General features: G+C 65.9%; 48 protein-coding genes (2 of these 48 running past the window's edge). 23 read left to right on the forward strand and 25 right to left on the reverse strand.

The features are described from left to right. Together ACLBX9_RS08100 and ACLBX9_RS08105 are read right to left on the reverse strand one after the other, a co-directional pair. Positions 1 to 286: the start of a glycoside hydrolase family 15 protein gene (locus ACLBX9_RS08100; RefSeq protein WP_447718549.1), read on the reverse strand. The gene continues 1,481 nt to the left of window position 1, outside the view; 286 of the gene's 1,767 nt are visible here — the first part of the coding sequence; it begins with the start codon at positions 284 to 286; the stop codon falls past the left edge of the window. Positions 287 to 363: 77 nt separating this feature from the next. After that, entirely contained in the window at positions 364 to 2,040 is a 1,677-nt protein-coding gene (locus ACLBX9_RS08105; RefSeq protein ID WP_447718550.1) for a GMC oxidoreductase, read from the reverse strand. 144 nt (positions 2,041 to 2,184) lie between these two features. On the opposite strand from ACLBX9_RS08105, the gene ACLBX9_RS08110 reads away from it, so the two are divergent. After that, positions 2,185 to 2,637 (forward strand): DoxX family protein, encoded by a 453-nt coding sequence (locus ACLBX9_RS08110; RefSeq protein WP_447718551.1) that lies wholly within the window; start codon positions 2,185 to 2,187, stop codon positions 2,635 to 2,637. Positions 2,638 to 3,014: 377 nt separating this feature from the next. Here the strand turns inward: ACLBX9_RS08110 and ACLBX9_RS08115 are convergent, their stop codons facing one another. Beyond that, positions 3,015 to 3,488 carry a VOC family protein gene (locus tag ACLBX9_RS08115; RefSeq protein ID WP_447718552.1) on the reverse strand — a complete coding sequence of 158 codons (474 nt, stop codon included), beginning with the start codon at positions 3,486 to 3,488 and terminating at the stop codon, positions 3,015 to 3,017. A gap of 1,003 nt (positions 3,489 to 4,491) precedes the next feature. On the opposite strand from ACLBX9_RS08115, the gene ACLBX9_RS08120 reads away from it, so the two are divergent. Beyond that, positions 4,492 to 5,511 carry an SMP-30/gluconolactonase/LRE family protein gene (locus tag ACLBX9_RS08120; protein ID WP_447718553.1) on the forward strand — a complete coding sequence of 340 codons (1,020 nt, stop codon included), beginning with the start codon at positions 4,492 to 4,494 and terminating at the stop codon, positions 5,509 to 5,511. A gap of 565 nt (positions 5,512 to 6,076) precedes the next feature. Next, positions 6,077 to 6,739, forward strand: a complete 663-nt coding sequence (gene rnhA, locus ACLBX9_RS08125) for a ribonuclease HI (RefSeq protein ID WP_447718554.1) — start codon at positions 6,077 to 6,079, stop codon at positions 6,737 to 6,739. Between the two features lie 194 nt (positions 6,740 to 6,933). Here the strand turns inward: rnhA and ACLBX9_RS08130 are convergent, their stop codons facing one another. From ACLBX9_RS08130 to ACLBX9_RS08145, 4 genes are all read right to left on the reverse strand, one after another. Beyond that, entirely contained in the window at positions 6,934 to 7,506 is a 573-nt protein-coding gene (locus tag ACLBX9_RS08130; protein WP_447718555.1) for a hypothetical protein, read from the reverse strand. 38 nt (positions 7,507 to 7,544) lie between these two features. Beyond that, complete coding sequence (locus tag ACLBX9_RS08135) at positions 7,545 to 8,432, reverse strand: DUF6719 family protein (RefSeq protein WP_447718556.1); 888 nt, start codon at positions 8,430 to 8,432, stop codon at positions 7,545 to 7,547. A gap of 25 nt (positions 8,433 to 8,457) precedes the next feature. Further along, positions 8,458 to 9,300, reverse strand: coding sequence for a DUF6719 family protein (locus tag ACLBX9_RS08140; RefSeq protein ID WP_447718557.1), 843 nt, complete (start codon positions 9,298 to 9,300; stop codon positions 8,458 to 8,460). A 316-nt stretch (positions 9,301 to 9,616) separates the two neighbouring features. Next, a complete protein-coding gene (locus tag ACLBX9_RS08145; protein ID WP_447718558.1) occupies positions 9,617 to 10,561 on the reverse strand; it encodes a LysR family transcriptional regulator in 945 nt (314 codons plus the stop codon). Positions 10,562 to 10,666: 105 nt separating this feature from the next. On the opposite strand from ACLBX9_RS08145, the gene dctA reads away from it, so the two are divergent. Both dctA and ACLBX9_RS08155 read left to right on the forward strand, forming a co-directional pair. After that, complete coding sequence (gene dctA / locus ACLBX9_RS08150) at positions 10,667 to 12,001, forward strand: C4-dicarboxylate transporter DctA (RefSeq protein ID WP_447718559.1); 1,335 nt, start codon at positions 10,667 to 10,669, stop codon at positions 11,999 to 12,001. A gap of 56 nt (positions 12,002 to 12,057) precedes the next feature. Further along, entirely contained in the window at positions 12,058 to 13,221 is a 1,164-nt protein-coding gene (locus ACLBX9_RS08155; RefSeq protein WP_447718560.1) for a mandelate racemase/muconate lactonizing enzyme family protein, read from the forward strand. Between the two features lie 287 nt (positions 13,222 to 13,508). Here ACLBX9_RS08155 and ACLBX9_RS08160 read toward each other — a convergent pair whose 3' ends face one another. Beyond that, positions 13,509 to 14,765, reverse strand: a complete 1,257-nt coding sequence (locus tag ACLBX9_RS08160; RefSeq protein WP_447718561.1) for a hypothetical protein — start codon at positions 14,763 to 14,765, stop codon at positions 13,509 to 13,511. A gap of 165 nt (positions 14,766 to 14,930) precedes the next feature. Here ACLBX9_RS08160 and ACLBX9_RS08165 point away from each other — a divergent pair, with 165 nt between their 5' ends. Both ACLBX9_RS08165 and ACLBX9_RS08170 read left to right on the forward strand, forming a co-directional pair. Then, positions 14,931 to 15,059, forward strand: a complete 129-nt coding sequence (locus tag ACLBX9_RS08165) for a helix-turn-helix domain-containing protein (protein WP_447718562.1) — start codon at positions 14,931 to 14,933, stop codon at positions 15,057 to 15,059. Positions 15,060 to 15,349: 290 nt separating this feature from the next. Next, positions 15,350 to 16,390, forward strand: coding sequence for an FUSC family protein (locus ACLBX9_RS08170; protein ID WP_447718563.1), 1,041 nt, complete (start codon positions 15,350 to 15,352; stop codon positions 16,388 to 16,390). 395 nt (positions 16,391 to 16,785) lie between these two features. Here the strand turns inward: ACLBX9_RS08170 and ACLBX9_RS08175 are convergent, their stop codons facing one another. From ACLBX9_RS08175 to urtA, 9 genes are all read right to left on the reverse strand, one after another. Next, entirely contained in the window at positions 16,786 to 17,835 is a 1,050-nt protein-coding gene (locus ACLBX9_RS08175; RefSeq protein ID WP_447718564.1) for an aliphatic amidase, read from the reverse strand. A 46-nt stretch (positions 17,836 to 17,881) separates the two neighbouring features. Next, positions 17,882 to 18,199: an FmdB family zinc ribbon protein gene (locus ACLBX9_RS08180; protein WP_447718565.1), complete on the reverse strand. Its 318-nt coding sequence runs from the start codon at positions 18,197 to 18,199 to the stop codon at positions 17,882 to 17,884. Between the two features lie 174 nt (positions 18,200 to 18,373). After that, positions 18,374 to 19,603, reverse strand: a complete 1,230-nt coding sequence (gene fmdA / locus ACLBX9_RS08185; protein WP_447718566.1) for a formamidase — start codon at positions 19,601 to 19,603, stop codon at positions 18,374 to 18,376. A gap of 62 nt (positions 19,604 to 19,665) precedes the next feature. Beyond that, the gene (locus ACLBX9_RS08190) at positions 19,666 to 20,685 is read right to left on the reverse strand and encodes an alpha/beta fold hydrolase (RefSeq protein WP_447718567.1); all 1,020 of its coding nucleotides are present in this window, start codon (positions 20,683 to 20,685) and stop codon (positions 19,666 to 19,668) included. Between the two features lie 9 nt (positions 20,686 to 20,694). Further along, positions 20,695 to 21,459 carry an urea ABC transporter ATP-binding subunit UrtE gene (gene urtE / locus ACLBX9_RS08195; protein ID WP_447718568.1) on the reverse strand — a complete coding sequence of 255 codons (765 nt, stop codon included), beginning with the start codon at positions 21,457 to 21,459 and terminating at the stop codon, positions 20,695 to 20,697. Between the two features lie 2 nt (positions 21,460 to 21,461). Continuing rightward, positions 21,462 to 22,247 (reverse strand): urea ABC transporter ATP-binding protein UrtD, encoded by a 786-nt coding sequence (urtD, locus tag ACLBX9_RS08200; protein WP_243966584.1) that lies wholly within the window; start codon positions 22,245 to 22,247, stop codon positions 21,462 to 21,464. A 7-nt stretch (positions 22,248 to 22,254) separates the two neighbouring features. Next, positions 22,255 to 23,427, reverse strand: a complete 1,173-nt coding sequence (gene urtC, locus ACLBX9_RS08205; RefSeq protein ID WP_447718569.1) for an urea ABC transporter permease subunit UrtC — start codon at positions 23,425 to 23,427, stop codon at positions 22,255 to 22,257. A gap of 14 nt (positions 23,428 to 23,441) precedes the next feature. Continuing rightward, positions 23,442 to 24,368: an urea ABC transporter permease subunit UrtB gene (gene urtB, locus ACLBX9_RS08210; protein ID WP_447718570.1), complete on the reverse strand. Its 927-nt coding sequence runs from the start codon at positions 24,366 to 24,368 to the stop codon at positions 23,442 to 23,444. 218 nt (positions 24,369 to 24,586) lie between these two features. Beyond that, positions 24,587 to 25,855, reverse strand: a complete 1,269-nt coding sequence (gene urtA, locus ACLBX9_RS08215) for an urea ABC transporter substrate-binding protein (protein ID WP_447718571.1) — start codon at positions 25,853 to 25,855, stop codon at positions 24,587 to 24,589. A 274-nt stretch (positions 25,856 to 26,129) separates the two neighbouring features. Between urtA and ACLBX9_RS08220 the strand changes: the two genes are divergently transcribed. The 7 genes from ACLBX9_RS08220 (at position 26,130) to ACLBX9_RS08250 (ending at position 40,906) form a co-directional block, all read left to right on the forward strand. After that, entirely contained in the window at positions 26,130 to 29,519 is a 3,390-nt protein-coding gene (locus ACLBX9_RS08220) for a hybrid sensor histidine kinase/response regulator (RefSeq protein WP_447718572.1), read from the forward strand. Beyond that, positions 29,512 to 30,423, forward strand: a complete 912-nt coding sequence (locus tag ACLBX9_RS08225; RefSeq protein WP_447718573.1) for a response regulator — start codon at positions 29,512 to 29,514, stop codon at positions 30,421 to 30,423. Before ACLBX9_RS08220 ends, ACLBX9_RS08225 begins: the two co-directional genes overlap by 8 nt. A gap of 340 nt (positions 30,424 to 30,763) precedes the next feature. Then, entirely contained in the window at positions 30,764 to 33,418 is a 2,655-nt protein-coding gene (locus tag ACLBX9_RS08230; protein ID WP_447718574.1) for an MGH1-like glycoside hydrolase domain-containing protein, read from the forward strand. 842 nt (positions 33,419 to 34,260) lie between these two features. Next, the gene (locus tag ACLBX9_RS08235) at positions 34,261 to 35,721 is read left to right on the forward strand and encodes an HlyD family efflux transporter periplasmic adaptor subunit (RefSeq protein WP_447718575.1); all 1,461 of its coding nucleotides are present in this window, start codon (positions 34,261 to 34,263) and stop codon (positions 35,719 to 35,721) included. A 41-nt stretch (positions 35,722 to 35,762) separates the two neighbouring features. Further along, the gene (locus ACLBX9_RS08240) at positions 35,763 to 36,953 is read left to right on the forward strand and encodes a hypothetical protein (protein ID WP_447718608.1); all 1,191 of its coding nucleotides are present in this window, start codon (positions 35,763 to 35,765) and stop codon (positions 36,951 to 36,953) included. A 7-nt stretch (positions 36,954 to 36,960) separates the two neighbouring features. Next, entirely contained in the window at positions 36,961 to 38,934 is a 1,974-nt protein-coding gene (locus tag ACLBX9_RS08245) for a glycosyltransferase family 2 protein (protein ID WP_447718576.1), read from the forward strand. Between the two features lie 394 nt (positions 38,935 to 39,328). After that, the gene (locus ACLBX9_RS08250; protein ID WP_447718577.1) at positions 39,329 to 40,906 is read left to right on the forward strand and encodes an ABC transporter substrate-binding protein; all 1,578 of its coding nucleotides are present in this window, start codon (positions 39,329 to 39,331) and stop codon (positions 40,904 to 40,906) included. Between the two features lie 154 nt (positions 40,907 to 41,060). Here the strand turns inward: ACLBX9_RS08250 and ACLBX9_RS08255 are convergent, their stop codons facing one another. After that, positions 41,061 to 41,672: a helix-turn-helix domain-containing protein gene (locus tag ACLBX9_RS08255; protein WP_158168562.1), complete on the reverse strand. Its 612-nt coding sequence runs from the start codon at positions 41,670 to 41,672 to the stop codon at positions 41,061 to 41,063. A gap of 168 nt (positions 41,673 to 41,840) precedes the next feature. On the opposite strand from ACLBX9_RS08255, the gene ACLBX9_RS08260 reads away from it, so the two are divergent. From ACLBX9_RS08260 to ACLBX9_RS08280, 5 genes are all read left to right on the forward strand, one after another. Beyond that, positions 41,841 to 43,169, forward strand: a complete 1,329-nt coding sequence (locus tag ACLBX9_RS08260; RefSeq protein ID WP_447718578.1) for an MFS transporter — start codon at positions 41,841 to 41,843, stop codon at positions 43,167 to 43,169. Positions 43,170 to 43,276: 107 nt separating this feature from the next. Continuing rightward, on the forward strand, positions 43,277 to 43,669 hold the full coding sequence (locus tag ACLBX9_RS08265) for a Rid family detoxifying hydrolase (RefSeq protein ID WP_447718579.1): 393 nt from the start codon (positions 43,277 to 43,279) through the stop codon (positions 43,667 to 43,669). Then, positions 43,666 to 44,235 (forward strand): MOSC domain-containing protein, encoded by a 570-nt coding sequence (locus ACLBX9_RS08270; protein ID WP_447718580.1) that lies wholly within the window; start codon positions 43,666 to 43,668, stop codon positions 44,233 to 44,235. Before ACLBX9_RS08265 ends, ACLBX9_RS08270 begins: the two co-directional genes overlap by 4 nt. A gap of 4 nt (positions 44,236 to 44,239) precedes the next feature. After that, positions 44,240 to 45,175: a PDR/VanB family oxidoreductase gene (locus ACLBX9_RS08275; protein ID WP_447718581.1), complete on the forward strand. Its 936-nt coding sequence runs from the start codon at positions 44,240 to 44,242 to the stop codon at positions 45,173 to 45,175. A gap of 489 nt (positions 45,176 to 45,664) precedes the next feature. Next, a complete protein-coding gene (locus tag ACLBX9_RS08280) occupies positions 45,665 to 46,642 on the forward strand; it encodes an ATP-binding protein (protein ID WP_447718582.1) in 978 nt (325 codons plus the stop codon). Between the two features lie 127 nt (positions 46,643 to 46,769). Here the strand turns inward: ACLBX9_RS08280 and ACLBX9_RS08285 are convergent, their stop codons facing one another. Both ACLBX9_RS08285 and ACLBX9_RS08290 read right to left on the reverse strand, forming a co-directional pair. Then, positions 46,770 to 46,979 carry a hypothetical protein gene (locus tag ACLBX9_RS08285; RefSeq protein ID WP_447718583.1) on the reverse strand — a complete coding sequence of 70 codons (210 nt, stop codon included), beginning with the start codon at positions 46,977 to 46,979 and terminating at the stop codon, positions 46,770 to 46,772. A gap of 123 nt (positions 46,980 to 47,102) precedes the next feature. After that, a complete protein-coding gene (locus ACLBX9_RS08290; RefSeq protein WP_447718584.1) occupies positions 47,103 to 48,131 on the reverse strand; it encodes an HWE histidine kinase domain-containing protein in 1,029 nt (342 codons plus the stop codon). Positions 48,132 to 48,334: 203 nt separating this feature from the next. Between ACLBX9_RS08290 and ACLBX9_RS08295 the strand changes: the two genes are divergently transcribed. Continuing rightward, entirely contained in the window at positions 48,335 to 48,460 is a 126-nt protein-coding gene (locus ACLBX9_RS08295) for a hypothetical protein (protein ID WP_447718585.1), read from the forward strand. 246 nt (positions 48,461 to 48,706) lie between these two features. Here the strand turns inward: ACLBX9_RS08295 and ACLBX9_RS08300 are convergent, their stop codons facing one another. The 3 genes from ACLBX9_RS08300 to ACLBX9_RS08310 all read right to left on the reverse strand — a co-directional run bounded on the left by ACLBX9_RS08300 (position 48,707) and on the right by ACLBX9_RS08310 (position 51,835). Continuing rightward, a complete protein-coding gene (locus ACLBX9_RS08300; RefSeq protein ID WP_447718586.1) occupies positions 48,707 to 48,943 on the reverse strand; it encodes a 3',5'-cyclic-nucleotide phosphodiesterase in 237 nt (78 codons plus the stop codon). Positions 48,944 to 49,001: 58 nt separating this feature from the next. Next, on the reverse strand, positions 49,002 to 49,748 hold the full coding sequence (locus ACLBX9_RS08305; protein ID WP_447718587.1) for a glutaredoxin family protein: 747 nt from the start codon (positions 49,746 to 49,748) through the stop codon (positions 49,002 to 49,004). 176 nt (positions 49,749 to 49,924) lie between these two features. Beyond that, positions 49,925 to 51,835 (reverse strand): potassium transporter Kup, encoded by a 1,911-nt coding sequence (locus ACLBX9_RS08310; RefSeq protein WP_447718588.1) that lies wholly within the window; start codon positions 51,833 to 51,835, stop codon positions 49,925 to 49,927. Between the two features lie 173 nt (positions 51,836 to 52,008). Here ACLBX9_RS08310 and ACLBX9_RS08315 point away from each other — a divergent pair, with 173 nt between their 5' ends. The 3 genes from ACLBX9_RS08315 (at position 52,009) to ACLBX9_RS08325 (ending at position 55,096) form a co-directional block, all read left to right on the forward strand. Further along, positions 52,009 to 52,410, forward strand: a complete 402-nt coding sequence (locus tag ACLBX9_RS08315; RefSeq protein ID WP_447718589.1) for an exopolysaccharide production protein YjbE — start codon at positions 52,009 to 52,011, stop codon at positions 52,408 to 52,410. Positions 52,411 to 52,529: 119 nt separating this feature from the next. Further along, positions 52,530 to 53,711, forward strand: a complete 1,182-nt coding sequence (locus ACLBX9_RS08320; RefSeq protein WP_447718590.1) for a glycerate kinase family protein — start codon at positions 52,530 to 52,532, stop codon at positions 53,709 to 53,711. Beyond that, positions 53,708 to 55,096 carry an SLC13 family permease gene (locus tag ACLBX9_RS08325; RefSeq protein WP_447718591.1) on the forward strand — a complete coding sequence of 463 codons (1,389 nt, stop codon included), beginning with the start codon at positions 53,708 to 53,710 and terminating at the stop codon, positions 55,094 to 55,096. Before ACLBX9_RS08320 ends, ACLBX9_RS08325 begins: the two co-directional genes overlap by 4 nt. A gap of 468 nt (positions 55,097 to 55,564) precedes the next feature. On the opposite strand, the gene ACLBX9_RS08330 is transcribed toward ACLBX9_RS08325, so the two are convergent. Next, on the reverse strand, positions 55,565 to 56,863 hold the full coding sequence (locus ACLBX9_RS08330; RefSeq protein WP_447718592.1) for a DUF2254 domain-containing protein: 1,299 nt from the start codon (positions 56,861 to 56,863) through the stop codon (positions 55,565 to 55,567). Then, positions 56,860 to 57,671 carry the 3' portion of a mechanosensitive ion channel family protein gene (locus tag ACLBX9_RS08335; RefSeq protein ID WP_447718593.1) on the reverse strand. Its footprint extends 151 nt past the window's final position, so the window shows 812 of its 963 coding nt (coding positions 152-963); its start codon lies beyond the right edge, outside the window; it ends in the stop codon at positions 56,860 to 56,862. The genes ACLBX9_RS08330 and ACLBX9_RS08335 overlap by 4 nt, the downstream gene beginning before the upstream one ends.

Raw genomic sequence — 57,671 nt, forward strand, 5'->3', positions numbered from 1 at the left:
TCTCCCGGATCGGCATGAAGTCGGTGATCCGCACCGTGCCGTCGGATGTCGTCAGCTCGGTCTCAAGGATCAGGGTATCGCCGCGGTAGCGCCGGGTGGACCCAATCACCGCGTCCCGTGGCGCGATCGACCACCGGCCGTTCGCCTCGGTGCCCAGGAGCGCGCTGAAGCAGGCATCGTCGTCGAAATCCGGCCAGCACAACCAGTCGATCCCGCCGTCGCGGGCGACGAGGGCGGCGGTCTCTCCGTCGCCGATCAGGGCATAGCTCTCGATAGGTTTGCTCAACGGGCGTCTCCCCGACCCCGCCGGCGCCGGATCGCCGCAGAGCTCGTCTGATGGGCTTGTGAGGGTGGACCGGCGCGTCAGGCCAGACGCGCCTTGATATGGTCGGCGACCCGCAAGGCGTTGGCGATGATCGTGAGCGTCGGGTTCACAGCGCCGATCGACGGGAAGAAGCTCGCATCCGTCACGTAGAGATTGTCGAGCTCGTGGGACTTGCAGTTGAGGTCGAGCACGGAACTGCGCGGATCGGTGCCGAACCGCAGCGTCCCCGCCTGATGGGCGGTCCCGCTGAGGGGGATGTTCTTGCCGAGGTAGAGTGAGCGCTCGAACAGGTAGGTATAGGCCCCTGCCGGCTTCAGCAGATCGGACAGCTTGGCGCGCAGGCGATCATGCGCCTCCCGGTTGTTCTCCTCGATATCAAGGACCACCCGGCCGTCGCGTTCCAGCATGATCCGGTTGGCCGGATGGGGCAGGTCCTCGCTTTGCAACCAGAAATCCATGGAATGCCGCGCGGCCATCTCGAACGGGGCGTTCGGCAGGAAGCCCGTCCACTTGGGGAACTCCTCGCCACGGATCTGATCGGGGTGCGTCTTGGCGCACATCTGGATCAGGCCCATCGGATACTGCCAATCCTTGGATTCGAAGTAGAAGTCCGAAACGGCCAGTGTTTTCTGGAAGACGGTGTCGTTCACCTCCTTCGAGAGCGCCATTAACACGGACATGTTGTGGCGCATGTAGTTGCGGCCGACCTGATCCGACCCGTTGGCGAGGCCGTTCGGATGGGCGGCGTTGGCGGAACGCAGGAACAGCAGCGCCGAGGACAGGGCTCCGCAGGCGACGACCACGATATCGGCGGTGTAGCGCTCCTCCCGCCCCTCGCGGGTCACCCGGACACCGGTCACGGTCCGGCCGGCCGGGTCGGTCTCCAGCCGCGAGACGTAGGCGTTGACGAGGAGCGTGACGTTGCTGTGCGCAGCAAGCGTCGGATCGACGGTCATCACCTGGGCGTCGGCCTTGCCGTTCAGCAGGCAGGGGAACCCGTCGAAGGCATCGCAGCGGATGCAGATGCTGGTCGGCGTCGGCTTGCCGTTGCGTTCGTCGAGCTTGATCCCGAGGGGAAGATGGAAGGGTCGGAGCCCCTCCTTGGTCCAGTCCTCCGACAACCGCTGGATGCGCGGCTCGTGCGTGACGGCCGAGTGGTCATAGGGGCCGCTCGACCACGGCTCGGTCGGATCTTCCCCGCGTGTGCCATGGACCGCGAAGAGCTTTTCCGCCTGAGCGTAGTACGGCTCGAACGCGTCATAGGAGACCGGCCATGCCGGCGAGATGCCGTCCACGTGGCGGACCTCGCCGAAATCCCGTTCGCGCAGGCGAAACAGCGCGGCACCATAAACCTTCGAGTTGCCGCCGACATAGTAATGCAGGGCCGGACTGAACGATTGGCCGTTGCCACCGAACCATGTTTCTCGCGCTTGGTAGGCGCCGTCCACGAAGACTGTCTTCGCGCTCCAGTTGTCTTGCGAGCGCGGCAGGTAATCGCCGCGCTCCAAGAGGAGGATACGCTTTCCGGTCCCGGCGAGCCGTGCCGTCAGCGAGCCGCCGCCAGGCCCCGAGCCGACAACGATGATGTCGAAATGGTCCTGCGGCATCGGCCTGCCTTGTACTGAAGCACATGGATAAGGATGCCGTCGGTCGATAGACGACAGCATTGCGGTACATTTTGAATGAGAGGCCTGGAGGATCTGGCGAGCCCACACGGAGAGGGCTCAATAATACCAGGATCTATTGCGGAAGACCGCTCTTTCGTGAGAACGTTGAAGGTGCGAGTTCCTCAGGGCGGTCTTGTGCCTGAGACCGCTTACCTATCCCGACAAGGCTTTCATATGATTTGGATCAATCTGGTGGCCATTCCCCTGGCCGCCAAAATCTGCCTCGTCGGCATGTTTCCCTTAAGCGCCTACGATAAGGTTGCCCATTGGGATGAGGCGATAAAGCAGGCGAAATCCGGCCCACTTCCGTTTCCCAGCCTCGTTCTTATTCTGGGCATTGCCGTCGAAGCGATAACACCGCTGCTGATCGTAGCCGGCTTATGGGACAGAGCCGCAGCTCTCGTGCTCGCCGGTTTCTGTGCGGTGACAGCGGTGATGTACCATCAGTTCTGGACCTTTCCGCGCTTCTGGTCGCGGAAGGGCGAAGGCCGGGCGCACCTCTGGGACTTTCTCAAGAATTTCGGTCTGGTCGGCGGATTGCTGCTGGTGGTGATCGGTGGAAGCTACGCCCCTGCTTCGCAGGTGGCGACGCATCCGCTTTCGAACGGGCCGTGGGCTGCTGCCGCAATGCCCGGGACGCACTGAGGATATGCGGGATACACCGGGATGCGTTGAGGCTCGGACACGGCCGTCCGCCTGTACGGCGGGCTCGCTCCGAAGCGGTCATTCCGCTTTCGGCCATTAGCAGCCAATTGCCGAGCGTCTGCTTTTGTCGGACCCGCTTCCCAAACCGGAACAGCTGCAATCCACCCAACCCTGCCGTTTATTGATCCGGGTGGACGAGACCGGAAGTGGCCGAAAGCGGCAGGCCCGCTTTGGAGAAGGCCGGACGGGAAAGCGGACAGCCTCCTATCGATCCGATGCGGTCGCCCGGACTGCCGTCGAGGCTCCTCTATAGCGGTCGTTCGCCGGGCCTCTGTCGACTTCGGATCGGGATGGCAAGCGGTTCCCGCCCGACGGCATCAGAAATCTGAGACGGAAGCTGGCGGCTGCATGAACTCGATTGTCGCGCCGTCAGGGCCAACAGCGTAGATTACCCTCGTTCCAGCCCGCGCACCGCTCGCAAGCGGCTGCGGAATGCCTTGCGCCTTCCAGCCGTAGGGGGCGATCCGCACCAGGAGCGCGTCGAGATCATCGACCATAAGTGCCAGATGAGCGAAGCCAGGGTCGGACGGCTTGGCCGGCGCGCTCGGTCGGTCCGGACCCTGATACTCCAGAAGTTCGATCGTCTGATCCGCGAGCGAAACGATCGCCATGCGCACCGTCGCCCCATGCGCTCCGGTCACCTGACCGAGAAATTCGCCTCCCATCTCCCCCGTCCGCACGAGTCGCGCGCCGAGCCCGCCGACCCAGAACCGAAGGGCTTCGTCGAGGCAGGCGACCGCGAAGCCGACATGATCGGCACGCCGCACGTGGATGCTCGTGTGTTCCGTCATGCGGGATGCCCTACCGAGAAAGGAGTCATTCGTCTGCCATAGGTCGTGGTCGGACCCCGGTTATGTTCGCTTCGATGCATCTGCCTTGGGGAAGCGCAAAGACGAAAACCACCCCGAGCAGTCATTCATCGTTGCCCGAGCGAGCGGCTTGCGCGCAGCAGGTCGCCGACTCCGCATTTGGTTGGTGACCTGCTCTTTGCCGCTGGTGTCGGCTCAACGCCTTAAGTGCCTCGGTATGGACGCATTGAAGGGCCTATATATTTTCCCGCGCAGCCTGTTCAAAGCAAGCCTTTGCCACCTCTGAGATCGGCAAACTCGAGTGCCCGGCCGTTCTAGAGGTATCATCAAGGCAAGAGCGCACACGATCTCGGGAGCCAGTCCCAACACCCGACGTGTCTAGATTGCGCAGTAGATTATCTTTGTCCTTCGGCGATGCGCTGGCCCAGGCCTGCATTGTATCCCCAGCGTCCAACGCGATAGCGGGTGCTGCCATCATAGCGAGCGCGAATAAGCCAGCGGGAAGGTAACGCATTGTTTTAGCCTCGAAAGACGATGAACCTGCGGCCAAGCTCAATTATATTTCAGTACGTGAAGAAGGCTGAGATTCGTTCCGCAAGGATCTTCAACCTGCGAGCAAAGCGACTTTCGAACTCAGATAGGTCCCGAAGGACCTTGGCGAACTGCCGACGACTTGGGGCAAAAACGCACAGCTTCCCTTCCACATCGAGGCGTGGACGACATCGCACGCATGCCGGGTCTGGGCTCCGCCAACACCATCCACCGGGGGATGCGGACGTGCACCGATGTCACCAGTTCGGTTCCGAGCGATGAGCATTCCCCCGGCTCGGCGGCGACGCGGGCGGCATTCGAACCTTGCCGATGACGGCAGGCTGTTCGCGGAGCGTCCGCTTACCAGCGTCACATCCCGAAATCCGCGAGACACAGCGCCCGGCTTCCGTACAATCCCCCGTCCGGCTCGAAGACCGGACAGGGGAGACGAGCGATGAACCGACGTGATGTCCTGGTGGATGCCGCCGCCCTGGTGGCGACCACGGTCGTGGCGCAGGCCGACCGGTTGCCCCTGGGAGACCTGCCGGGCACGCGCTATCCCGATCCGCGGGTTGAGGCGCTCGACAAGCGTTTCCGCTACAAGGTCGGCAACGCCGCCATCGAGCGCATCGCCACAGGCTTCCGGTGGGCGGAAGGACCGGTCTACTTCCGGGACGGCGGTTACCTGCTGTGGAGCGACATCCCGAACAACCGGATCATGCGCTGGCTCGAGAACGGCCACGTCAGCGTCTATCGGGCGAACGCGAACTACGCGAACGGTAACACCCGCGACCGCCAGGGTCGGCTGATCACCTGCGAGCACGACACCCGCCGGGTGACCCGCACCGAGCCGGACGGAACGATCACTGTCCTGATCGACACGTTCGACGGCAAGCCGCTCAACGCGCCCAACGACGTGATTGTGGCCTCCGATAACGCGATCTGGTTCACCGATCCGGGTTACGGCATCGACGGGAACTACGAAGGTCACAAGGCCAAGGCGGAACTGCCGACACGGGTCTACCGGCTCGACCTCTCGACCGGACAGGCCCAGGTGGCGGCAGAGGGCATCGACCGGCCGAACGGCCTCGCCTTCTCGCCCGACGAGAAGACGCTCTACGTCGTCGATTCCGGCATCACCCATGACGGGCGATCCAATATCCGCGCCTTCACGGTCGAGGGCGACCGGCTCACCGGCGATCGCGTCTTCGCGGAAGGCTTCGCCCCGGGCTTCACCGACGGCGTCCGCACCGACATCGACGGTAACGTCTGGTGCTCCATGGGATGGGCTGACCCGAACGAGGACGGCGTGCGCTGCTACGCGCCGTCGGGCGACCTGATCGGCAAGATCCACCTGCCCGAGACCTGTGCCAATCTCTGTTTCGGCGGGCCGAAGCGGAACCGGCTGTTCATGGCAGCGAGCACCTCGATCTACGCGGTCTATGTGGAGACGCAGGGGGCGATGGTACCGTAGCGGATCTCGGCAACCTCACGACTCTCGCCGTGTGTGAACCCCTCCCAATATGCGGGACGGGTCGGACGACTGCGGGCCTGACGGCCACGACTGCTTCGGTCAGTTCTCGCCCGGAAGCGGACGCGCCGGTTTTCACCCTACCCAGTCATTGCAGCACATGCCGGCAAGGCTGGAACTGGCCGAGAGCGGTATAGCTGCTTCCGAGGAGTGACGCCGGGAGAGCGGACGAGCGCATCCCAACCCATGCTAGCCCTGCAGATAGTTGTTGGCCCCCCGCAAATATGGCTCGGCGTCGCGAGCAGTTCTTCGCGTTGCCAAACCGGTCGGGTTTTGACTTAAGCGCTGCAGATGGCCACTCCGTCAGGAGCGACTGATTTGCGACACCTCGATCTCGCTGACGAGCGCCAGGTTTGACCTTCCTGTAATGTCCTGGCGATGGATATGCTGCTCGGCTCGCCGCCATCGAGCGGTACCAGCCTCGGGTGGGGATACCATCTGTCAGCCAATTTCAGGCATCGATGGCGGCTTCTCATCGACCACGCCATTCGGAAGGGCTGACGCCACGATGCGAACGATCGTTTATGCCGATGGAGGTTGCGACCCTAACCCTGGCCCTGGTGGTTGGGGGGTCGTCGTTGCCGCCCCGGACGGCACAATCGAGCTATGTGGCGGGGAGCCCGGCACCACGACCAACAACCGCATGGAGTTGACGGCTGCGATCAAGGGCCTCGAGCATTTCTCGGTCGGGGCCGCGATCGAGATGCGGTGCGACAGCCAATACGTCGTCAAATCGGTGACCGAGTGGATGCACGGTTGGAAGGCGAAAGGCTGGCGCACGACGACGGGTGACGTGAAGAACGTCGACCTCATGAAGCGCCTCGACGAACTGAATGCGACGCGCGACGTGAAATGGACCTGGATCCGGGGGCATGCTGGCGACCGACTCAATGAGCGCGCCGATGCTCTCGTTCACCGGGGCCGTCGCGAAGCGAAGCTTGGCAAACTCGAGGCGCGCAACAGTGCTGCGCCCATACCGGCCCCTGCGGCCGAAGCAGCTTCGCCGAGAAAAGGTGCCGACCTGCACGTCGATCTTGCACTTGGCCTCCAGGTCACTCGGGCCGCGAAGGCGGCGGGTGTCACGCCCGAGGCGCTGGTCGACGATGCCATTCGCTTCTACCTGGAGATTGGGCCAAGCGAGGTCGCACGCCTGCGATCAAGCCGAGCGTAGGGGGTGAGGCCGGATGCGGCGACGCTTATCGCCGGTTCGATCCCGGTGTGCGACATGAGTTCGCCGCTCGGACACCAGTAAGCTGTAGATCGGCGTGGCAACTTGGACGCCGACTACCGGCATCATCGATGAGTTATGAGCTGGACCGAGGTCGCGAACTTCCTCGATTCACCCGCCGAGAAAGCGATTATCAATCACGGTCGACCAAGACTCGTTGCCACGCCAGTCGACATCGCGGTCGAGCCCGAGATGTAATAGGCCGTTCCGTTGGGCGACCTGCTCGACAGCTCTGCCCCCGCGGGGCTCCCCATCTCGTAGTAGAGCGCCGTCATGTTGCCCATAGCGCGGCCACTGCTGCTGGGCTCGTAGCCACGCGCCAGATGGAAACCGAGCCCGCGCTTGCCCTGCCGACCGATCCCCTCGCGGATGTCTTGGCTGTTTACGTAGTGCCGCCGTGCCCCAGCCGCGAACAGTATGGTGCACGTGCTGGAGCAAGGGCCGTGTGCTGCATCGTAGATCGTCACAGCGCCGGTAGCCTTGATGTTGCGTGCGATCGGAGCTGCTACCGCCAAGTCGCCGCCGATGCTCGATAGATCGACCGCTTGGTAGCTGCCTTGCGGGGCGACCGCCGCATATTTGAGGTCGTCACCAGCCTCGATCCGTCCACGCAAAACGACGGTCGCGCCTGAACGGTAGACCTCAGCCGCCTCAGCGCTGACGACCGATCCCACCGTCAAGAGAATGACTCCGACAAGCCAAAACATCATCTTGGAGAGTCCTTCGTCAGAGCACGCCGCATCAACGCCTACGGTCGATCAATGCAGCGATTAGACCGAGGAACGTTGATATTGTTGTTCCCGCCAGTCACTTCCTTGATCTGTCCCGTGGGGCATGAGCCGTCGTTCACGAGCACCTTTTTGCCGTAGGCCAGCGTGCCTGGTGCGGGATCCTTATCAAGAATCCCGGTCTTTGGAGCGATCTGCGCGCTGACTCCAGTGCGGATCCGCTGAGTGCTGTCGTAGGCGAGGTAGGCAAGACCGCAGAGGACGATGGCGAGGCTGAGTGCGACCAGTAGCTTTCGGTGGAAGCGCCTCACCTGCCGCCCGATTAACCGCCAGCCAGTGATCGGCATAGCGCTGATCTCGTAGGCTGCGACGGGGCGCGGGATGTTCTTGAGCGCCTTGTTTCCATGAAATCGGAACTGCACCGTCAGTTTCGCTTCGATGAACTCTTTCACTTCACGGGAAATGAAGATGCTGTCGGGCTCGGCTATCCCTTCGAGCCGCGCGGCGATGTTAACCGCGTCGCCCAGGAGGTTGTCGCCCGTGCGCAAGACGTCACCGGTATGGATGCCGATACGGAACCGAAGCGGGCGTCCGGCCTCCGCTGCGTAATGCAGACTACCGACGCTCTCCTGGATCTCGAGCGCGCATCGCGCCGCCTCGACCGGGCTCTCGAACTCGGCAAGCACGTTGTTCGGGGCCGTCGTAAAAACGCGCCCGCCGCGGCTGGCGATCAAACTGTCAATGGCAGTGCGGTGGCGAGCCAGCGCGACGACCGTATCCTCCTCGGCTGCGTTCATATGACTTGTGAAGTCGACGACCTCGACCGCTAAAATCGTTCGCAAAGTCCGTTTGGCGGTCTGGAACTGGGGCTCGTGTTTCATCACCATGCCCCACACGCCCGGCGACACTTCACATCGTTGTTGTGCCGCACGATCATGGCCGCGGCACACAACGCTCGCCGCGGGACAATCCGAGCGTCATGTTGCCACCGGAGACCTCGCGTATTTGCCCAACGGCGCATGAGCCATCATCGATGAGCATCCGTTGCCCGGGCGTCAGCCAGCCCGAAGGGGGATCGTGCGGCAACACTGTATTGGCTGCGGCCATGCGGTAGCCGATCCCAACCTTGAGAAAAGCGATACCGTCATAGGCCGCAAAAACATACGCAAATGCAATAAGCCCGGCCGCAGCGGCGATCGATATCCGCCAGCGCCGCCACGCGCGCTTGAACAGCAACGTGCGGGAAGCCGGTACGGTATTGATCTCGTACAGGGCGATCGGGCGAGCGATATCTTTGAGCGTCTCGTATCCTCGAAAACGGAACGGCGCTGCTGTCTCCGGGTCGAGGAAGTCCATAACCTCTCGCGAGATCAGCAGCCCCCCGACTGGGGCGAAGCTCTCCAGCCGCGCGGCGACATTGACCGCATCGCCGATGAGGCTGTCACCGCGGCGTAGTACGTCCCCCGTGTGGATGCCGATACGAAACTTGAGCGGACGCAGATTTGTGGCGACCTCGTGGAAGGCGGCGATGGCTTTCTGAGTATCGCATGCGCATCGGACCGCTGCGCTGGGGCTGTCGAACTCAGCCACGACGCTGTCTCCTGCCGTGGTGAAAATGCGTCCCCCCAACTTCGCGATCAGGCCGTCGATGATCTCACGATGGCGGGCGAGCGAGGCGATGGTTTGACTCTCTGCCTCGCTCATATGGCGGCTGTAGCCCACCACGTCGGCGGCGAAGATAGTGCGCAGGGTGCGTATCGAGCGCTCAGCTTCCATGGCCAACCTTAGGCGGGCGAAGCCAGGCTCAGCAACGAAAGTCTTTCTGAAGGGCTGGTGCGAGGGCCCATCGCTGAACTGATATCAGGCGATAGGGTGACATAAGTCTGCTTGAGGGTGGCTGTCAGATTCGCTGAATGGCGGAGATGGGCGCAATAACCGTACGGCCGGGTTGCGCCCACTGACGAGCCGGCATGGCGCGATTTAGCCGTAAGCAGAATGGCAGCCTCGGAGAAAGAACACGGCAAAAGCGGACGGTTACCACTTGATCAAAGACAACAAAGAATGCAGCGCGAGCAACGCTCGAGAGCAAACGTCATTCCAAGCTGGTCCCGCTGCTGACGGTGTTCCACAGTTGGTCTGCAGACTTGTTGCGCGTACGAAGGCAGCGGAACAGTCGCACCTCGACCGGGATATCGAAGCGCGCCGGCCCCGCCCGTACTAGGCGGCCGTGGGCCTGATCGTCCGCCACGAGCGTCTGCGGGAGCCAGGCGACGCCGTGACCCGCTCGAACCATCGGCGCCAGGGTTGCGGCCAAATGCGACGTGAGGCTTGGCGTAAGATCGGCCAACATGCCGCCCTGGCAAGCCGTAACGATGCGCCCAAGGCCCGATGCCTGGCCGTAGGCTAAATAGGGCGTCGGTGCAGTCGGGGTTCCTGGTAGTGTCCAGCGCGCTTGCCCCGCCGCATCGACCGCGCTGAACGGGACCAGCACGTCCTTGCCGACCCAGACGCTCGGAAAGCTCTCGGCCGGGAAGCGCATGCCGGCCGCCGCGTGGAAGTGACACAGCAGGAAGTGCACCTGTCCGGTGAGCATCAACTGCTCGCAGGCCGCCATGCTGTCCGAGATCAGATTGAGCGTGCCGAGAGCCTGGGGCTGCAGCACGTTTCTGATCCAATTCGGGAAAAACGTGAACGAGAGCGCATGCGTCGCTGCGATCGACAGGCCGGCGGTTTCGCGCTGCCCGATCGCCTGGGTCTCGCGCTGGGACCGTTCAAGATCGCGCAGCAGATGCTGCGCGGGCAACACGAAGTGCCGTCCCGCTGGCGTGGGACTCGCGCCCTGCGAACTGCGGTCGAACAACGGCGTGCCGACCCAGTCCTCCAGCGAACGAATGCGCCGGCTGAACGCAGGCTGTGTAACGTTTCGAGCATCGGCCGCACGTGAGAACGTTCGATGCTCAACGAGAGCAAGGAAGTCCCTAAGCCAGTCGAGATCCATGTCCCGTGATGCCGTTTGTGCATAGCGCGCCTCGAACATGGCATTGGCCCCGGCATCCCGTCCAGCCGTAGGTGGGCACCAAGCTCCCAGCCGAGGGGCGCCGCAAGCCGTCGTCCGATCCGTCGATCGTGGAGGAACGCCACCATGAAGGCATGGCTCAGCAAGCTCTACATCCAGGTCTTCATCGGCCTCGTGCTCGGTGCGCTGCTCGGATACTTCGCCCCGAGCATAGGTGTGACGCTCCAGCCGCTCGCGGACGGCTTCATCAAGCTTATCAAGATGCTGCTCGCGCCGGTCATCTTCGGCACGATTGTCGTCGGCATCGCCAAGATGGGCAACTTGAAGGAAGTCGGTCGGATTGGTGTCCGGGCCCTCTTCTACTTCGAGGTGGTCTCGACGCTGGCGCTCGTGATTGGCCTTTTGGTCGTCAACGTCATGAAGCCCGGCGTCGGCATGAACATCGATCCCTCGCACATCAACGGCGGAGCCGTCGCCGGCTACGCGAAAGTTGCGGAAGCTCAGCCGGGGGTTGTCGGCTTCCTCATGGACATTATCCCGACGACGATCGTGGATGCTTTTGCCAAGGGCGCCATGCTCCAGATCATCCTGATCTCGGTGCTTCTCGGCCTCGCCCTGGTCCAAGCCGGCGAGCGCGGCAAGCCCGTCGTGGCCATCGTCGATAGTCTGCTCGACGCGATGTTTCGCATCGTCGCCATGGTGATGCGGCTTGCACCCATCGGCGCGGGGGCCGGCGTCGCCTTTACCATCGGCCGGTACGGCCTGGGCACGGTTTGGTCGCTCGCCTATCTCATGCTTTGCGTCTACGTCACCTCGATCCTTTTCGTCGCTCTCGTGCTCGGCTCGGTCGCCCGCTGGACCGGGTTCCCGCTGATGAAGGTGCTGAGCTACTTCAAGGACGAGATCCTCATCACCTTCGGTACCTGCTCGACCGAGGCGGTGATGCCGCGGATGCTGGCCAAGCTTGAACGACTCGGCTGCGACAAATCGGTGGTCGGGCTGGTGCTGCCCACCGGCTACACCTTCAACGCCGACGGCACCTGCATCTACCTGACGATGGCGGCGATCTTCGTCGCGCAGGCCACCAACACGCCCCTTCCCATCGGCGACCAACTCGTGGTGCTCGGCGTGTTGCTCCTGACCTCGAAGGGTTCGGCCGGGGTCGCGGGCGCAGGTTTTGTTACCCTCGCTGCCACGCTGTCGAGCATCCACACCGTGCCCGTCGCCGGCCTCGTGCTGCTTCTCGGTGTCGATCGCTTCATGAACGAGGCGCGGGCTGTCACCAACCTGATCGGCAACGCGGTGGCGACCATCGCTGTCGCGAAGTGGGAAGGCGCCTTCGACCAACGGCAAGCCGAGGCCGCCTACGCGGACCGGGAGGTGATTGCGATCGACAGCGCCACGCTGCCCGAACCCAAGGCCGAGCCAATCCTGGCAGGACCGCGACCCGTGGCGCAGTAAGGCCACTCGATCTCGGCCCAACCCTTTCATCTTGCGCCCGACATCGGAGAACAACCATGCGTATCATTGACGTCTGCGAGGTCACCAAGCCGATCTCGTCCCCCATCCGGAACGCCTACATCGACTTCTCAAAGATGACGACGAGCCTCGTCGCCGTCGTGACAGACGTTGAGCGCGACGGGCGGCGGGTCGTAGGCTACGGCTTCAACTCGAACGGCCGCTACGGCCAGGGCGGTCTCATCCGCGAGCGCTTCCGCGATCGCCTGCTCGAAGCCGATCCCGCGAGCATGCTGAATGAGGCCGAGGACAACCTTTGCCCGCACAAGCTCTGGGCAGCGATGATGAAGAACGAGAAGCCCGGTGGCCATGGCGAGCGCTCGGTGGCGGTGGGCACTCTCGACATGGCAATCTGGGACGCCACGGCGAAGATCGCAGGCAAGCCGTTGTTCCGGCTGCTCGCCGAGCAGAAGGGCCGGGAGGCGGATCCGCGGGTCTTCGTCTACGCGGCCGGCGGCTACTACTATCCCGGCAAGGACGACACCAAACTGCGCGCCGAGATGCGCGGGTACCTCGACCGCGGCTACAACGTCGTGAAGATGAAGATCGGCGGGGCGTCGATTGAGGAGGACCAACGGCGCATCGAGGCGGTGCTGACAGAGATCGGTTCGCAGGCGCAACTCGCCGTCGACGTGAACGGACGCTTCGATCTCGAGCAGGGCATCGCCTACGCCAAGATGCTCCGCCAGTATCCCCTGTTCTGGTACGAGGAGGTCGGCGACCCGCTCGACTACGCACTGCAGGCGGCCCTGTCGGAGTTCTACCCTGGCCCCATGGCGACCGGCGAGAACCTGTTCTCACATCAGGATGCGCGCAACCTCCTGCGCTACGGTGGTATGCGGCCGGATCGGGACTACCTCCAGTTCGACTGCGCGCTGTCCTACGGGCTCGTGGAGTACCTGCGCACACTTGATGTGTTGCATCAGTTCGCGTGGTCGCCCTCACGCTGCATCCCGCACGGCGGGCACCAGATGTCACTCAACATCGCGGCGGGGCTGGGCCTCGGCGGCAACGAAAGCTACCCCGACCTGTTCCAGCCCTACGGCGGCTTCCCTGACGGGGTCACGGTCAAAGACGGATACATCACGATGCCGGAGCTGCCCGGCATCGGCTTCGAGGGCAAAGCCGACCTCATCAAGGTCATGCACGAACTGGCCGAATGAAGTGCGAGCTGTGAGTTGGGCCATTGATCCAAAGCCCGACCTACCTCTGGCATTGCCAGACCATTGTAGGCTGCGACGGCAAGTTCAATCGAACCTACGATGTGCATTCTCAAGCTTGGCACTTCAGAAAGCGGACAATCCGATTTCCACCAGTCTGAGCCGTCCACTCAGGTAATGTGCGGCGGCTGACCCTCGCCGCAAACGGAATGGCAGCTTCGGAGTGGGCAGGCCGCAAAAGCGGACACCCCACCCCGATCCAATTTGGACTGCCAGTTGATTCGAAGCCCTTAGCCCTTGACGGCCGGCATTGCGGGCTTCGGCTCGCCACCGCCAAACCAGCCCTTGATCATCCCAACGAGCTCGCTTGGGACCACAATCCAAGACGGCAGAAATCCGGAGGCATTGCCGTTCCAGCGGCCTGCCAACGTCTGACGCGCCTGCGCGTCCGAGCGGCGGATCTCCATATCGAGAATCCGCTCTTGGATCGGCAGCGTGGCGAGTTGCGCCTGGGCTGATTGCGCCCGCTTGTCGGCCATGAACGTCTCGTCGATCGCAGCCTGGATCGCGGCATTCTCGAAGCTCAACTCGTCAGCGAAGCCCAGCGTCGTCACCGTGATGCCCATCGGCGCGAACTGATCGACCACCGCCTTCTCGACGGAGGCCATGATCTCGGCCTTCTGGTGGATAGCGTCATCGGTCGTGCGCTTGCCGAACTCGCGCGCGAGCGCGGCCTGTACCGTGCGGTGCACGTTGCCGTCGACCACCTCGGCAAGCGAGCGGCCGTAGAGCACGGAGGCGAAGCGCGCCTCGTCCGTGTCCTGAGCCGCCGGCTTGGTGCCAAACCAATACAGGAATTTGGCTGCGTCCTCCTCCTTCACGAAGGCGGAGATGACCACCGAAGTCGACAAGCCGATTGACTCAGCGGTCTCGAACCGAAAGCCCTGGTCAGCGCTCGACGTGCCGCGGTTGGCCGACGTCGTCCATTCGCGCGACACGGGCGTACGGTCGACAATGATCAGTCGGGCTGCCGGCACGTAGTAGTCCGACAGCGTGCCGGTGTTCGGAAGCTTGGTGTGCGGGATCTGCACCCGCTTGGCCGCGACCTTGCTCTCGGACAGGAACCGCTCCGAACCGAACTGCACCTGCGTCGTCTTCGTGTCCCCGCTCTCCGGGATCATGAAGGCCGACTGGTTCGGCAGGATCTCGATGTACTCGCCGTAGTCGTACTTGCTGAAGTAGGCGCGCGACGGCTCAGGCGCGGCCACGATGCCGAGTCCGAGCAGACCTGCTGCTAGTGGCGCTCGGCGTCCGGGAACGAGCCAGATGAGCGCCAGCACGGCGAGGAGTGCCAGGAACGGCAGAGAGGATCCGCTTGCCAGATCGGCGGCGGCACTCGTCTTCAGGGGGGCAAGGTCACTGTTGAACAGTTGCTCGACGGCGGCTCGGCCAGCCGCCATGCCGGCCTCGATAGAGGCGAGGCGGGATAGGCCGGCGTAGGTTGCGACGGCGCCGAGCGAGAGGCCGGCGCGGATGAGAGTAGACATGGTAGTCTCGATAGTTCGACGCCCGGTCTGGGCGCGAGCGATATCGGCGTAGGCGCTGGCTCTGCTCAGTGGTCCGAAGTCGAAGCTCAGCCTCGAGCTGAGCAGGCGCCGCATGGAACTTTTCGCACATGCGTAGCGGTTGCCGAGCAGGTCTGTTCAGGTTGTTTGGCTGGAACGCCCGTGCATGTGAACCGCACGCTCCCGGTACTCGAGCAGATGGGTCTGATTGAGCTGACCAGGAGGCGTCTGCGGATCCTCAACTTGCCTCGGCTACATGCGATGGCGGAGTTCTGACTTGCCGGGTGGGCGTCGCGCCGAACGTGTGGTCCTGCGCGCAGGAGATCCAGCGTGACGTAGTCTGGCCGAAGACAGCCCGGCCGCTTCGGAGGACGTCAGACAGGAAAGCTGACATCCCGCACAGCCTACCCACGGCTGTCAGCATGCAGTAGCCTCACAACTGACCCGGTCCAAAACACCGGTCAGGTCTGTGGCATGTAGCCGAAGTGAGAATCCGAACGATAGGAGATGGGGGCGCCAAGGTGCGAGCGAAGTGGCGGCCGTCCAGCAAGCCGACGACCCTGCTCGTGGAATGGCTGGAGCACGTCGATCCCGGCACGCACCGACGCATCAAGGGCCTTCGTCTGGTCACAGCCTATGGTATCGCGGCGATGCTCGGCGCGGTGCTGGAGCCTCATCAGGTCGCCAACGGCGGCGTGCTGAGTTCCCTAGCGGGCGGTTTTGCACTCTGGGCAAGCGTCTCAGAAGGTCAGACGACCCGTGCCGCATCCAGCCGTGACCTCCTGCTCCTGTGTGCCGCGGCCGTGGCAGGTGCGGTCAGTATGATCGGCTTCGGGGTGATATTCAGATTGGGCACGTGGCTCAGCCCGGAAGCGGTGCTGATCACAGGCGCCTTCTTGGTTGGGTACCTGAAACGGTTCGGGACGCTCGGGGCCGGTGTCGGGTCGCAAGTCTACATCGGACAGTTGCTGGCCTACGGTGCGTCTCTGCATCTCGCCGATACCGCAACCGTCGTGCTCGCCGGCGTTGTTGCGGCGGTCGCCGCTATCGTACCGCGGGTGCTCAGCGGCCCTGCCGAGCGACCGGTGTCACTGCCTATCAGCGGTGCGCTCGAACTCGTAAGCCCTGCTCAGCGAGGCCGTGAGCTGCGCATGGGACTGCAGGCGGCGCTCGCGGCCTTGATCATCGTCCTGCTGAGCGCCGCGTTTCACCTCGAAGAATCAGCCTGGGCCATCACGGCGTGCACTTACGTCATCGGCGCCTCGGCCGCCGACACGCTGGACCGGGTTCGACGCCGGATCCTGGGCACGCTCGTCGGTGTCCCACTCGGCCTGATGCTCCTGCCGGTCGCGGCGCACGCGCCACTCGTCCTCTGGCTGGCAGCAGCGCTTGCGCTGGTGGTCTATGCCATGGCGCTCCCCGAGCGTTACGACGTCGCCTGTGGAGCTTACGCGTTTACGCTAATGGTGACGCTGGCTGCCACCGGGGAGCGTTCGACGCTGCTTCTGGCCGCGCGTGCTTGGGAGACGCTCATCGGCGGTGCGATCGGACTGACGGCTGCAGTGCTCGTCCTGCCGCTGCGTCCACAGCGGAAAACCAGCCCGTAAGACCCGGACGATCTCGGCGCGGCGCCGATCCCGATCCGACTCCGAGACGCGATGGCTGATGATCTAGAAATTGGAGCCGAGCCGGCGGGGCTGATGCTCGCCTGCGCATTGGAGTGGCACAGCAAGCGCTCACGGATCATCGACTGAGCGCCTCCATCATCGATCCACTGCCCCGGCGGCGTCAGGGCGCGTACGCGGAGTCGAACGACCGGTTTCGCCGAACCTTGAGCTTCGGCATGGCGGAGCTTCGCAGAAAGCGGCTAGTCCGCTCTCGGCATCAAACGTCACGGATGCAGCCATTCGCTGCAGCAGGTGCCGTTCCAAGAACGAGAGCGGAGAAGCCTCGACGGCGTCATGCAATATAGAGCCCGCCGAGGCTCGGCAGGCCCAATAGATCAGAGATGAGGTGGCCCTTCGCCCTTACCAACGAAGGGGATACCCTCGATCGGACATTCGTCGGTCCCGACGCTCTGTCGCGTGATAGCCCGTACAGCATCGCGGGTTCCGTCGGGATCTTCGATCCAGCGCCGGTAAAAGTCGTAGGGACATTCCGACATCCCGTGCCGGTTCTCCTTCGAGTTGATCATACCCGTATAGCCGCGGTGCAAGAGCTTGAAGAGATGGTTCTCCGACTGACCGTGGGCGCGGAAGTCCCGGATCAGGAACTTGGAGAGGGCCGCGTACTGGATGCCCATCTCCTCCTCGCCGCATTCGCCGAGCGTCCGGCCGTCGAAGCCGATGATCGCCGAGTGGCCAAAATAGGTATAGACGCCGTCGAACCCGGCGGCATTCGAGACCGCAACGTAGACATTGTTTGCGAAGGCCATCGCCTTCGAGATGACGACCTGCTGCTCCTTGGCCGGGTACATGTAGCCCTGGCAGCGGATGATCAGCTCGGCGCCCCGCATGGCACAGTCGCGCCAGATCTCGGGATAATTTCCATCGTCGCAGATGATCAGGCTGATCTTCAGCCCCTTCGGCCCGTCCGACACATAGGTGCGGTCGCCCGGATACCAGCCCTCGATCGGCGTCCACGGCATGATCTTGCGGTACTTCTGGACGATCTCGCCCTGGTCGTTCATCAGGATGAGGGTGTTGTAGGGCGCCTTGTGCGGGTGCTCCTCGTGGCGCTCGCCGGTGAGCGAGAACACGCCCCAGACCTTGGCCTCCCGGCAGGCGGCGGCGAAGATCTCCGTCTCGGCGCCCGGGACCGTCGCGGCGGTCTCGTACATCTCGGCGGTGTCGTACATGATGCCGTGGGTCGAGTATTCCGGGAAGATCACGAGGTCGAGGCCGGGCAGGCCAGACTTCATTCCGACGATCATCTTGCCGATCGCCTTGGCGTTCTCCAGCACCTCCGCGTGGGTGTGCAGGCGCGGCATCTTGTAGTTCACGACGGCGACGCCGACGCTGTCCTGGCTGGACGAGATGTCTCCGTGCATCATGGCGTGCTGTCCTCCTGACCGTGATCGTCCTTCGGATGCGCGCGGCTCAGTGGCTGATCATCCAGGGCCGCGCCTTCGGGAAGCTCTTGGCGGCGGCCGGGGCGGCGGTCGCCGTCTTGGGTGGGCAGCAGCCGCAGCCCGCCCCGTGACTGCCCGAGCGCTTGGGCGCGTGGCTGCTGCGCTCGTTGGTGGCGTGGGCGGCCCTGAGGCCCGCATCCATGCCGGCGATGCGCGGCGCGGTGAGAAAGGCCCGCTGGCTCGCGCCCCCGCAATCCGGACAGGCATGAGGCTCGCGGAACTCCGCCATCGGCCGCATCACAGTGAAGGGCCCGCAGGCTTCGCAGGCGTAGTCGTAGACGGGCATGGGGTGCTTCCAGAAAGGCTGCCGATCAAGCGCGGGTCCCCTCTCCCGTGCGGAAGAGGGACAGGGTGAGGGGCGAGAACTGTCCGGAGAGGTCGCATCCCTCACCCCAACCCTCTCCCGCACGGGAGAGGGGGCAGGTCGCGTCCGGTCAGACCGGACGCGCCCAACAATCAATTACAGATCGGGCGAGAGCGGCATCTGGATCGAGCCGTCGAGGAACTTAGTCGGTCCGTCGGCGCCCGGGTTGATGTCGAACTCGAAGATCTTAGTCGGTATCCAGAGCGTCGCGCAGGCATTCGGGATGTCGACGACCCCCGAGATGTGGCCCTGGACCGGCGCGGTGCCGAGGATCGAGTAGGCCTGCGCACCCGAGTAGCCGAACTTCTTCAGGTACTCGATCGCGTTCAGGCAGGCCTGCCGATAGGCGATGTGGACATCGAGGTAATGCTGGCCGCCGTGCTCGTCGACCGAGATTCCCTCGAAGATCAGGTGGTCGTCGTATTTCGGCGTAATCGGCGACGGCTTGAAGATCGGGTTCTTGATCCCGTACTTGGCCATGCCGTCCTTGATCAGCTCGACCTTGAGATGGACCCAGCCGGCCATCTCGATGGCGCCGCAGAAGGTGATCTCGCCGTCGCCCTGGCTGAAGTGCAGGTCGCCCATGGAGAGGCCAGCGCCGGGGACGTAGACCGGGAAGTAGATCTTCGAGCCGCGCGACAGATCCTTGATGTCGCAATTGCCGCCGTGCTCGCGGGGCGGGACCGTGCGGGCGCCGGTGGCGGCGGCCGCGTCCTTCGCCTCGCCCGTCAGGCGGCCCATATGGGCGGTCGGCCCGAAGGGCAGCGTGGCGAGCGCCGGGACGCGCTCCGGGTTGGTGTCGTAGAGCGCCTTTTCGCGGGTGTTCCAGGTCTCCAGCATCTTCGGATCGGGCAGGCAGCCTATCAGGCCGGGATGGATCAGGCCGGGAAAGCGCACGCCCGGGACGTGGCGGGACTTGGTGAACAGCCCCTCGAAGTCCCAGATCGACTTCTGGGCCTGCGGGAAGTGCTCGTCGAGAAAGCCGCCTCCGTTCTTCTTCGAGAAGAAGCCGTTGAAGCCCCACTGGCTCTCGGGCTTGGCGCCGATGTCGAGGAGGTCGACCACCAGCAGGTCGCCGGGCTCGGCGCCCTCGACGCCGATGGGACCCGAGAGGAAGTGCACGATCGACAAGTCGATGTCGCGCACGTCGTCGGCGGAATCGTTGTTCTTGATGAAGCCGCCGGTCCAGTCATAGGTCTCGACGATGAAGTCCGCGCCGGGCTTCACGTAGGCGACCATCGGGATGTCGGGGTGCCAGCGGTTGTGCACCATGTCGTTGTCGTAGGCCGATTCCGTGAGATCGACCTTGATCAGCGTCTCGGGCATCTTGTGTCTCCAGCTCCCTGAAACTCCGGGGCAGGCCCCGTCCGCGCGCCGCTGCGCGTCTCTCACCCGCTCGCGAGCAGCTCCTTGAGCGCGTCGTCGAGGACCTTAATGTCGTCCGGGCTCGTGCCGGGCCCGCCCGCGAAGTGGCCCCACCACGTGTCGATCACGCGCAGTTTCGCGTTCGGCATGGCGGCCGCCTCGATGGCGTTGTCCTCGGGCGGGAAATACAGGTCGGTCGAGGCGGGCATCAGGATCGCCTTGGCGCGGATGGCGCCGAGGGCGGCCGTGAAGTCGCCCTTGAAGGTGTCGTTGGCGCTGATGTCGCCGTGCTGCCACGTCCACAGCATGGCGAGCAGGTTGTTGGCGTCGCGTTCGTAGAACAGGCCTTCCCAGAAGCCGATCAGGAAGTCCTCCAGGGAGGCGTAGCCCATGTGGGTGATGTCGGCCTCGAGCCGGTAGAAGGTCTGGGACATGCCCCAGCCGGCATAGACCCGACCGAAGGCGCGCAGGCCCCGCGTCGGCGGACTCGTGTACCAGCCCTCGGCCCAGGCGGCGTCGGCCTGGAGCGCCGCCTTGGCGCCCTCTAGGAAGACGTGATTGTGCCGGGAGCACTTGGCCGAGCCCTGAAACGGCAGGATCTTCGGCACCATGTTGGGATACATCGACGCCCAGTGGTAGGTCTGGAGCGCGCCCATCGACCAGCCTGTGACCAGGACCAGCGTCTCGATGCCGAAATGCTCGGTGACGAGGCGGTGCTGGGCGCGGACATTGTCGTAGGCGGTGACGTTGGGAAAGCGCGGCCCGTTCCAAGGCGCGGGCGTGTTGCTCGGCGAGGACGAGAGCCCGTTGCCGAACATGTTCGGGATGATGATGAAGTACTTGTTCGGGTCGAGCGCCTTGCCGGAGCCGATAAGCCATTCGTTCTCGGTGTGCTGGCCCGAGTACCAGGTCGGATAGACGATGGCGTTGTCCTTGGCCGGGCTCAGCGTCCCAAAGGTCTTGAAGGCGAGCTTGGCCGCGCGGAGCGTCTTGCCGCACTGGAGCACGAAGTCGCCGAGTTCGAAGATCTCGTGATCGGCCATGCTGTGTCCCTAGACCGAGAGGAACCGGGCGACGGCGGCCTCGTCGATCCCGTCGCGCGGGGCCTCGTGGACGATGGCGCCGTTCTCCATGACGATCACCCGGTCGGCGACGTCGAGGGCGAAGCTCAGGACCTGCTCGGACACGACGATGGAGAGGCCGCGCGCGTCCCGGATCTTTTTGAGAGTCCGACCCATCTCGCGAATGATCGAGGGCTGGATGCCCTCGGTGGGCTCGTCGAGGAGCAGAACCTTCGGGCGGCTCGCCAGCGCGCGGGCGATGGCGAGCTGCTGCTGCTGCCCGCCCGACAGGTTGCCGCCGCGCCTTCCCTTCATCTCCAGCAGGACCGGGAACATATCGTAGAGGTCCTGCGGAACCTTGCGGGCGCCGGTGATCGTCAGGCCGGTCTCGATATTCTCCTGGACCGTCATGGTGGAGAAGATCATCCGGCCCTGTGGCACGTAGGCGAGGCCCTTGGCGACCCGAGCGTGGCTCTTGAGCCCGGCGACGTCCGCGCCCTCGACCTGGATCGAGCCGGCCTTGACCGGCACGAGGCCCATCAGGGTTTTCATCAGCGTGGTCTTGCCCATGCCGTTGCGGCCCATCACGGCGACGATCTCGCCGGGCGCCACCGAGAAGGTCAGCCCGTGCAGGACCTCGCTCTGGCCGTAGGCGGCGTGCAGGTCCTCGACGGCGAGCGCCGGCGTCGCGGACGGGATCGCGGCGAGCGGGGGCGCTTGGATTCCGGGCGCCTGCGCGGTTTGGAGAGACGCCATCGTCAATGTCCCAGATACACTTCGATGACCTTCGGATCGTTCTTGACCCGCTCCATCGAACCCTCAGACAGCACCTTGCCCTGGTGCAGGACCGTCACCCGGTGGGCGATGTCCTCGACGAATTTCATGTCGTGCTCGATCACCAGCACCGAGCGGCCCTTGATGATCTGGTTGAGCAGTTCGGCGGTCTTGATCCGCTCGCCGACGCTCATCCCGGCCACCGGCTCGTCGAGCATCAGCAGTTCCGGGTCCTGGATCAGCAGCATGCCGATCTCCAGCCACTGCTTCTGGCCGTGGCTCAGGAACTCGGCCCGCTCCTTGAGCTGGTCCTTCAGGAAGATCGTCTCGGCGATGGCATGGATGCGGTCGCGGACCTCCGCGTCCCGCTTGAACGTCAGCGCGCCGAAGACCGAGCGGCCGCGGGGAAACGAGATCTCCAGATTCTCGAACACCGTCAGGTCGTCGTAGATCGACGGCGTCTGGAACTTGCGGCCGACGCCGGCCTGCACGATCGCGCTCTCGGAGAGCTTGGTGAGCTCCTGGCCCTTGTACTTGATCGAGCCAGCGCTGGCCTTGGTGCGTCCGCAGATCAGGTCAAGGACCGTGGTCTTGCCGGCACCGTTCGGGCCGATAATCACCCGGATCTCGTCGGGTTCGACGTAGAACGACACGTCATTCACTGCCTTGAACCCGTCGAACGAGACGGTGAGCGCCTCGACGGCGAGGAGGTGGTCGGGCGGGGCGGCTTCGGCGCCGACCACGGGGGAGGAGAGGATCGCGGCGTTCATCGGGGACTCATTCGGCCGGGGCGCCGTGGGGCGGGACGATGGCAGGCGGCGGGGCGCGCAGGCCCTTCACCCGGCGGGTGAGGCGCGGCTCGATATGTTCGCGCCAGATGCCGGCAAGACCGTTCGGGAAGGCCAGCACCACGGCGATGAACAGGGCGCCGAGGCCGAAGAGCCAGAGATCCGGAAAGCTCTCGGAGAAGCTGGTCTTGGCCCAGTTGACGAGCAGGGTGCCCCAGACCGCGCCGAACAGGGACAGGCGCCCGCCGACCGCGGCGTAGATCACCATCTCGATCGAGGGGACGATGCCCACGAAGGAGGGCGACATGAACCCGACCTGCAGGGTGAACATCGCGCCGCCGATCGCCGCCAAGCCGGCGGCGAAGCAGAAGGCGAAGACCTTGAAGCCCGCCACCGAGTAGCCGGAGAAGCGGACCCGGTCCTCCTTGTCGCGCATAGCGACGAGAATCCGGCCGAGCTTCGACTTCTTCACGTACTGCGCCGCCAGGATGCAGGCGATCAGCAGGCCGCTGTTGACGAAGTACAAGATGGTCTTTGCGCTATCGGTGCGGATGTCCCAGCCGTGGAGGGTACGCAGGTCGGTGATGCCGTTGATGCCGCCGGTATAGCCCTGCTGGCCGACGATCAGGATCGTCAGGATTGCGGCGATCGCCTGGGTGATGATGGCAAAGTAGGTGCCGCCAACCCGTCGCTTGAACATCGCGTAGGAGATCAGCATCGCGAACAGGACCGGGACCGCGACGACGAGGATCAGCGTCAGAGGCAGGCTCTTGAACGGCTGCCAGAACCAGGGGAGCGCCGTGATCTGGTTCCAGTCCATGAAGTCCGGTATGCCCGGCGTCGACTGGATCTTCGTGTTCTCGATGCTAGAAGCCTCCAGCTTCAAGTACATCGCCATGCAATAGCCGCCGAGGCCGAAGAAAACGCCTTGGCCGAGGGAGAGAATGCCCGCGTAGCCCCAGCAGATGACGAGGCCGAGGGCCACGAAGGCGTAGGTCAGGTACTTGCCAACGAGGTTGAGGCGGAAGCCGTCGAGCACCAGCGGCAGGACGACCAGGATCACCCCGGCCAGCAGGAGCAGGCTGAGCCACTCCACCGGCTTCATGAACGGGTTGTCGTTCACGGTGACGGATCTCGTGAGGGCCTGGACGGGGTTGGTCATCTTGAAAATGATCCTCAGCGCCGGACCTTGAGGGTGAAGAGGCCTTGGGGCCTCAGCATCAGGATGCCGACCACCGCGAGCAGGGTGATCACCTTGGCCATCGAGCCGGAGAGGAAGAACTCCAGGGTCGACTGCGTCTGCGAGATCGAGAAGGCCGACGCGATGGTGCCCAAGAGGCTCGCGGCGCCGCCGAACACGACGATCAGGAAGGTGTCGACGATGTAGAGCTGGCCCGAAGTCGGTCCGGTGGATCCGATCATCGTGAAGGCCGAGCCGGCGATACCCGCGATGCCGCAGCCGAGGCCGAAGGTGTAGCGGTCGACCTTCTCGGTATCGATGCCAACCGCCCCCGCCATGGCGCGGTTCGACATCACGGCGCGGACCTTCTGGCCGAAGCGCGAGCGGAAGATCAAGAGCGCGACGCTGACGGTGATCAGGATGGTGACGGCCATGACGAACAGGCCGTTGATCGGGATCTCGATCGTGTCGGTGACCTGCACGGAGCCGATCAGCCAGGAGGGCAGCTCGACGCCGACCTCGCGGGCGCCGAAGATCGACCGGTAGGCCTGTTGGAGGATCAGCGACAGGCCCCAGGTGGCGAGCAGCGTGTCGAGCGGGCGCTTGTAGAGGAACCGGATCAGGCCCCATTCCACCAGCATGCCCAAGGCCCCGGAGGCAAGGAACGCCAGTCCCATCGCGATGAAGAAGTAGATCGGGAAGAGGGCCGGCATGTAGGTCTGGAAGAAGGTCGAGCAGAGGTAGGTGACGTAGGCGCCGAGGATCATGAACTCGCCGTGGGCCATGTTGATCACGCCCATCTGGCCGAAGATGATCGCGAGCCCCAGCGCCATCAGCAGGTAGACGGAGAACAGGATCAGGCCGGCGAAGCCCTGCATGGCGAAGATCGCGCCGAGATCGCTGAAGGAATAATCGCCGAGCATGATCCTCTTTCCCCGATCCGATACGCGATCCGCTCTCGGCGGATAGCCGTGATCCCACTCAGACCACCTCATCCTGAGGTGCCGAAGCGCAGCGGAGGCCTCGACGGAGGGCTCCAGAACCCGCGCGAGTCCTGGGGGACTCCTTCGAGGCAGGGCGATCGATGATCGCTCTGCACCTCACGATGAGGTCGCGTGTTGGAGGCGCGAGTTTCGCGCGATTATTGATACCCCTTTGGGAACGGATCCGGCTTGATCAGCTCGGGACTGGTGTAGACGATCTCGAACTGGCCATCCGGCTTGGCTCGGCCGACCCGGGTCTTCGACCAGAGGTGATGGTTCTCGTCGATCTTCACGTAGCCTTCCGGCGCGCCCTTGAACTCGATGCCGGGCGAGGCCGCTACCACCTTGTCGACGTCGAACGAGCCGGCCTTCTCGCAGGCCATCTTCCACAGGAACGGTCCTAGATAGGCCGCCTGCGTCACGTCGCCGATCACGGTCTTCTCGCCCCACATCTTCTTGAAGGCGGCTACGAAGGCCTTGTTGTTCTCGTTGTCGATCGACTGGAAGTACTTCATGCAGGCGTAGGCGCCGGCGATATTCTCGCCGCCGATGCCGTCGATTTCGTCCTCGGTGACCGAGATCGTCATCAGCACCTGCTTCGACAAGTCGATACCCGCCGCCTTGAGCTGCTTATAGAACGCCACATTCGAGCCGCCGACCACGTCGGCGAAGATCACCTTTGGCTTGGTCAGCTTAATCTTGTTGATCACCGAGTTAAACTGCGTGTGGCCGAGCGGGAAGTATTCCTCGCCCACCACTTTGCCCTTGAGCACGTTCTCGACGTGCTTGCGGGCGATCTTGTTGGAGGTGCGCGGCCAGATGTAGTCGGAGCCGATGAAGTAGAAGCTGTCGCCACCCTTCTCCTTGTGCACCCAGTCGAGGCCGGCGAGGATCTGCTGCGTCGCCTCCTGGCCGGTGTAGAAGACGTTCTTCGACTGCTCCAGGCCCTCGTAGAAGGTCGGGTAATAGAGCAGGCCGTTGTACTGCTCGAAGACCGGCAGAACTGCCTTGCGCGAGGCCGAAGTCCAGCAGCCCATCACGGCGGCGCAATGGTCGTTGACGAGCAGCTTCTTGGCCTTCTCGGCGAAGGTCGGCCAGTCGGACGCGCCGTCCTCCTGAATGATCTTGATCTTGCGGCCCAGCACGCCACCGGCATCGTTGATCTGCTGGATCGCGAGTTTTTCCGCTTCCTGCGCGCCCGTCTCCGAGATCGCCATCGTGCCGGTGATCGAGTGCAGGATGCCGACCGTCACCTCGCTGTCGGTCACCGCGAGGCCGGTTGAGTTGACCGCGGCGGTTGCGGGCGCGGCCCAGACCGTCCGCGGCATCAGCGCCAACGCCGGGGCGCCGGCCAGCCCCATCAGCAGCCTGCGCCGCAACGGGGAGCGCAAGCCGTGATCCGCGCCCTTGTCGGTGTCGTCTGCCATCTGCCTAACCCTGTTCCCGTCCGGGCCTTTGAGAGGCGGCCGCGGATCGACGAGCGCAGGCTAGGTCGGCTACCGCGGTGCAGCATATACGCTATTTTGCGTATGGCCGGCCTCTTGCCTCTGCCGCACCGTCGCTCCGTCTAGTCCGGGAACCGATGGCGTTCAGGGTCGAGTCGTCCAGTCGCGCACGGGCGCATCGTGCCGCGCGTCGCAAGATTCGCGCGCTCGCGCGCGCTTGCCCTGGTGACCCCAGTCGGGTCTGGATCGGCGCCCGATGAGCGGCCCGCAGCGCATCATCCCGATCCGGCGCGACTACAATCGCTTCGTCGCGGATGAGACGCTCGAGGATTACGCGCTGCGCTTCACGGCCAAGAAGGCCCGGCGCTGGTCCGGATTCGAAGTGGCGCAGACGGCGCTCGGCTCGATCTCGTTCCTGGCGCTGGAGGCGATCGGCGGCACGCTCGTCCTCACCGCGGGTTTCGTCAACGCGCTGGCGGCGATCCTTGTCGTCGGCCTGATTATCTTCGCCACCGCGGCGCCAATCACCACCTACGCGGCGCGCTACGGCGTCGACATGGATCTGCTCACCCGCGGGGCCGGTTTCGGCTATCTCGGCTCAACGGTGACGTCGCTGATCTACGCGAGCTTCACCTTCCTGTTCTTCGCCATCGAGGCGGCGATCATGGCGCTCGCCCTGCAGCTCTGCCTCGGGTTGCCGCTCTGGATCGGCTACCTCATCTGCGCGAGCGTCGTGATCCCGTTAGTAGCCTACGGTATCCGTCTCATCAGCCGGCTCCAGATCTGGACGCAGCCGCTCTGGCTTGCCCTCGGGCTGCTCCCCCTCGTCTGCATCGCCGCCCGGGATCCTGCCGCGTTGCGTGCGCTGGCCACGTTTCCCGGTCTCGACGGCACGGGAGACCGGTTCGACCTCGCCCGGTTCGGCACCGCCACCGGCGTGCTGCTCGCGCTGCTGGCGCAGGTCGGCGAGCAGGTGGATTTCCTGCGCTTCGTGCCCGAGCCGGCCTCCGCGCGCGATCGAAACTGGTGGCTCGCGGTCCTGGCGGGCGGCGCCGGTTGGATCCTGCCCGGCATGGTCAAGATCCTGCTGGGCGCGGGTCTCGCTGTCCTCGCCCTCGCGCACGGCGTCCCACCCGACAAGGCTGCCGAACCGACCCAGATGTACCGCGTCGCCTTCGGTTACGTGACCGGCGGAAGCGACCAAGCGGCGCTTTTGCTCATGGGCGCCTTCGTCCTCGTCTCGCAACTCAAGATCAACCTGACCAACGCCTATGCCGGCTCGATCGCGTGGTCGAACTTCTTCTCGCGCCTCACGCACAGCCATCCGGGCCGGGTCGTCTGGCTCGTCTTCAACGTCGCCATCGCCTTGCTGCTGATGATGCTCGGCATCGACAAGACCATCGAGAGCACCCTCCCGCTCTATGCCTGTGTCGTCTCCGCCTGGGTCGGGGCGCTCGCCGCCGATCTGGCCGTCAACAAGCCCCTCGGCCTGTCCCCGCCGGGTATAGAGTTCAAGCGGGCGCATCTCTACGCGGTCAACCCGGTGGGCACCGGGGCGATGCTGCTCGCCCTGGCGGCGGGCTGCCTGCTGCACCTCGGTCTGTTGGGCGCGCTGCTGCAGGCCTTCGCCCCGATGCTGACGCTCGCCATCGCGTTCTGCGCGGCGCCCGCCTTGGCTTGGGCGACCCGGGGGCGCTGGTATCTGGCCCGGTCACCGCGCTTGGATTGGGGACAGGGCGAGATCACCTGCCGGGTCTGCGAGCTGCCCTTCGAGGGCGAGGACATGGCCCATTGTCAGGCCTACGACGCCCCGATCTGCTCGTTGTGCTGCTCCCTCGACGCACGCTGCGGCGACCTCTGCAAGCCCCACGGTCGGCTGGAGGTTCAGGCCCAAGACATCCTCGGACATGTCCTGCCGCGCCGCACCGCCGCCTGGATCGGGGCGCCGCTCGGACGCTATCTCGCGGTGATGCTGACGCTCTGCACGGTGATCGGCCTGATCCTCGGCGTCGTGCATGCGGGTGCGAGCATCGCTCACCCGGACCATCGCGAGGTCCTGCGCGCAGCGCTGACGAGCGTGTTCTTCATTCTCGTCGTCATCCTTGGGGTCGTTGCCTGGCTGTTCGTGCTCGCGCAGGAGAGCCGGCGGGTCGCTCAGGCCGAGACGCGGCGCCAGTCCGCCCTCTACGAGGCCGAGATCGCGGCGCACAAGGTGACCGACGCGAAGCTGCAGGAGGCCAAAGAGCGCGCCGAGGCCGCCAATCAGGCGAAGAGCCGCTACGTCGTCGGCCTGAGCCATGAATTGCGAACGCCGCTGTCCAGCGTGCTCGGCTACGCCCAGCTCCTAGAGACGGACCCGACGATTCCCGCGGCGCGCCTCAACGGCATCCGGGTCATCCGGCGCAGCGCCCAGCATCTCTCGGGCCTGATCGACGGGCTTCTCGACATCTCGCGAATGGAGGCAGGCCGCCTGCTGATCAACCGCGACGAGATTCGGCTCTCAGATTTCCTCGACCAGCTCGCCGACATGATCCGGCTCCAGGCGCGCGAGGCCGGGCTCGATTTCCGCTTCACGCGCCCCGAGATTTTGCCCCAGGTCGTCGCCACCGACGAGAAGCGCCTCAGACAGGTGCTTCTCAATCTGTTGTCGAACGCCATCAAGTTCACGCCGTGCGGCACGGTCTCGCTCGACCTGAGCTACCGCAGCCAAGTAGCGGTCTTCACGATCCGCGACACGGGCCCCGGCATCCCGGAGGCGGACCTGGCCCGGATATTCGAGCCGTTCGAGCGCGGCTCGACGCCGGCCGCTCGCAGCACGCCCGGAACCGGACTCGGGCTCACCATAGCCAACCTGCTGGCGCAACTCCTCGGCGGAGAGATCACCCTGACAGCCGCGCCGGGTGGAGGAACGCAGGCGCGACTGCGCCTGATGCTGGCCGCGGTGACGCAGCCCGCGCACGCGTCCGCATCCGCTGCCGCGCCCGTATCCCGCACGGAGCCCGCCTATGCGGGACCGCGCAGAACCGTGCTCGTGGTCGACGACGATACGGCGCACCGCACGCTGATGCGCGCCATCCTGGAACCGCGCGGGCTCACCGTACGCGAGGCCGAGACTGGACCTGCTTGCCTCGCGGCCGTCGCGGGGTCGACGGAGGGCATCGACCTGATCTTCTTGGACATCGCGATGCCGGGCCTCAGCGGCTGGGACGTGGCGGCGACGCTGCGCGGGCGGGGCTACACCGGGCCGATCGCAATGATGTCCGCCAACGTCCACGAACTCGGGCCCTTGCGGGGCGACAGCCCGCCCCACGACGCGATCCTCACCAAGCCCTTCGATCTGCGCGACGTGTTGGACAGGACCGGTGCCCTGCTGCGTCTCGACTGGACGGAGGGGACCGAAACATCCTCCGCGGCTGCAGCGCCGGAAGATCAGCCCGCGACGGCCCGTCCCGGCGCCGGCCATGTCGGCGAACTGCTGCAACTCGGTCGGATCGGGCATATCCGGGGCATCGAGGCAAAGCTCGCGGCCATGGAGCAGGACGAGTCCGTGCCTCAGGCTTTCGTCGTGCAGATGCGCGGCTTGATCGCCGGCTACGACCTGCGTCGCTACCTCATGGTCTTGAAGGAGTTCGCCGGCGATGACTGAGCCCGGCCGCGACGTGATCCTCGTCGTCGACGACTCGCCCGAGACCCTGAGCTTCCTGACGGACGCGATCGAGCGCTCGGGCGCGACGGTGCTGATCGCGGTGGCGGGCGACCTCGCCCTCGCCCTCGTCGACGAGGTTACCCCCGACGTGATCCTGCTCGACGCGGTCATGCCCGGCCTCGATGGCTTCGAAACCTGTCGCCGCCTCAAAGCGAAGCCGCACCTCGCCAGCGTCCCGGTGATCTTCATGACCGGTCTCAGTGAGACCGAGCACATCGTGCGGGGCCTCGACGCCGGCGGCGTCGACTACGTGACGAAGCCTATCGTCCCCGACGAACTTCTGGCCCGCATCCGCACCCATCTGGCCGGGGCGCGATCCGCACGCAGCGCCCGCACCGCACTCGACGCGATGGGGCGGACCCTGCTGGCGGTCTCGGCGAACGGGCGGGTCCTGTGGTGCACACCGCAAGCCGGGCAACTCATCGCCGCGCTGGCCCCGACATCCGACGGCGTGCTGTCCCTGCCGTCCGATGCCGTCGCGTGGCTGCGGGCCTGCCTCGCGGGGACCTCACCCGGCCCCGTGACGCTGAAGGGACCGAGCGGGTCATCGCACACGTTCAGCTTCGTCGGTGGTACGGCCGAGGAGATCCTCCTGCGGCTTTCGCAGAACGATCCGGCCCAGAGCCTCGCCCGGCTGCGTGCGCGCCTGCCCCTCACTGCACGGGAGGCGGAAGTTCTACTCTGGCTGTCTCAAGGCAAGTCGAGCCGCGACATCGGCGAAATCCTCGGTCTCAGCCACCGGACAGTGACCAAGCACCTCGAGGCTATCTACGCCAAACTAGGTGTCGAGAACAGGACTGCAGCATCCGTGATCGCCAATCGTTACCTGCAGGGCGGCGGTTGAACCATTGCCCTGGGCCAAGGCGATCCAGCCGCAGCTGGCCTCAATGCTCCCGACAGACCAACGCGTTCGACGATCGCTGACAGGCGAACGACAGACGTGGAACATTTCCGGAATGCCCGCATTCCGTGGCGCAACCTCTGACACGTGCAGCATTTCGGCCGTGAGTCACCCGGGCCTCGACGCTCCGTCCGCGACGCTTGGCTTCGATGATGCATCGCGGCCTTGATCAAGACCCGATCACTCGGAATTCCATGATCTACGCCCTGCCTCATCGTGCGGCTGTTCGAACGAGTCCTGTCCGTTATCCCGCCTCGGCTGCCCACGTTCGGAAGGCGCGGGCGTGAGCGACGCGATCGATTGGGCAGAACGGCGCCGGATCGCCGAGCAGGCGCGCGGCGAGCGGCCTTGGTCCCTCTGGGGGCCGTATCTCAGCGAGCGGCAATGGGGCACGGTGCGCGAGGATTACAGCCGCGACGGCAATGCCTGGGGCTCGCTGACCCACGACGATGCGCGCTCGCGCGCCTACCGCTGGGGTGAGGATGGGCTCGCCGGCATCTGCGACGAGCGCGGCCTGCTCTGCCTCGCGCTCGGCCTGTGGAACGGGCGCGACCACATCCTGAAGGAGCGCCTGTTCGGCCTGACCAACGAACAGGGCAACCACGGCGAGGACGTCAAGGAGCACTATCACTATCTCGATGCCGTCCCGAGCCACGCCTACCTCAAGTACCTCTACCGCTATCCGCAGGCGGCTTATCCCTACGACGACCTGGTGCGTGAGGGCCTGCAACGCGGCCGCAACGTGCCCGAATACGAGATCGACGACACGGGGATCTTCGAGGGCAACCGCTTCTTCGACGTGATCGTCGAATACGCCAAGGCGGATGTGGACGACATCCACGTCATCGTCTCCGCGACGAACCGCGGCCCGGAGGCCGCCGACCTCCACCTCGTCCCGCAGCTCTGGTTCCGCAACACGTGGTCGTGGCGGGAGAACGGCCTGCAGCCGCACCCGCGTCTCGCGGCCCACCCGGAGGGCGGCATCGCCTGCGAGCATCCGCGCCTCGGCCGCTATCGGCTGGCCTTCGAGGGCACGCCGGAGGTGCTGTTCTGCGAGAACGAGACGAACCTGCGCCGCCACGCCGGACAGACCGAGGCTGATGGCCCGTTCAAGGATGGACTTCACACGGCAATCGTCGGGGGCGACGCGACGGCGATCCGGCGCGATGCCGGGACAAAGCTCGGCCTGCACTACGCGCTCCGCCTGGAAAGGGGTGAATCGAAGCGAATCCGTTTGCGGCTGTCAGCCGGAACACGGGCGCGCCCGCTCGATGTCGACGGCGGCATCCGCGACCTCCGCGTTGCCGAGGCCGACGCCTTCTACGACGACCTTCAAAACGGGATCAGCGATCCGGATGCTCGCGCGATCTTCCGGCAGGCCGCCGCGGGGCTGATCTGGTCGAAGCAGCTCTACACCTACGACGTCCAAGTTTGGCTCAAGGGTGATCCGCTGCAGCCGGTACCGCCCCGAGAGCGCGACGGCGGCCGCAACACCCACTGGCGGCACTTCGCGGCCTCGGACGTGCTCTCGATGCCGGACAAGTGGGAATACCCATGGTTCGCCGCTTGGGATCTCGCCTTCCATTGCCTGCCGCTCGCACTGCTCGATCCAGATTTCGCCAAGAAGCAGCTCCTGCTGCTGACGCGCGAGTGGTACATGCACCCGAACGGTCAGCTCCCGGCCTACGAGTGGGAGTTTTCCGACACCAACCCTCCGGTCCATGCCTGGGCGACCTACCGGGTGTTCCAGATCGACCGGGAGCGCCGCGGCGGCCGCGGTGACCTCGCCTTCCTTGAAGGCGTCTTTCACAAGTTGCTGATCAACTTCACGTGGTGGGTCAACCGCAAGGACGCGGGTGGTCGCAACGTCTTCCAGGGCGGCTTCCTGGGCCTCGACAATGTCGGCGTGTTCGACCGGTCGCGTCCGCCGCCGGGCTTCGGCATGGTGCATCAGGCCGACGGGACCGCCTGGATGGCGATGTACGCCCTCACCATGATGCGCATCGCCCTCGAGCTGGCGCTCCACAACGACGTGTACGAGAGCACCGCTTCGAAGTTCTTCGAGCACTTCCTCCTCATCGCCGAGGCCATGACCGATATGGGCGGCGAGGGCTTCGGCCTCTGGAACGAGGATGACGAGTTCTACTACGACGAGGTCGATATTCCCGGCACCGGGCTGCTTCCCATGCGCGTCCGCTCCATGGTCGGCCTAGTGCCGCTCTTTGCCGTCGAGGTGATCGAGCCCTCGGTGCTGCAGCGCCTGCCGGATTTCGCCCGGCGCCTCAACTGGCTGCTGGAGAACCGCCCGTACCTGGCGCGCCTCGTCTCGCGTTGGGACGAGGGCGGCGTCAAAGACCGCAAGTTGCTGTCCCTGCTGCGCGGTCATCGCATGAAGGCGCTGCTGCGGCGTATGCTCGACGAGGCGGAGTTCCTATCGCCCTTCGGCATCCGCTCCCTGTCGAAGGCGCATCGGGACCAGCCCTATGCCCTCAATGAATTCGGCGCCTCCTTCACGGTCCGCTACGATCCGGCTGATTCCACCTCGAACATGTTCGGTGGCAACTCCAACTGGCGCGGACCCGTGTGGATGCCGATGAACTACCTGATCATCGAGGCATTACGCCGCTTCTACACCTATTACGGCGATGATTTCCTCGTCGAGTTCCCCACCGGCTCGGGGGAGATGCGCACGCTCGCCGCGATTGCCGACGCACTCCAGGACCGGCTGATCGCACTGTTCATGAAGGATGAGGCCGGTCGTCGTCCGGTCTTCGGTGACCGGCCGGCGGTTCCGGCCGCCGCAGGTGCCGAAGAGGCGCTGTTGTTCCACGAATTCTTCGACGGCGACACCGGTCGCGGACTGGGCGCCTCCCACCAGACCGGCTGGACGGCGCTGATCCTCAACCTTCTGCACCACCGGGCCAAAGCCTGCCTTTAGACAGCCTGTTGGTCGGGCGGATGCTCAAGGCAGGTTTGCACGGGGCGGTTTGCATCCGTCCGCGTCCTTAAGGCCCAATCTCCCATATCGATCTGACGTTTGCCCGAACGTCCGATCTTCCGATGCGGCCCAGCAGATGCGGGGCGTCGGATATCCGTGCGATCCGGCCGCTCAGGTGAGCCGGCTGGCGACTCTGCAATCGGCCGGCGGAAACTCGGCCGCCCGCGGCACGCGGCTATGCGGAGCAGACCCAGTACGCTGCGACGGCAGGGCCAACGCGGATAGGGTACCGTTTCGTCCGCCCCTATTCGTCACGTCCGTCGCCAGACAGGACGAATGAAAATAACCACAAAATTTTTATTGGAACCGCCCTCGGCCGCCTGCCGTTATCATGCTTGGCAGTAATGAGAGTTCGAAATATCTGCCGTTGAAACCACGGAGAGTTTCGTGTAGCGATATTTAAATTCGAGTTGTGCCTATGGATCAATCATCATTTGGTGCATAGTAAAGCAGCTTCGATCAAATTTAATGCAGGCGCGACTTTTTCAGTTCAAAACTTCATGTTTTGAAAAAGCCTTTCTGTCAAAAATGGGCGTTCGGCAAGTCTCGACGCACTCTGTGACAATCTGGCGCGTTTGACCAAAATCTTAAGTTTTTGTTAAGAATTACCCAGACGCAAGGCCTTCGCGAAGTTGTGGCGGAGTCGCGTGCGGTGCTGCGCGGTCGTCGATGCTCGGCAATGAGTATCGACGATGCTGCAAAACGACACTTCATGCCAGTGTTTCGATCATAAGAGCATGATCTGGAGGTGACGCCGGCTTCAAGTCCGAAAGGAGTTGACCATGCCGCCCCGGTCGAAGACCTCCTTACTGAATGGATTCGGCGTATTCGCGCAGGGCAATCGATCCGGCATGCACACGCGGGTGGTGCGCGTCTCGGCCTACTCGGTTGCCACAGTGCTCGCGATCCTGATGACGAGCGCGGCGCTACCGCCCCTCATTTCAGATCAATCCGATCGCGCCGTCATCAACGCGCCGATCACGTTGATCACTGCTCCGATCGCCGGCGAGGTCACCCAGGTGGCACCCCTCATCGGTCAGGATTTGGCGCCCGGCGAGAGTATAGCTTACATCCACAACGGCCGTATCGATCAGAGTACGCTGATTGGTCTCAACAGCAAATCCGACGAGCTACATGCAGGACTGATCTCGGCTCGTCAGAAAATTGCGTCTGACAGATCTTATATCGCCTCGCTTGAGGTCGAGATTCGCAATCAGGTTGAGCAGAGAAGTTTGGCGCTCGATGGAGAGATCGCGGAGGCAAAAGCTCGCGTCGCTGCAGCAGACGCGGAGAGCCAGTCCACCAAAGCAATCGCGGATCGCCAGCAGGCGCTGGTCTCTCTGAATACGGCCAGCATCAACTTACTTCGTCCTACACAGCACAAGCTCGCCGCAGCGCGCTTCGACAGGGATGCCGAAACGGCCAAGCTGGCGCAGAAGATGAGCGAGCTCGGCGCTGTCAAGAAGGGAATCTTCGTCGGGAGTCAGTCGAGTAGTCTGGCGGCGCTGATGCAGAAGCGCCGAGATCTGACCTACGATGCCGAGCGCCTCGAGATCGAGGCGGAACAGCTGGCCGCCAGCGTCAGGGCGTATCAAGCCACGGCCGACGCGGAACGAAGGCGGCTGGACAGGTTGACGGATGCCAGCGTGCGCGCGATGCGCGGTGGCGTGGTGCTCAATCTCGGCGTTGCGCAAGGGCGTCACGTCAATCCAGGCGATTCGATCGCGACCCTGGTCGATTGCGATCAGTCCTTTGCGGTCGGCATCTTCTCCTACCGACAGGGTCACGACCTTGCGGTCGGCACGCCCGTCACGATCTCGGCCGCTGGGCCGGATGTGCCGCGACGCGGATGGGTCAGCGAGGTCCTGCCGAAGACGAGCGACAAGACGGATCAACTTTACGCCGTTCCGTTTCCCCAGACCGAGCGGCGCGAGATGTACGTCCTGGTGAGCTTCGACCGCTCGAAATCCAATCGTGCGGAGCAACGCTTCCTACCCAGGAAGCGTACCAGCCCCTGCTCCGTCGGGGAATGGGTGACGATCACGCGCGAGAACGGCTGGATTCCGTCCGCGTCAGTCGCTTGGAAAACAATCGCTTCGACCGTCGCTTGGCCGGTCAACCTCGCCACGGGAGCGATCTCCAGCGGTGTTACTGCTGTGGCGGTGCTGACTTCGCCGATTCCTGTCGCCGATGCTGCCGTCCGTAAGCAACCGGTCGAGCGGCGGGCGGAGAACCTGCGGTGATCGGGCTCGCCGTCGGGGCATTGGGGTTCTTGCTGCTGATCATGGAAGCGCAAGCGGGTCCTCGGGTTCATCCGCTGGCCGCATCGCTTTGCGCAGTTCTCGCCCAGGCCGTTGACGCAGAAGGGCGCGGGCCGGTCATGGTGGCAAGCTACAGGCCGGGTCCGCACGAGTCAGAGCTGCCGAAGGCCTTAGGCCATTCGGCCTTCACGTACGACAACGCGCTGGCCGCGATCGCCCTCACCGCTTGCGGACAGATCGGTCGCGCCCGCCGCATAGGCGATGCGCTGCTGCAGGCGGTCCGGAACGATCGCACATTTCACGATGGCCGCGTGCGCAATGCCTATCGTGCCGGTCCGATCGGTGATGGCGCGCCCGCCCTACCGGGCTGGTGGGATGCCGAGCAGAAGCTCTGGGCTGAGGATGCCTATCAGGACGGAACCGCCACCGGCAACGTCGCCTGGGCGGCGCTCGCCCTCCTGACCCTCGATGCCGCCGCCCCCACGGGGGGATACCGCGCGGGCGCCGCCCGCCTGCTCAGTTGGATCGGCACCAATACTCTCGACAGCCGCAGCCCGGCAGGCTTCACCGGTGGGTTCGACGGATTTGATCCCATTCAGACCCGGCTGATCTGGAAATCGACTGAGCACAACCTCGATGTTCATGCCGTCGCCATATGGCTGTATAGACTCGACGGCCGACCGGACGACGCACGCCTTGCTGCCAAGGCGCGCGGTTTCCTCGATGCGGTTTTCGTCGCCAAGGAAGGCGGGTTTCGGTTGGGCACGCGGCCCGACGGCACGCTTCAGGGTCTCGACCAGATCGCGCTGGATACGCAGCTTTGGCCGCAGATCGGCGTAGCCGACGCGCCGGCCCCATGGCGCCGGGCCCTCGACCTCGCCGCGCGCACGATGGCGCTGCCGGGCGGCTACGACTTCAATGGTGACCGGGATGGCGTTTGGGTTGAGGGCACCGCCCAAGCCTCGCTGACGCTACGGGCGATGGGAAGCATCCGACAGGCCGATCAACTCCTCGATGGTCTCCAGCGCGAGGTCTCGCCGTCGGGCTATCTCTACGCTTCGAGTATCCCCCGCCTGACCACCGGTCTCGCAATCGGGCCCGCTAGCACGGAAAACGACTTCTACTACTTCCGGCGGCCGCATCTTGGCGCTACGGCCTGGGCCGTCCTCGCAGGAACCGGCTGGAATCCCTTCAGCGGAAACAGACTGGAGTAGCGCGCTGATGTTCGAAGCGCCGCAGGATGCCGCGTCAGTCCTCACCCTCGATCTCGGTATCTTGATCAGCCTCCTGCTCATGGCCGGCTTGCTTGATCGCACGAGCGCAGTCGCCCGCATCCTGTTCGGGACGACCGCCGTAACGTTCATCCTCTGCTACGCGGCGTGGCGCTGGCACGACACTTTGCCGAGCGGCGCTGACACGGGACTGGTCCTGCTCTGGCCCTACGTGTTCATCGCCTTCGAGACAGTGGCGATCGTCTACACGCTGATGTCCATCGTCATCCTGTTTCGATTCAAGGATCGTTCCCGCGAAGCGGATTGGGCTGAGGCGTGTCTCGATGCCAGCGGCGCTTGGCCGGCCGTCGACATCTTCATTTGCACCTACAACGAGCCGCTCGATGTAATCGAGAAGGCCGTCGTCCCCGCACTCGCCGTCGATTACCCGAACGCGACCGTCTGGGTCTGCGATGACACCCGCCGGGCTTGGCTGAGGGACTATTGTTCGACGGTCGGCGCCCAGTATCTGACCCGCCCCGACAATACGGGTGCCAAGGCGGGCAACCTCAACAACGCTCTGCGGCGCACAGCTGAACGAACCAATGCACCGCTGATCCTCGTGCTCGACGCCGATTTTGCCGTCGCACCCAACATCCTGCGCCGCATGGTCGGGCTGTTCCACGATCGACGGGCGGCGGTCGTGCAGACGCCTCAGTTTTTCTTCAACGCCGACCCGATCCAGCACAACTTGATGGCGGCCGAAGCCTGGGTCGACGATCAGCGGATCTTCTTCGACATCTTCCAGCCGGCCAAGGATGCGTGGGGCTGCGCATTCTGTGTGGGCACTTCATTCCTGGTCCGCCGCGACCGGGTCAACGAAATGGGTGGCTTTCCGCACGATGCGATTTGCGAAGACATCAATCTGACCTACTCGCTGATGCGGCACGGCTACCGGACGCACTGGCTCAACGAGCGGCTGAGCGCCGGCCTCTCGGCCGAGGGGCTGCCCGAATACGTCACTCAGCGCACCCGCTGGTGCCTTGGCACGATCCAAGTCGCCCTGCTGAAGAGCGGGCCGTTTCGCGGGCGGAATTACAGCTTGGCGGAGCGGCTGCACTACCTGCACGGCGTGCTGAACTGGCTGTGCAAGCCGTTCATCGTGCTGATGCTGGCGGCGCCGTCTATCTACTGGATCTTCGACATCCCGGCATTCGAAGCGGATTACCTATCCTTCATGCGCTATGGCGTTCCGGCCCTCTTGGCACTCTGGGTCTACAGCGGCTGGATTTCAGCTCGGCGCACGCTGCCTTTGTTCATGGAGGTGACCCACATCATGACCGCCTTGGCGATCACGATCACCCTGGCTTCAGCGGTCATCCGCCCCTTCGGACGGCCATTCAAGGTCACCGACAAGGGCGGAGACCGTACCGTCTCGATTGTGCGCTGGCGAATGGCGGCCGGCTTCGGAGGGATGGCAATGCTGTCGGCTGCCTCGATCGTATGGTCTTTCGTCTCGCCCTACGGGGCCACGGAGATCGCGCCTATCGATTTTTTCAACCTTATCTGGGCGGGCGTGGCGATGCTGTTCAGCTTTGTCGCCTTCCTGGTCTGTTTCGAGCGGCCGCGCGGTGCGGAACGGTTCGCGATCGACGAGGCGACGCGGGTTGAGATCGACGGATCGACCTACGCGGTCACGCTCGCCCGTCTCGGTATGGAGAACGCCCTGCTGCAGGGCCGGCTGCGAGACGGCGTCGCGCCCGGGATGGCGATGTGGGTATGGATCGAGACTGCAGGCTGGGTCGCGGCCCGAGTCGCGCGGTCGGTCGGCTGCACGCACGAGATCTGCCTTGCGCCCGATCCCGCGCAGCACCGAGCCCTGATCCTGCGGCTTTTCACGACCGCAATCGATCCGATCGCCCGGAGCGCCAGCCTAAGCATTGCCCTGCGGAGCCTCATACATCGATGTTTCAGAGCAGGTTGACCCGTTTCGCCACGTCTACGCCGGGAGCAAAGTCCGGGCAGCACCAAGAGGCATATCACAATCACAAGGGTCGAACCGGATTGAGATGAGGATCCAAAAATCTCCCTGATGCGTAAGATCGAATGCAAACAGCAATGTCCGCTGACGGGATGTCAGCACATGTGGTTGAACGGCCGAGATGGGCGCCAAGCTGAACGTCCGGTTCTGAACGCGATGGCGATCCGGCGTGACGAAGTCTGGCCGAAAGCGGAACGGCAGCTTTCGAAGGGATGTAGCGCAGAAACGGACGCCGATCGCTCCAAGATCGGCCTGGTCGATCGCTCCGTCCAGCTACTCAGTCTCCGTGGCATGCCATCTGCACGACGAACGCCACCCGTCGGATTGGAGGCGCTTGATGAGACGACGCGATGTGCTTGCTGGAGCCGCTGCTTCCCTCATCGCCGCGCCAAGCCTCGTGCGTGCACAGGCCGCGACAACACTCAAGTTCATTCCCTACGCCGACCTTGCCCTGCTCGATCCGTTGGTCAGCGCCTTCGTCACCCGCAACCACGTGATGATGGTCTTCGACACCCTCTACGCCCTCGACGCCGCCGGTTCGCCTCGGCCGCAAATGGTTGGCGGCGAGAGCGTCGAGGATGGGGGCCGGCGCGTTCGGCTCACCCTGCGCGACGGGCTGAAATTCCACGACGGGACCCCCGTTCTCGGACGGGATGTCGTCGCCAGTCTCCGACGATGGGCGAGCACCGACTCCTTCGGCCAGGCGCTGATGGCTGCCACCGACGAACTCTCAGCGCCGTCCGACACGACGGTCGAATTGCGCCTGAAGCGCGCGTTCCCACTCCTACCAAACGCCTTGGCCAAGCCGACGAACCTCATGGCCGCCATCATGCCGGAGCGGCTGGCTGCGACACCGCCCACCACCCGCCTGACCGAGATGGTCGGCTCAGGTCCATTCCGCTTCGTCGCGAACGAGCGCGTGCCAGGCGCGCGCAACGTGTACCGCCGCTTCGAAGGCTACGTGCCGCGGACTGACGGAGCGCCGAGCTTCTGCGCCGGTCCGCGCATCGCCCATTTCGACCGCGTCGAGTGGCTAACGAACCCGGACCCAGGCACGCAGGTCGCCGCCCTCCAGGCCGGCGAGGTCGACTGGGTCGAGCAGCCGCTCATGGATCTCGTGCCGAGCTTGCGCACGAACAGGGCGATCAAGCTCCAGGTCGTGGAAGACAAGGGCCTTATCGGCGTCCTGCGCTTCAATTTCCTCCACCCTCCCTTCGACAACCCGGCGATCCGGCGCGCCGTGCTGCAGGCCGTCAACCAGACCGAATTCATGCAGGCGGTCGCAGGCGAGAACGCCGCTGTAGACACCCGCGTCGGCGTGTTTGGCCCCGCCGGCCTGCCCATGGCAAATGATTCCGGAATGGAGGCGCTGAGCGGGAAGCACGACGTCGCCAAGCTCAAGCGCGACATCGCCGCGGCCGGCTATAAGGGCGAGCGGGTCGTATTCCTGACAGCGACGGACGTTCCGCGCATCAACGCGATCTGCAGCGTAGGCGTCGAGATGATGCGTCAGCTCGGCCTGAACGTCGACGAAGTCTCCACCGACTGGGGTAGTGTGGTGCAGCGTTCCACAAGCCAACAGCCAATCGACAAAGGCGGCTGGAGCGTGTTCGGCTCGTTCTGGGGCGGCTACGACGTGATGAACCCAGCGGGTCACCTGCTGCTACGTGGCACCGGGCTGAAAGCCTGGAACGGCTGGCCCACGGACGAACGGCTTGAGAACCAACGCCAATCCTGGATAGACGCCGCGGACCAAGCCGAGCGGCTCGAGATTGCGAGGCAAATTCAAGTCCAGGCATTTGAGGACGTGCCGTTCCTACCCTTGGGTTCGTACCTCCAGCCGACGGCCTACCGTGCAGATCTCGCCGGTATGCATGTGGGCCTGCCGCTATTCACAAATATCCGGCGGTCTTGACTCAGATCTCGATGTGGCCAACCGAGCGTTCGAACCACATCAACTCAGCTCGTCGTCAGCCGGTCGTGTGTACTGGAGCGGGACCGAAAGCGGCGTGAAAATTGCCCAGGGTGTTGTTTTAGGCGGCGACCCTATCCGGCGTTAGAGGAGACGCTCACCGCAGCCGCGTTGCGTCGATCACTAGGAAGTACTGGCAAGCCTCCGCCCCAAGATTGGTGAAGGCGTGCCCAGCATCGGCCTCGAAATACAGGCTGTCCCCCTCCTCGACCACGAGGGACCGCTCGCCGATGACGGCGCGTAGGCGCCCCTTCAGCACGAAGATGTATTCCGAGACGCCCCTGCGGTGAGCGACGAACTCCCCCGCCGTCGCCCCCGGCGGCAGGGTGTTGAGCACAATGTCGATTCCCCGACCCGGCAGGACGGGCGAGAGGCAGCGGCGCAGGAAGCCCGTCTCCTCGTCGCGCAGCACCGGCTGACGGGCGGCGGGGATCAGCAGCACCTCCCGGTCGGTAGCGGGAGACATCAGGCGCGAGAAGGTCACGTCCAGTGCCTCGGCGAGGCGCGAGAGCACCGCCGTCGACGGCACCGCCTCGCCGCGCTCCACCTTCGAGATCATCGACCGGCTCACTCCCGATAGGGCGCTCAGCGCCTCCAGGGAGAGATCCCGCTCCTTGCGCCGCCGACGGATTTCCCCGGCGAGAACCTGGAGCTGTGAGCGGGCCTCCGCGTCGGCCTGCTCGCGCCGCCCCTCTGTCATGACCGTCATCGGCACGCCGTCCTGGTCCCCCGGCCAGTGCGCTCCCTCGTTCCCGGAAGCTCGTAGGAGGCACTTAGCACGGCCGGCGTGGCCGTGTCCGCCGGAACGGCGCTGAGGGTTGGCACGCGGCTTGTATCAACTCGAGTGGAAATTCCTCTTGCAAAGTGGATGCCCGACATGCTCGACGCTGCCCTCCCGATGGATGGAACCCTGCCGGCCGCGCAGGATCCCGTGACCCCCGCGGACCGCCGCCAGATCGTCTGGTCGAGCGTCATCGGCACCACCATCGAGTGGTACGACTTCCTGATCTACGGCACGGCCAGTGCGCTGGTGTTCAACAAGCTGTTCTTCCCCAGCATCGACCCGGCGGTGGGGACCATCGCGGCGTTCGGCTCCTATGCGGTGGGCTTCCTGGCGCGGCCCCTCGGCGGGGCGGTGTTCGGCCATTTCGGCGACCGGGTCGGGCGCAAGGCCATGCTGGCCCTGACCCTGATGATCATGGGCATCGGCACCTTCCTGATCGGCTGTCTGCCGACCTATGGGCAGATCGGCCTCCTGGCCCCGGTCCTCCTCGTCGCCCTGCGCCTGGTCCAGGGCATCGGGATCGGCGGCGAATGGGGCGGCGCCGTGCTGATGGTGGTGGAGAGCGTGCCGCAGGAGCGGCGCGGCTTCTTCGGCAGCGTCGTCCAACTCGGCTACCCGATCGGGGTGATCCTCTCGATCGGCGCCTTCGCGCTGACCGGCCTTCTGCCGGAGGAGGCGTTCCTGTCTTGGGGCTGGCGGGTGCCGTTCCTGGCGAGCGCGCCGCTGGTCCTCGTCGGCCTGTTCATCCGCCTGCGGCTGCACGAGACTCCGGCCTTCCGGGCGATCAAGGCGCGTTCGGCGATGGCCCGGCTACCGGTGATGGAGATCCTCACAGGACATCCTGGCCTGTTTCTGAAGGCAGTGGGCCTGAAGGTCTCGGAGATCGCCTATGTGAGTGTGGTGACCGTGTTCTCGATCTCCTATGTCACCGGCCAACTTGGGCTGTCGCGAGGCGTGATCCTCAACGGGATTCTGATCGCGGCGGTGATCGAGCTCTTCACCATCCCGGCCTTCGGCTGGCTGTCGGACCGCTACGGCCGCAAGACCCTGTTCGTGGCTGCCTGCCTGTTCTCGATCGCCTTCGCCTTCCCGATGTTCCAGCTCCTCGACACCCGCAACCCGACCATCATCGCTCTGACGGTGGCGATCGCCCTCAGCTTTGGCCAGGGCATCATGTTCGGGACTGGGGCCGCCTGGATGTCCGAGATGTTCCACGCCCGCCTGCGCTACAGCGGCGCCTCCCTCGGGTTCCAGGTCGGCGCGGCCTTGAGCGGCGGCTTCACCCCGCTGATCGCCGCCGCGCTCCTCGCCTGGAGCGGCGGGGCGACGTGGCCGATCTCGACATACCTCATCGTCCTCGCCTGCGTGACCCTCGCGGCGACCTTCCTTGCGCCCGAGACGGCCCGGCAGCCCATCGACTGAGCGAGGTAACGGCCGCATCATCGATGCGGAACACGTGATCCTGCAGTGGACATTCGTCCACTGCAGTGGAATAAAAACAGGCGGGAATGCCTCAAAGGAGGGCGGCTTTGACTCGAACGATCATCGCGACGGAGGCCGCCGCGCCGGCGGTGGGACCCTATGCCCAGGCCACCCGGGTGGGCGATCTCGTCTTCGCCTCGGGGCAGCTGCCGATCGACCCGGCCACGGGGGCGTTTCCGAAGGGGATCGAGGCGCAGACGCGCCGCTCGCTCGCCAACCTCGCGGCGGTGCTGGAAGCCGGCGGCGCCAGCCTCTCGAGCGTGGCCAAGACCACGGTGTTCCTGAAGGACATGAACGACTTCGCCGCGATGAACGCCGTCTACGCGGAGCATTTCCCCGAAGCCGCCCCGGCGCGCTCCACCGTGGAGGTGGCGCGCCTGCCGCGCGACGCCCTGGTCGAGGTCGAGGCCATCGCCCTCGCGACAGGATCCGCCCGATGAGCACGACCTCCGCCCCTCCCCATATCGAGGCCTTCGCCCACAAGGTCGGCTCTGTCGCCCAGGGCGTACCCGGTGGCGCCACCGGGTGGCAGGGCAGCCTTCTCCACATCCACATCGCCCCTGCGGCGAGTTACGAGATGGAGGAGCTGACGAGGGCCCACTGCATCGCCGGCCAGGGCATTGAGGGCGACCGCTATTGCCTGGGCACCGGCACCTACTCGCCCAAGGCCGACACCCGCGAGGTGACGCTGATCGAGCAGGAGGTGCTCGACGCCCTCGCGCGCAACGATCCGCCGCTTCAGGAGGGGCCGATCCACCTGGCGCCCATCGACCACCGCCGCAATCTTACGGTGCGCGGCGTGCCCCTCAATCACCTCGTCGGGCGCCGTTTCCAGGTCGGCGAGGTGATCCTGCGCGGCGGGCGGCTGAACTTCCCGTGCAAGTATCTTGAAGAACTGCTCGGCCTCCCCGTCTACCTGCCTCTCTACAACCGCTCCGGGCTCAATTGTGGGATCGAGCGCGGTGGCATCATCCGGCCGGGTGATCCGATCACCCTGGTGGAGTGAGGCGATGTCCGCCCGCATCGTCATGAAGCTGACGGTCGTGGAGGCCATTGCCACCACCCCGGAGGTGGTGCGCCTCACCCTCGTCCATCCGCGGCGCCCGCAGCTGCCCGCCTGGGAGCCCGGCGCCCATGTCGACCTGCGCCTGCCGGACGATCGGGTGAGGCAGTACTCCCTCTGCGGCGACCCCGCCGATCGGAGCCGGTACGTCCTGGCGATCAAGCGCGAGGAGGCCGGGCGTGGCGGCTCGGCCTGGGTGCACGCCCAACTCGCCGCCGGGGCGACCGTCCCCATCTCGCACCCGCGCAACCATTTCCCCCTGGCTGCTGGGGCGCGGCGCCATGTGCTCGTCGGCGGCGGCATCGGCGTGACGCCCGTCGCCGCCATGGCACGGCACCTGGCCGCGACGGGGGGCGACTTCACGCTCCACCTCTGCGCGCGCTCTGCTGCACAGGCCCCCCTGCTGGAGGAGCTGCGCGCCGTCTGCGGTGAGCGTCTGCGCTGCTGGTACTCCGCGGAGGGCCAACGTCTCGATCCCGCGATGCTCGGGCCGCCGGAGGACGGCGTCCACCTCTACGCCTGCGGACCCCAGCCCCTGACGGCGGCGGTGCAGGCGCTGGGCTGGCCGGCGGAGCAGGTGCATGTCGAGCATTTCGCGCCGCTCGTCGATGAGGGCTACGTGCCCGAACCCTTCGACGTGCGGATCGCCTCGACCGGCGCCACCCTGCATGTCCCCGCCGAGACCTCGCTCTTGGAGGTCCTGCACCAGAACGGGGTCAAGATGCCCTCGTCCTGCGAGATCGGCGTGTGCGGCGCCTGCGAATGCGGCTACCGGGAAGGCGACGTGATCCACCGCGACGTCGTGCTGCCCCAGGCCAGACGCCAAGACCACCTGATGCCCTGCGTCTCCCGCGCCAGCGGAACCCTGACGCTCGCCCTCTGATCCCTCGCAGCGCGACTTCGGCTCATCGACCGGGGCGCCTCAGCCCCAACACGGGCTGCTCGTGATGAAGGCCACCGTCTCAGCCATGCCCTGAACGGAAAGATGCAGCGCCACGAATTGAATCGCCGTGCCTGCAACGAATGAGCGATCGCCGCTGGCCTCGCCGGACGGGCGCCTCGGGGCGAGCCCGCGTCCAAGTTCGGCGGTGACGCGGTCAGATGGCTGCATTGGACGCAAAGCTACCGGCCGGAGTTGGCCGAAAGCGGAATGGCGGTTCGCAGAAGTGGGGGGGCAGATAGCAGACATGGCGTTTCGGCCTCTCGCGAAATCGCGAACAGACGATGTGCTTCCGTGATCGGAGACGGTTCTTCACTCATTGTAGCGCCGTCAGGCTCGGGCAGCTCCCTGGTCTCCTTCGTCTTTCAGCACATGCCTGACGAAAGCCGAGATGAGAGTGACCGTATCCGCGAAAGCTTCGCGATGTGGTTCATGACCGACATGCGGCATCTCACAGACTGTGAGCAGGCGCGGGCGGTGCTGATGCTGACCGGCGAGGCCGACCCGGACCTCGCGACGCGGCTGATGCGGGCCGGCGCGTTGGACTACCTCAACAAGGCCGAGGTGACCCCGTCCGGGCTGGCGCGGGCGATCCGCTTCGCCGAGGCCCGGCAGGCCTTCCAGGCTGAGCTCGCCGCCGCGCGGCGCGAGGCCGAGGCGATGTCGCTCGAACTCGACACGCTGAACCGGCAGAAATCCCTGCTGTTCTCGATCATCGCCCACGATCTGCGCAACCCGTTCCAGGCCCTGCTCGGCCTGTCGGAGGTGCTGGGCAAGGCGGTCGCCGCGCGCGACCCCGCTTCCATCGAGCGCCGGGCCAAGGGCATCCAGGAAGCGGCGACGCAGGCCTATGCTCTGCTGGAGAGCCTGTTCTCCTGGGCGAGCCTGCAGATGGACACGCTGGCGGTCACCCTGACCGACGTCGACCTGGACGCCGTGACCACGGAAGTGATGCAGGGCGCCGCCGAGGCCGCCGCCGACAAGGGGTTGACCCTGGACGCCTCGTGCGCGGCCATCGCCGTCCGGGCGCAACGGGACATGCTCACCACCGTGCTGCGCAACCTCATCGGCAACGCCGTCAAGTTCACGCTGCCCGGCGGGACCGTCACAGTTTCCGGCCGTCGCTTCGGTGACGATGTCGAGATCTCGGTCGCCGACACCGGCGTCGGGATGCCGCCGGGCAAGGTCGACGACCTGTTCCGTATGGATCGGCGGACGACGACGAACGGGACGGCGGGGGAGAGGGGCAGCGGCCTCGGGCTCCTGCTGTGCCGCGACCTGGTCGAGCGCCAGGGCGGGGTGCTGGCCGTCAGCAGCGCGGTCGACCGCGGAACGACGTTCCGTTTCCGCCTGCCCGCCGGCATACCTTCCAAGCCTTCACGGACATTCGCCGAGGCATCGCCGACCTGACCGGCTCGCTGGGTTCCTCACGCGGTGAGCCCGGCGGTACCCACGGCGTGGACTTGCCGTGGAGGCTTCCGCGACCGCCGCGACATCCGCGGTCGGCCGACGGGCGACCGGCCGCGAGGTTCCCGACCTATCGCAAGGTGGAGGCCTCGCCGGGCCGCAAGTGCCGCTCCCCGCCCTCGGGACCACCCTGGGAAACGTGGTCGTTCAGGCGCCCGAGGTGCTCGAAGACGTGCTCGAACGCGGCGGTCACCGCCTGCTCGAAGGATCCGTCGCCCTTGCCTTGCGCGTCCTTGAGCGCGGTCAGCAACGAACGGTGCTTCTCGGTATCGCTCGACATGTCGGTCTCCGCGCCGGCCGGATGCCGGCTCGGGAGGCCAAGGGATTCCCGCGGGGTCGGGTTCCCCCGCAAGGCGCCGAGGTCGTCGATGCCCCGGGCTGGCCGTCGCAGCTCCTGAGTACGCTATGCCGGGGGCCGCGAGAGAGGCAACCGGATGGAGACCCGCATTCCATCGGCGCTCTGGGTGACGTCCACGTCGGCGGCGGCCTGAGCGGTCAGGACCTTGTTCAATAGCCGGGAACCGAAGCCCGGGCGTCCGACGCCACCCGCCGTGGGCGCGCCGTGTTCCTCCCAGTCCCAATGAAGGAAGCTGACCATCTCGCATTCCTCGACCCGCCATCTGACGCGCAGGCGTCCGGACGGGTCAGCGAGCGCCCCGTGTCTGACGGCGTTTGTCGTCATCTCGTGCAGCGCCATGCCGACCGGTACCGCCAGTTCGGAGGGCAGCACGACCGTGGGGCCTTCCAGGCTGATGCGCCCGCGGTCGTCGTAGGCGTCGAGTTCCCCGCGCAGGAGCCCGTCGAACGAGGCCGCCTGCGAGGCGTCCTCGGTGATGAGGGCGTGCGTCCGGGCGAGGGAGTCGATCCGTCCGCAGAAGGCCCGCGTGAAGTCGGGAAGGGTCGCGTACGAGCGCAGCGTCGCGTTCAGCACGGCCTGGACCGTCGCGAGGGTGTTCTTCACGCGGTGGTGCAGCTCGCGCACCATCATCGCCTGCAGGTCCTCGGAGGCACGCCGCTCGGTGATATCGCGTTGCGTCGACACCCAGTGGGTGATGGCCCCGTCGGTCGAGCGAACCGGGGTGATCAGCCACTCGACCACGTAGGTGGTGCCGTCCTTACGGTAGTTGAGCGCCTCGCCACGGGTCGCCTCGCCGGCTCGGAGGGCTCTGCGCAACCTGTCCAGGGCCGCGCGCTCCGTGCGGGCCCCCTGGAGGAGCCGGGGCGACCGACCGGTCACCTCGTGGGCCTCGTATCCCGTCATTTGGGTGAAGGCGGGATTGACGTACTCGATGCACGGCCCGGGCTCGTCGAGCCCTGCGGTGGTGACGATGATGGCTTCGCCCGACGCCTCGACCACGGCGCGAAGCAGCCGGAGGTCGACCGCGCCCGTATATCCGTCGTCTTCCCGCACCGCGCAAACGCCTTCGAGCATGCAGGTCCCGAACGCGGCCGGGCCCGTCCAGGGCCACGCGGAGGCATGTTCCCCTCAACAGGCCCGGTCGTCGAAGGTTGCTCGATGGGTCGGGGCGCCACAGGGCGGGGACGGTCACGACCGCGGATCGGGACCGACTTGGCGCGCCTCGCGTTCATCCGGGGCCGACGCGTCACGATGGGTCGGCAGGAGGAGACGAACGCATGTCCGACACGCCCCGTCCCGGCGACGACCCCGCCCCGCCCATCGGCGATCCGCCGCCCGGTCCCACGCCCCCCGAGGGTGACCCGCCGGCGCCCCAGCCACCCGGACCCATCGACGCCCACTGACCCCGACCGCCGCGCCTGTGCGCGCGGCGGCTTGGGCTCGACCCCGAGGCAGCGCATGCAGGCGTGGTAGGTCTCCGCAACCCTGCGAACGGCGTCAGGCCCTGCGGGTTCGGCACGGTGAACACTTTGTCCCGGGCCCGCCGCCACCTTGCGCGTCCTGCGGGCTCGTGACCGGTCATTTGTGCGCCGGGGCGTCCGAACAGCCTGAGGCGAGCACGACCACGACAGCCAGGGAACGCCCGGCACTCATCGGCCGATCTTCGCCTGATTGGCATCGACGGCCCGGCGACGATAACCTGAGAGCTTCTTGCGGTGCTTCTCGAAGCAAGCGTCCATCGCTTGGCCGTCAGGGTCGAGGTCCCAACGCTGTGTCGTCATGCCTCTGGCGCAGTAACGACTCAGGTCCTTCTTGCCCCGCTGTTCGGCGAGCCCGGGCGTCATGGACCACAGGTTGACGAGGATCGCGATGCCGATGCTCGTCAAACCCGGGCTGCATTCCGTAGGGGGCCATAGCGTGACGGGACCATCGCAAGCGTCCCGGTCAGTGGTGGGCGATCAGCACCCAGACGGCCATCGCGACCATCATCAGGTTCTCGGTCAGTGAGACGAAGCCGAGCGGCACGCTGCCCGAACCACCGACGCAGGCGCACTTGATCTCGCGCCTTTCGACGTAGACCGCCTTGAACACCGAGGCGGCGCCGACCGACCCGATGAACAGTGCCACGGGAATGGACAGCCAGTTCAGAGCGCCCGCCACCATCAGCACGCCCGCCAGCGCCTCGCAGAACGGGTAGGCGTAGGCGTAGCGCACCCAGCGCCGGGCGAGCAGGTCGTAGCCCAGGAACATCGACGAGAAGGTCTCGACGTCCTGCAGCTTGAGGATGGCCAGGACGCACATGCTGAAGGCGATGAACCACTCGCCGGCCCGCACCGTCAGGGGCGTGCCGTAGGCGGCGTAGCTCGCCGCCAACGCCATCAGGGCCGTCATCGCGAACACGGCCACCACCGGTGCGTAGCTGGTGGCCTTAGGGTCCTTGACCTCCTTGCCGAGGTGTCGGCGCAGGTCGTCGTAGCCACCGACCCGCTCGCCGTTGATGAAGGTTTGCGGCGTCGTCTTCACGCCGTGCTCGGCTCTGAAGGCGTCGGTCTCCTCGCGGGTGGTCAGCCAGTGGTCGTCGACCGTGAACCCCTCCCGTTCGAGAAGGTCCTTGGTCTTCAGGCCGTAGGGGCAGACATGCTTCTCCATCACCATCCGGTAAACGGTGGCCCTGCGGGTCGTGTCGAGCATGCGGCGGCTCCTCGTCGCTGGTGATCCGGTTTGGCGGGACAACTTGCTAGCAGCCGGATCGTACACGAGCCGATGTGACGCGCTCTGCGGACATGATCGGGAATCCCGCCCTGGTTGGCCGGATCGGCACTTCGCCCGAGCCGCCACGACCGGGCCGAAGCCGGAGAGGTCAAGGCTCAGATGTCGATGCGGGCGCCGATCTCGACGGCCCGTTCTGCCGGGATGCGGAAAAAGCGGGACGCGTCCGTCGCCGCCAGCGCCATCGCGATGTAGAGCCGGTCCTGCCAGACCGGCATGCCCGTGGTCGGCGAGGCCACCAACACCCGGCGGCTCAGGAAGTAGGACAGGCCGTCCTCATCCAGACCGGCGTTGGCGAGGGCCCGCGGCAAGTCGGGCAACTCCGTGAAGCCGAAGCGCACGGTCACGCCGGTGAAGGCATCCGACAGCCGCTCGACGGTGACGCGGCCGGCCCCGTACACCCTGGGCACCTCCTCGGTCACCACGGTCAGGATGAGGTTGCGTTCGTGCAGCACGTGGTTGTGCTTCACGTTGTGCATCAGCGCCCCCGGCGCGTCGTCCGGCGACCCCGTGAGGAATACGGCCGTCCCCGGTGCGCGCAGGACAGAACCGGTCTTGGCCATGCGGGTGAAGTCGGCCAGGGGGACGCGGTGCTCGTGGATGTGCCGGGCGATCAGCGCCGAGCCCCTTCGCCAGGTCCACATCGCCGTGACCAGCGCGGCGCCGATGGTCAGCGGCACCCAGCCGCCGTGAAGGATCTTCAGGGCGTTGGCGGACAGGAACACCAATTCGACGAGGAGGAAGGGCGCCAGGACGAGGGCCGCGACCGCCGGCGGCCAGCGCCAGAACCGCCACGCCACCACGAAGACGAGGCACGCGGTGATCACCATGTCCCCGGTGACGGCGATGCCGTAGGCGGCGGCCAGCGCGCTCGACGACTTGAACAGCACCGCCAGAAGTACGACCGCGGTCAGCAGCCACCAGTTCACCCGCGGGATGTAGATCTGGCCCTTCTCGGTCTCGGAGGTACGCAGCACCCGCATGCGCGGCAGCAGGCCGAGCTGCATGGCCTGCTGCGTGATCGAGAACGTGCCGGTGATGACCGCCTGGCTGGCGATGACCGTCGCCACGGTCGCGAGCAGCACCATCGGCAGGAGCGCCCAGGACGGGTAGAGCAGAAAGAAGGGGTTCTCGACCCGCTCGGGATGGGCCAGCAGCATGGCGCCCTGCCCGAGATAGTTCAGGGCGAGCGCCGGCAGGACGAGGCCGAACCACGCCGCCCGGATCGGCTGGCGGCCGAAATGGCCCATGTCCGCGTACAGCGCCTCCGCCCCGGTCACCGCCAGGAACACGGCGCCGAGCGCGAGGAGGCCGGCGGTGCCGTGGCTGAGGAGGAAGGCGATGCCGTGGACCGGGTTGAAGGCGGCCACGATGCTGGGGTCGTCGAGCAAGTGACGGAGGCCGCCGAGCGCCATGACGGTGAACCATAGCGCGGTCAGCGGTCCGAAGACGAACGCAACCCGCGCCGTACCATGGCTCTGGACGGCGAACAGGCCGACGATGATGGTGATGCTCAGGGGCAGGACGTAGGGGTCGAGGGCGGGCGTCACGAGCTTCAGCCCCTCGATGGCGGAGAGGACCGAGATGGCCGGCGTGATGATGGCGTCACCGTAGAACAGGCTGATGCCGATCATGCCGAGGATGATCAGGAGGCCGCCCGACCGCCCAAGGGCCCTCTGGGCGAGCGCCACCAAGGAAGGTGTCCCGCCCTCGCCGTCGTTGTCGGCGCGCATGACGATGAGGACGTACTTCAACGTCACGATGAGGATCAGCGCCCAGAGGATGAGGGAGACGACCCCGAACACCATCTCCCGTGTCGGGGCGTGACCACCGCTGGCGGCATGGAGGGACTCCTTCAGGGCGTAGAGCGGGCTGGTGCCGATGTCGCCGTAGACCACGCCGACCGAGCCGAGGGTCAGCGCCCAGAACCCGGCCCGGGGGCCGTGTCCCGCGTCCGGAGGGAGCAGTCCGCCCTGTGCGGTGGGATCGGTCGTGGCGCCAGCGGACATCGATGGTCTCCCCCGGCCTGCGCCTGGGCGGCTCGGCGGGCCGGCCTTCCAACGGCCCGGCGCCGGGAACGTTCGCGGATGGCGGTCGCGAATTGCCCGTCCGTCCCCCGCGGAATGGAACTTCGGCTCGTCCGCACTCCTTGGAGGTGCACATCGGAACAGGAGGAGAGCCCATGAGGACGTTCGTCATCGCGACCATCGCAAGCCTCGCCCTCGCGGCGCCGGCGCTGGCGGCCCCGTGCAACACCGGGGCGACGAAGGCCAAGGACCCGACGCCCGGGCAGGTGAACCCGAAGAGCTCCGACGTCGACAAGTCCAGCCAGAACCTGGCCGGCGGCCAGCAGCCCGCCTCGCCGGGTACGGTCGGGGCCATGAACGCCGCCGGGGCCAATCAAATGGTCGGGCAGAAGCCCGGGTCGGAGGCCAAGAACGACCAGGGCGCGGGCGTTGGAACGTCGAGCAAGAACCTCGCGGGCGGCCAGCAGCCTGCCTCGCCCGGCACGGTCGGGGCCATGAACAATGCCGGGGCCAACCAGAACCTCGGCGACCAGGCCGCCAAGGACGACGGCTGCTAAGGCGAGCGGTATCACCGCAGCCTCCATCGAGAGGGCCCGCCCGGATCGCCGTGGCGGGCCCTTCCCATGTCCGGTCACCCGCGACGGAAGACCGGCGCGGCGCAAGGACCCACGACACCATGAACATCCGCGTCCTCGTCGCCCCATCCGGCTTCAAGGGGTGCCTCGACCCCGAGCACGTCGCGTCGGCGATAGCGCTCGGCCTGCGACGGGCCTCGGACGCCGTGGAGGTTCGCGAACTCCCGCTCGTGGATGGCGGTGAGGGCACGGCGGCGACGCTAGTCCGGGTGACAGGGGGCGAGCTCAAGCCCGCTCGGGTGACCGGTCCGCTCCGTGGGGAACTCGACGCGTCGTTCGCCATGCTCGGCGGCTCCCACCGCGGCACCGCGGTCGTCGAGCTCGCCGCCGCGGCCGGGCTGAGCCACGTGCCCCGTGACCGGCGCGACCCGATGCGGACGACGACCCGTGGCGTCGGCGAACTCATCCTGGCCGCGCTCGACGCCGGGGCCACGAGGATCATCGTAGGTTGCGGGGATTCCGGCGTGAACGACGGAGGCGCCGGTCTGGCGCAGGCGCTCGGCGTGCGCCTCCTCGACCGGAGTGGGACGGACATCGCGGGCGGCGGCCTCGGGCTCGCCGAACTCGACCGCATCGACCTCGCCGGCCGGGACCCTCGGCTCGACGGGGTGCCGGTGGAGGTCGCCTGCAACATCGAGAACGTGCTGACAGGCCCCCAGGGCGTCGCCCGCGTCTTCGGCCCCCAGAAGGGCGCGGGCGAGGAGGATGTCCGCGCCATGGAGGCAGCGCTCGACCGCTTCGCCGCCGTGGTCGAACGCGACTGCGGCGTCGATGTCCGCCTCATGCCGGGCGGGGGAGCCTCCGGAGGTGCCGGTGCCGGGCTCCACGCCCTGGTCGGCGCTACCCTGCGGTCGCGGTTCGATCTGCTGTTCCCGTTCCACGGGGTCGACGAGGCCGTGGCCTGGGCGGACCTGATCGTCACCGCGGAAGGCGGCCTCGACTACAAGTCCGTCCGGGGCAAGATCCCGTCCGAGATGGGCAGGCGCGGCGCGGCCGCGGGCAAGGCGGTTGTCGTGCTGGCCGGAACGCTGGGGGAGCGCTCGGGCGAGGTGCTGGACGAGGGCGTCTGCGCGTACTTCTCCGTCATCGGGCAGCCGCAGTCGCTGGAGGACGCCATGCGCGACGTCGAGGAGCAGCTCGGGCGTTCAGCGGAGCAGATGATGCGGACCTTCCTCGCCGGGGCGGCCCTGGGACGCCGTCAGCACGACGGGACGCAGGCTTGATCCGCCCCTCCAAGCGCACCCTGTCTGCGGTGGCGGCCCTCGGGGCGCTCTGCGTCGGCATCATTTTGCCGGATGGGCTGGATTGGCCTGCCCGGGCAGCGCTGTTGGCCTTCGGCGGGGCGGCGGTCTTCTGGACCCTGACGGATCTGAGCGGCGCCTACGTCGCCGTCGCGGCCGCGCTGTTCCTCGTGGCGGTCAGGGGGGTCGAGCAGCAGGCGTTGATCGACGGCCTAGGCTCAAAGGTGGTGTGGCTGGTCATCGGGACCTTCGTCCTCGGCGCCGCGGTCGAGAAGAGCGGGCTCGCAGGGCGGCTCACCGCCCTTGTCGCGGGACGCGGGACCACGGTCGGGGGCCTGATGTGGCGCCTGACGCTCGGCATCGTTCCTCTCGCCTTCCTGATCCCCTCGACCTCGGGGCGTGCCACCGTGCTGCTGCCGCTCTACCGGGGGCTGACCGAGGCGGACGACGACGAACGCGTCGCCAGGGCGGTCGGCTTGCTGATCCCCGCCGTCATCGTCATCTCGACAGTCTGCAGCCTGACGGGCGCCGGTTCGCACCTCGTCGCCGTCGACCTCCTGGAGAGGCTGTCGGACCGGACCATCGGGTTCGGTCAGTGGATGCTCTGGGGGTTGCCGTTCGGCCTGGTCGCCAGCCTGGCGACGGCCTTCCTGGTTAGCCGGCTGTTCCTCGACGGGGAGACGCGGGCCCGGCCGATTGGCGAGGTCGACGCCCCGGCAGGTCCTCTCTCGCCCGCGGAATGGCGGACGGGGGCTGTGGTCGCGGCCATGCTCGGCCTATGGCTGACGGAGGGGTACCACCCGTTCGGCATCGCGACCGTCGCGGTCGCCGGCGCGATCCTCCTGACGATGCCGGGCCTCGGGGTCCTCACTTGGAACGAGGGCGTGGAGGCCGTGAACTGGTCGCTGGTCCTGTTCATCGCCGCCTCCCTGGTGCTCGGTCGCGCCCTGATCTCGACGGGGGCCGCGAAGTGGCTGATCGCGTCGGCGTTGGGCGCGAGCGGCGTGGATGGCGGGAGCTCGCCGTTCCTCGTGATGCTGGGATTGCTGGCGCTCGGCATAACGGCGCACCTCTACATGGTGTCCCACACCGCGCGGGTGGCCGCGTTGCTCCCTCCGCTCCTCCTTCTCTCGGACCGGCTGGGACTGAACCCGGTCGCGGTGGCTTTCCTAGCGAACGTTGGCATGGACTACTGCCTGACGCTGCCCGTCAGCTCGAAGGCGCTGCTGCTCTTCCAGGACGGCGACCGTCCGGCCTTCTCGTCACGCGACCTTCTCAGGCTAAGCGCGTTCCTGGCGCCCGCCTACGCTGCGCTGATGGTCGTGGCCTACCTGGTATTCTGGTCCCGTATCGGACTCGCCCTCTGACGACATACCGGTTGCGAAACCCCCGAAGTACGTCGCACTCGACGGCGCGAGGCCGCCTGTGGGCAGCCTGTCCGGAATTCGGTCGCCCGTGCGTGCGGTCGATAGGAGGAGGACGCCATCAAGGGCTTGACCTGGGACCGCGCAGCCTATCGCGGCTGCGGTACCCTGCCGTCGGTCGATCCGGTGGCCTTTGACGTTGCGCCAAGCTTGCCCTCGCCAGCCCGGGAACCCGCCGTCGTCATATCGGTGCCGGGCTTCGCGACCGGTACCGTGGGTCTCGCCCCGACTCCCATTCCCCCGGTTCGGACGTCGCCGTCCAGGGATCGAGCGTTCGATAGTTCGGCCATCGCCGGCGCGGCCATCAGAAACAGCAGGGTCGTCAAGCCGAAACGCTTCAGGTCGTATCCTCGTCGTTCGATGGACAGGGCGCATCACCTGCCCGGGGTCGGATGCGGCGGCCGCTTTTGGTCACGCCGGTCGCCTGTTCTCCTGCACCGAGACGAACCGGGCATGCCGTTCCAGCAAGTCACCGAGATCCTGCTGGTCGGCCACGTCGCGCCGGGCAGCGTCGGCGACGAGGTCGGCGTGACGGCGCAACTCCCGCAGCCGGTCCGTGAGACGTTCGACCTCGGCGACGCGCGCCAGGACGTCGAGCATCCGTCCAAGGACGAGCACCGACCCAGCGGCGTTCTGCCGGATCATGTGGAACATCGCGTCGCACAGGCCATCGTAATCGGTCACGGGATGGACCAGCACCACCCGTCCCTCCCGGAGGAGCGCGCCGGTCGGAAGGTGGCGCGGCGCGATGCGGCACAAGGCATTGCCGAGATGGTCGACGACGCTGCCGGCCGTGAACGGGTCGTTGATCCCGGGCGATAGGGCGCGGACCGCGATCTCGACCAGTTGCCGTATCGAGTATTCGAGGTCCTGGAGCGAGGTGGGCCGGCGCCCGAGGGTGACCGCACGCGCGACCGCCTTGTCGGCACTCTCTACGCCCGCGGACAGGAAGGCGACGGGGAAGCCGCTCGGCACGTAGTCGCCGGGGCGGACGCGCAAGGCGACGGTGACGCGGTTCTCTTCCGCCCAATCGGCCAGGGCGTCCGTGTCGACGGCCTGCAGGTACCCACCGCCGGTCGTAGCGACGGCTTTGCCGGTCGGCAAATCGGAGGGTCTCGCCGCATCGGCCGCGTCGCGGGTGCGGGCCCCGATGGCCTTGCACAAATCCTGTTGGACGGCGTCGACCACGGTCTCGATGTTGATACTCGTGGCGATGTGGTGGACGAACCAGACCAGCGTACCGATGGCGATGAGCGCGAGGACGAGCGCACCGGTGATGGCGAGGTGTGGGACGAAGGGGTCTTCCTCCACCGTCCGAACCGTTCGAAGGACCATCAGCGAATAGGCGAATGTCCCGAGGAAGATGCCGAGGACCGTCTGGTTGCGGCCGTCACGGATGAAGTTGCGCAGGAGCCGCGGGCCCATCTGCCCGGAGGCCAGGGTCAGTGCCGCGATGGTTATGGAGAAGGTCGTGCCGGCGACCCCGATGTTCGAGGACGCGATGGCGCTCAGCAGCGCCCGTGCCCCCTCCGCACCGCCGGAGTAACCCCAGTTGGCGTCCGGGGAGGACGGGTCGTAACCGGCGATGTGGGCGGTCTCCAGCCAGACGCCGAACTGGGCGAGCAGGATGCAGCCGAGGACGATCAGGGCCGGACGCAGCCAGAACAGGTCGCCGAGGATCTCGATCCACGCTTGCAGCCGCGCCTTCATGACCGCTCCGCCTGGCGGCCGGGGTCGTCTTCCTCTCGCATCACCCGCCAACGGGCGCGCGGCGGGCTCTTCCCGGCAGGCCATCCCTCGCGCTGCCGCGTGCGGTCACCGTCCGTCTCCTCGGTCTGGTCGTGGAACAGCACCTGGCTCGTCGGGTACGGGAGGTCGATGCCGGCCGCGGTGAGCGCCTCCTTTACGTCGGAGATGGCGTGGTCGAGTGCGTCGACGGCGTCCCGGCGCCGGGGCGGGTCGATCCAGAAGCGTGCGGTCATGTCGACGCCCGCGGCGCCGAGCCCGGTCACCAGAGCCTCGGGCGGCGGGTCGGCCAGCACGCCCTCGGTGCGCCGGAGGGCCTCGACGATGACCCGGCGCGCCTCGCGGATGTCGTCGCCGTTGCCGATGGTCAGCGGGAAGGCGAGGCGCCGCTTGTCGTGGGCGGTGATGACCGTGATCTTGTCGACGAACAGCGTGGCGTTGGGGATCAGCACGCGCTGGTTGTCATAGGTCCTTAGCACCGTCGCCCGCACCCAGACGTCCTCCACCGTGCCCTCGTGCGAGCCGGCGCGGATCTGGTCCCCGATGACGAAGGGGCGGGTCAGCAGGATCAGGATGCCCGCGAGCAGGTTCTGGAGGACGTCGCGAAACGCGAAGCCGATGGCCACGCCGCCGATGCCGAGGAGGTTGAACAGGTCGGCGGCCGAGACCGACGGGAACGCCACGGACGCCGCCACCAGGAACGAGACCAGGACCGTCACGCCGCCGGCGATACGCCCGAGGACGGAGGCCGAGCCAGGGGAGGCCTCGCGCA

This window comes from Methylobacterium sp. A49B (assembly GCF_053346215.1).

What these genes read in the sequence shown, in the direction of transcription:
- ACLBX9_RS08310 (WP_447718588.1), bottom strand. Translation starts at nt 51,835, where the DNA reads ATGTCCGCTGGCGCCACGACCGATCCCACCGCACAGGGCGGACTGCTC.
- dctA (WP_447718559.1), top strand. Translation starts at nt 10,667, where the DNA reads ATGAAGGCATGGCTCAGCAAGCTCTACATCCAGGTCTTCATCGGCCTC.
- ACLBX9_RS08280 (WP_447718582.1), top strand. Translation starts at nt 45,665, where the DNA reads ATGACCGACATGCGGCATCTCACAGACTGTGAGCAGGCGCGGGCGGTG.
- rnhA (WP_447718554.1), top strand. Translation starts at nt 6,077, where the DNA reads ATGCGAACGATCGTTTATGCCGATGGAGGTTGCGACCCTAACCCTGGC.
- urtD (WP_243966584.1), bottom strand. Translation starts at nt 22,247, where the DNA reads ATGAACGCCGCGATCCTCTCCTCCCCCGTGGTCGGCGCCGAAGCCGCC.
- ACLBX9_RS08290 (WP_447718584.1), bottom strand. Translation starts at nt 48,131, where the DNA reads ATGCTCGAAGGCGTTTGCGCGGTGCGGGAAGACGACGGATATACGGGC.
- ACLBX9_RS08240 (WP_447718608.1), top strand. Translation starts at nt 35,763, where the DNA reads ATGGAAGCGCAAGCGGGTCCTCGGGTTCATCCGCTGGCCGCATCGCTT.
- ACLBX9_RS08330 (WP_447718592.1), bottom strand. Translation starts at nt 56,863, where the DNA reads ATGAAGGCGCGGCTGCAAGCGTGGATCGAGATCCTCGGCGACCTGTTC.
- ACLBX9_RS08180 (WP_447718565.1), bottom strand. Translation starts at nt 18,199, where the DNA reads ATGCCCGTCTACGACTACGCCTGCGAAGCCTGCGGGCCCTTCACTGTG.
- ACLBX9_RS08295 (WP_447718585.1), top strand. Translation starts at nt 48,335, where the DNA reads ATGTCCGACACGCCCCGTCCCGGCGACGACCCCGCCCCGCCCATCGGC.
- ACLBX9_RS08245 (WP_447718576.1), top strand. Translation starts at nt 36,961, where the DNA reads ATGTTCGAAGCGCCGCAGGATGCCGCGTCAGTCCTCACCCTCGATCTC.
- ACLBX9_RS08255 (WP_158168562.1), bottom strand. Translation starts at nt 41,672, where the DNA reads ATGACGGTCATGACAGAGGGGCGGCGCGAGCAGGCCGACGCGGAGGCC.
- ACLBX9_RS08235 (WP_447718575.1), top strand. Translation starts at nt 34,261, where the DNA reads ATGCCGCCCCGGTCGAAGACCTCCTTACTGAATGGATTCGGCGTATTC.
- ACLBX9_RS08270 (WP_447718580.1), top strand. Translation starts at nt 43,666, where the DNA reads ATGAGCACGACCTCCGCCCCTCCCCATATCGAGGCCTTCGCCCACAAG.
- urtA (WP_447718571.1), bottom strand. Translation starts at nt 25,855, where the DNA reads ATGGCAGACGACACCGACAAGGGCGCGGATCACGGCTTGCGCTCCCCG.
- ACLBX9_RS08315 (WP_447718589.1), top strand. Translation starts at nt 52,009, where the DNA reads ATGAGGACGTTCGTCATCGCGACCATCGCAAGCCTCGCCCTCGCGGCG.
- ACLBX9_RS08160 (WP_447718561.1), bottom strand. Translation starts at nt 14,765, where the DNA reads ATGTCTACTCTCATCCGCGCCGGCCTCTCGCTCGGCGCCGTCGCAACC.
- ACLBX9_RS08130 (WP_447718555.1), bottom strand. Translation starts at nt 7,506, where the DNA reads ATGATGTTTTGGCTTGTCGGAGTCATTCTCTTGACGGTGGGATCGGTC.
- ACLBX9_RS08305 (WP_447718587.1), bottom strand. Translation starts at nt 49,748, where the DNA reads ATGCTCGACACGACCCGCAGGGCCACCGTTTACCGGATGGTGATGGAG.
- ACLBX9_RS08320 (WP_447718590.1), top strand. Translation starts at nt 52,530, where the DNA reads ATGAACATCCGCGTCCTCGTCGCCCCATCCGGCTTCAAGGGGTGCCTC.
- ACLBX9_RS08275 (WP_447718581.1), top strand. Translation starts at nt 44,240, where the DNA reads ATGTCCGCCCGCATCGTCATGAAGCTGACGGTCGTGGAGGCCATTGCC.
- ACLBX9_RS08225 (WP_447718573.1), top strand. Translation starts at nt 29,512, where the DNA reads ATGACTGAGCCCGGCCGCGACGTGATCCTCGTCGTCGACGACTCGCCC.
- ACLBX9_RS08175 (WP_447718564.1), bottom strand. Translation starts at nt 17,835, where the DNA reads ATGATGCACGGAGACATCTCGTCCAGCCAGGACAGCGTCGGCGTCGCC.
- ACLBX9_RS08220 (WP_447718572.1), top strand. Translation starts at nt 26,130, where the DNA reads ATGAGCGGCCCGCAGCGCATCATCCCGATCCGGCGCGACTACAATCGC.
- ACLBX9_RS08115 (WP_447718552.1), bottom strand. Translation starts at nt 3,488, where the DNA reads ATGACGGAACACACGAGCATCCACGTGCGGCGTGCCGATCATGTCGGC.
- urtC (WP_447718569.1), bottom strand. Translation starts at nt 23,427, where the DNA reads ATGACCAACCCCGTCCAGGCCCTCACGAGATCCGTCACCGTGAACGAC.
- ACLBX9_RS08120 (WP_447718553.1), top strand. Translation starts at nt 4,492, where the DNA reads ATGAACCGACGTGATGTCCTGGTGGATGCCGCCGCCCTGGTGGCGACC.
- ACLBX9_RS08260 (WP_447718578.1), top strand. Translation starts at nt 41,841, where the DNA reads ATGCTCGACGCTGCCCTCCCGATGGATGGAACCCTGCCGGCCGCGCAG.
- fmdA (WP_447718566.1), bottom strand. Translation starts at nt 19,603, where the DNA reads ATGCCCGAGACGCTGATCAAGGTCGATCTCACGGAATCGGCCTACGAC.
- ACLBX9_RS08250 (WP_447718577.1), top strand. Translation starts at nt 39,329, where the DNA reads ATGAGACGACGCGATGTGCTTGCTGGAGCCGCTGCTTCCCTCATCGCC.
- urtB (WP_447718570.1), bottom strand. Translation starts at nt 24,368, where the DNA reads ATGCTCGGCGATTATTCCTTCAGCGATCTCGGCGCGATCTTCGCCATG.
- ACLBX9_RS08155 (WP_447718560.1), top strand. Translation starts at nt 12,058, where the DNA reads ATGCGTATCATTGACGTCTGCGAGGTCACCAAGCCGATCTCGTCCCCC.
- urtE (WP_447718568.1), bottom strand. Translation starts at nt 21,459, where the DNA reads ATGGCGTCTCTCCAAACCGCGCAGGCGCCCGGAATCCAAGCGCCCCCG.
- ACLBX9_RS08140 (WP_447718557.1), bottom strand. Translation starts at nt 9,300, where the DNA reads ATGGAAGCTGAGCGCTCGATACGCACCCTGCGCACTATCTTCGCCGCC.
- ACLBX9_RS08285 (WP_447718583.1), bottom strand. Translation starts at nt 46,979, where the DNA reads ATGTCGAGCGATACCGAGAAGCACCGTTCGTTGCTGACCGCGCTCAAG.
- ACLBX9_RS08145 (WP_447718558.1), bottom strand. Translation starts at nt 10,561, where the DNA reads ATGTTCGAGGCGCGCTATGCACAAACGGCATCACGGGACATGGATCTC.
- ACLBX9_RS08190 (WP_447718567.1), bottom strand. Translation starts at nt 20,685, where the DNA reads ATGGCCGATCACGAGATCTTCGAACTCGGCGACTTCGTGCTCCAGTGC.